Consider the following 56,794-nt stretch of genomic DNA (forward strand, 5'->3'; position numbering starts at 1 on the left):
AAAGCCATAGACGATTGATTCGACGAAGTTGTGGTTCTCGTTGATGTTTAACAACGCGACACCAAGTACGGCACAGTTGGTGGTGATCAATGGCAAAAATATACCAAGTAAGCGGTAGAGAGTCGGGCTTGTTTTATGTACCACCATTTCAGTGAATTGCACCACAACTGCAATCACTAAGATGAAGCTCATGGTTCTTAAATACTGAAGGCCTAAAGGTGCCAAAACATAGGTTTCAACAAGATATGCGCACACTGATGCGAGAGTTAGCACAAATGTTGTGGCTAACCCCATACCTATCGCGGTTTCTAGCTTTTTAGAAACGCCCATAAATGGACATAAGCCCAGAAACTTTACCAGTACAAAGTTGTTGACTAGGACTGTGCCTACCAACAACAAAACATATTCGGTCATAGTTATATAGTTTAGAAATTCCGATCCCAATATTATCGTGCTTTGCAAGCGCAATAACAACCAAGGAAAGCTAAGGTTTTATATCAATGGATAAAATTTAGCCGCGTTTAAGAGGTTTTGTTGGCAAAGTACTGCTTGAATGAGCTCAGAATAGGAAGCGCGATAGCTCGGCTCACTCTGTTGTGTTGGTTTGGGTCAGCAACTGGTTGATACAACGAAAAAAGCCCAATCTTTCGATTGGGCTTTATTCTAGAATATGGCTCCCCCTGCGGGACTCGAACCTGCGACATACGGATTAACAGTCCGCCGTTCTACCAACTGAACTAAGGGGGAAAAGTGATTCTGGCTATTGCCGGAAGCGGGGCGAATATTATCGGCACCTTAATTTGATGTCAACACTCGAGAGGACGAAAAAAGTAAAAAAACACGATAAAAAAGTCTTTACTTTTCTGTATCCCTTACGCGTTTTGGGCTCGAATTACTTATCCACCAATTTTGTGGATAACTATGTTAATTAACCTTGAAAAACCAAATGATCGTAGAAGATGAATACTGAATTAGCGAGCAAGAAGTAGATGGCTAGCTATTGAAAATGTTGATGTTAACTAGCTAAAACCAAGATAAAGAAAGCAGCAATAAGAGTAGGCGTTTAAAGGTGGTTTTTAGATAAAATGGGGAAAAGCTGTGAATGAAAATCCACGTATTAAAAGCAAGACTACGCATTGTAAAATGCATATTGCGGTAGCGAGGGCGAAAGATATTATCAAAGTTGCAATCGATGATCTAGAGCTGAAATCAATCATTCAACAAAATAGTGAGATATTTTGCTAACACTGTCATTAGAGTGTATATATGTACAGTGAAAAGAATCAATAACGATAGCGCTTGTAGAGGCAGAAATGAGCAAACTCTTTGATTTGGTGTCTGATTACCAACCGTCTGGGGATCAACCAACGGCGATTAATCAACTACTTGAAGGTCTAGATGCAGGATTAGCACATCAAACATTGCTTGGTGTTACGGGCTCAGGAAAAACGTTTACCCTAGCTAACGTGATCGCACAAGCTCAGCGTCCCGCTATATTGCTGGCGCCAAACAAGACGCTTGCGGCACAGTTGTATGGAGAGATGAAATCATTTTTTCCTAACAACGCAGTCGAGTATTTTGTCTCGTATTACGATTATTACCAGCCTGAAGCTTATGTCCCAACCACGGACACCTTTATCGAAAAAGACGCATCAGTGAATGCCCATATTGAGCAAATGCGACTTTCCGCAACCAAGGCTTTGCTAGAGCGTAAAGACGCCATTATCGTCGCGTCGGTTTCAGCTATTTATGGCTTGGGCGACCCTGATTCGTATTTGAAGATGATGCTGCATATACGCCGTGGTGATGTGATGGATCAGCGCGACATTCTAAGACGACTGGCAGAGCTTCAGTATTCACGAAATGATGTGGCGTTTGAGCGAGGGCAATTCAGAGTGCGTGGCGAGGTGATCGATATATTCCCTGCGGAATCTGATCAAGATGCGGTGCGTATAGAAATGTTTGATGATGAGGTTGATTGTATCAGTGTGTTCGACCCGTTGACTGGCGCTGTTAAGCAGCGCGATCTACCGCGGTACACCATCTACCCTAAAACGCACTACGTTACCCCAAGAGAAAAAATTCTAGATGCGATTGAACTGATTAAAGAAGAACTTCGAACTCGTCAAACGTACTTAAAAGACAACAACAAGCTGCTTGAAGAGCAAAGAATTAGCCAAAGAACGCAGTTTGACATCGAAATGATGAATGAACTTGGTTTTTGTTCCGGTATAGAAAACTACTCTCGCTATTTAAGTGGTCGTGCAGAGGGTGAGCCACCGCCGACCTTGTTTGATTATTTACCTCATGACGGTTTGTTAGTCATTGATGAGTCGCACGTGACAGTTCCACAAATCGGCGCGATGTACAAAGGTGACCGTTCACGTAAGGAAACGCTGGTGGAATTTGGCTTCCGGTTGCCTTCCGCTTTAGATAACCGCCCAATGAAGTTTGAAGAATTTGAGTCGATTGCACCTCAAACGATTTTTGTATCGGCTACCCCTGGTAACTATGAACTCGAAAAATCCGCCGATGAAATAGCGGATCAAGTAGTTAGGCCAACGGGCTTGTTGGACCCCGAACTAGAAGTGCGCCCGGTTGCGACGCAGGTTGATGATTTGTTGTCAGAAATCAGAATTCGCTCGGCGAAAGATGAACGCGTGCTCGTGACTACTTTAACGAAGCGAATGGCAGAAGATTTAACAGAGTATCTCACTGAACATGATGTGAAAGTTAGATATTTGCATTCTGATATCGACACGGTTGAGCGCGTTGAGATTATTCGCGATTTGCGACTAGGTGAGTTTGATGTTCTAGTAGGGATCAACTTGTTACGAGAAGGTCTTGATATGCCAGAGGTTTCTCTTGTCGCGATTCTTGATGCTGATAAAGAAGGTTTCTTACGTTCAGAGCGTTCTTTAATTCAGACCATTGGTCGTGCAGCTCGTAACCTTGAAGGTAAAGCGATCTTGTACGCTGATTCGATTACTAAATCGATGAAAAAAGCGATGGATGAAACCAATCGTCGTCGAGAGAAACAGCAAGCCTATAACGAAAAAATGGGTATATCACCGCAAGCATTGAAACGTAATGTCAAAGACATCATGGAGCTGGGTGATATCACTAAGTCGAAGAAGCAACGTGCAAATAAACAAGTACCGCTATCAAAAGTTGCTGAGCCTTCGCAGACTTATCAAGCTCTCACTCCTCAGCAGTTAGAAAAAGAGATCAGTAAGCTCGAAGCGCAGATGTACAAGCATGCACAAGATCTAGAGTTTGAATTGGCGGCACAGAAACGTGATGAAATAGAAAAGTTACGTCAGCAGTTCATTACTAACAGTTAACGTTATTGTTCACATTGAATCTGATTAAAGAAAGTAAGGTATTTGAAGCAAAAAAATAGCCAATAGAAATCAATCCTATTGGCTGTAATTTGTGAATACTAAGTTCACTAACAACGTCAGTTGGCTAGGTGACCCGTTAGGGTCATTATTAATTTTGCAGTATTTGTGCCAGCCTCAAATGGCCATAATTGAGGCTATTTCACCATTTTTAAGTCAATCTTTGTCATAAATTTGCAAAATGCAATTCGTAATGCAATCATTTAAACAAAATGCAAATAACTATGGCTAGGCTATGCAACAATCTACGGATGTTCACAAATCTAAATATCTATTGATGGTCGAAGATACGGCATCTGTAGCCGCATTGTACCGCTCTTATCTAACCCCACTTGGTATTGATATCAACATTGTGGGCACGGGTCGTGATGCCATCGATAGCTTATCTCGTCGTACACCAGACCTTATCCTACTCGATCTCCGATTACCTGATATGACGGGGATGGATGTGTTGTATAACGTTAAGCAAACTCACCCAGACGTCCCTGTTATTTTTATGACGGCTCATGGCTCTATCGATACTGCTGTTGATGCGATGCGCCATGGTGCTCAAGACTTCTTGATTAAGCCATGTGAAGCAGACCGACTGCGTGTTACGGTCAATAATGCGATCCGTAAAGCGACCAAGCTACGAAATGAAGCTGGAAATGTCAGCAATCAGAATTACCAAGGCTTTATAGGCAGTAGCCAAACTATGCAAGCGGTATATCGCACTATCGACTCGGCTGCGTCCAGTAAAGCCAGTATTTTCATTACCGGTGAAAGTGGTACTGGTAAAGAGGTGTGTGCGGAAGCGATCCACGCAGCGAGTCAGCGCGGTGATAAGCCATTTATTGCCATTAACTGTGCGGCGATTCCGAAAGACTTGATTGAGAGCGAACTGTTTGGTCACGTGAAGGGTGCATTTACCGGTGCTTCCACAGATCGTCAAGGTGCAGCAGAGCTTGCTGATGGTGGTACGCTATTTTTGGATGAGCTGTGTGAGATGGACTTAGACCTTCAAACTAAGCTGCTTCGTTTCATCCAAACTGGCACATTCCAAAAAGTAGGCTCTTCTAAAATGAAGAGCGTTGATGTGCGTTTTGTTTGTGCAACCAACCGAGACCCATGGAAAGAGGTTCAGGAAGGGCGCTTTCGAGAAGATTTGTACTATCGACTTTACGTGATCCCACTGCATTTGCCGCCTTTGCGTGAACGTGGGGAAGACGTGATTGAAATTGCTTATTCGTTGCTTGGTTTTATGTCGAATGAAGAAGGAAAAGGTTTTGTTCGAATGGCTCCAGAGGTCGTGGATTGCTTCAATCGATATGCGTGGCCGGGGAATGTTCGACAATTGCAGAACGTATTACGTAATGTGGTGGTGCTAAATAATGGAAGAGAGATCACTCTGGAAATGCTTCCTCCACCACTAAACTTACCATCAGACAATCAAATCCGTATTCAACCTCAAGTGAAGGAACAAGTGTCGGTACACGACATTTTCCCTCTCTGGTTAACGGAAAAAACAGCCATAGAGCAGGCAATCGAAGCGTGTGAGGGGAACATCCCACGTGCTGCTGGTTACCTAGACGTAAGCCCCTCAACGATTTACCGTAAACTCCAAGCTTGGAACGCAAAAGAAGAGCAATAGAACCCATGACTATTATGAATCAGGAAAAAATCGACCACTTAGCCGACGAAATCGGAAAAGAAAACGTCCCTGTTTTATTGGAAATCTTCTTAGGTGAACTCAAGATGTATATCGACAACTTGGGCGATGATGGGGTAGATAATCCGAGTTATCTAAAAGAAATCAGTCACGCATTGAAAAGCAGTGCTGCAAGTTTTGGTGCAGAAGCTTTGTGCCAACTGGCTATCGAAATGGATGCCAGAGCAAAAACTGGTGAGCTATTGGATAAAGAGAGTGATGTAGAAACAATGGTGGTATTACTCAAGGATACCCAAGAGCAATACCAGCGCTTAGTTGCTCAATAGCGTTTCGATAGCCGACTGCAGTTTGCTGCGATCATGACGCCAATCTCGATTTGGCGAGGCCAATTCAGTGGTTACACAGTTCCAGCGCTCAGCTAACTCTGGATGAGGCTCGTCGCCTAGGACAATATCAATTTTCCTTGCTTGGCATGAGCGCTCACACCACTCTAATTTTTGCTCAAGTGTCATTCTTCCCGCTGGACCAAATTCCGGAGATAGGTTTTCAATAAACACCAGTTTTGCTTTTTGATTGTTCGCGATGGCTTTACCTATTTCAGGTAGAAGTAGGGGAGGCATAATACTGGTTAAAAAGCTGCCTGGGCCAAGTACGATACAATCAGCTTGCTCAATAGCGAGAACCCCTTCCTTCGTTGCTGGAACTTCTGGTGATAAATCTAAGCGAAGCAAGTCTTCTTCCATTTCATCGACGCTGGTTTCACCGGTGACCCAACGACCATCGACTGATAAAGCCGCGAGATCTGACGGGTGCTCAGACATAGGCACGATATTCACGTCGACTTTCAACATACTTCTGATGAGTTGAATCGCCTCTAGCGGACGAACCGAAAGGTTATCAAGTGCGGTGAGCATCAGATTTCCTAGGTTATGACCATCCAGCTCTCCTGCACCTTTAAATCGGTATTCAAACATCATTGAGCTTATAGACGGCTCAGTAATCAACTGATTAATACAATTGCGGGTATCCCCCCACGCAATACCGCCCTGACAATGGCGAATACGGCCCGTTGAACCACCATTGTCCGTGGTAGTGACTATGCCAGTGGCGTTACTACCAAAGTCCTTCAGTGCGGCCAGCATACGACCTAGACCATGCCCACCACCAATAGCGACAACTTTGTTAGTTTTATACACAGACATCTAATTCTTCTTATTCGTTTAAACTGAACTACAATCTAGATTAATTCATTCACAAACCCTACTCAATAGTAGGTAATTTGAGTAGTCGACGCGATTTTTTGACCCAGAGGGTAGAAACACGCACAATTATTAAGTATTTTATTGGTACAAAGTGTTTAATTGATTTAGCTACTATCGCTCCACAATGAGTGGTAGTTGCCATAACTCCGAGCTCTGCAAGCTAAGTTCAGTAGTTAGATGGATAAGCGTGCAAAGCCAGTGACATATTGTCACAAGGGCATAATTGGAAATGATTCTGCCTCCCGTGTTTGGAAAGGTGTTCCGTGGCGCAACAATTCGAAGATAGATTCCATCGCAAGTTTTATTACTTGCGCTTGTCTGTTACAGATGTCTGTAACTTTAAATGTACATATTGTTTACCTGATGGTTACAAGCCGTCGGGTAAGAAAAACTCGTCCTTCTTAAACCTCCCTGAGATCAAACGTGTTGTACGTGCGTTTGCCGATTGTGGTACGTCGAAAGTTCGCATTACCGGTGGTGAACCAAGCTTGCGTAAAGACTTTACCGATATTATCCATACTGTCGCGCAAACTGATGGCATAAAAAAAGTCGCAACTACAACCAACGGTTACCGTATGGAAAAGCAGGTTGCTGACTGGAAAGAGGCTGGCCTCACTCATATTAATGTTAGTGTCGATAGCCTAGATCCTCGCATGTTTTATCAAATCACAGGCGAAAACAAGTTTAGCCAAGTGATGGCAGGTATCGACCGCGCGTTTGAAGTCGGTTATGAGCAAGTCAAAGTGAATGTGGTGTTGATGAAAGACCTCAATCACAGCGAGCTACCCGCTTTCCTTAATTGGATTAAAGATAGACCCATCCAGCTCCGCTTCATTGAATTAATGCAAACTGGCGAAATGGATGATCTGTTCCACCGTCATCATGTATCTGGTGTGGCGATTCGAAACCAACTGATTGCCAATGGTTGGTTACTCAAAGTTAGAGCCGCAAATGATGGCCCTGCACAGGTATTCGTTCACCCAGACTACAAAGGTGAGATTGGCCTTATCATGCCGTACGAAAAAGACTTCTGCGAAAGCTGTAATCGTCTTCGTGTCTCGGCAACAGGTAAATTGCACTTATGCTTGTTTGGCGATCATGGTGTCGAACTAAGAGACTTGCTTGAAGATGATACGCAAGAAGCTGCGCTGATCGCTCGTATTCAAGAACAGTTACAAACTAAGTCGGTGAGTCATTTTCTCCATGACGGCAACTCGGGCATGACGCCACATCTCGCTTCCATCGGCGGTTAGCACAAACCAAACCATTCAGCGGCTGAGTTTGTGACTCGGCCTGCACAGTAATAATTAGATTAAAAGTAGGTGAACAAATGGGTCACGCAGAAAGCAAATTCCAACCAGCGAACATCGCAGTATTAACCGTTTCTGACACTCGTACAGAAGAAAATGACACATCAGGTGGCTACTTAGCTGAGCAAGCGAAAGAAGCGGGCCACAATGTTGTTGATAAGCAGATCGTGATTGATGATATGTACAAAATTCGTGCAATTGTTTCTCAGTGGATTGCTGATGAAAATGTACAGGCAGTGATGATCACTGGTGGTACGGGCTTTACGTCTCGTGACAGCACTCCAGAAGCCCTGGTTCCGCTATTTGATAAGCAAGTAGAAGGTTTTGGTGAGCTATTCCGTATGGTTTCTTACGAAGAGATCGGTACATCGACGATTCAATCTCGTGCAATCGCTGGTTTCGCTAACCACACAGTTATTTTTGCTATGCCTGGTTCAACAGGTGCGTGTCGCACTGGTTGGACTAAGATCATCAAGCAGCAAATGGATGCGAGCCATCGTCCTTGTAACTTCATGCCACACCTATCGGTATAGTTAGGAGTGGGACTACAATGAGCCAATTTACTCATATCAATGCCTCTGGTGAAGCGAACATGGTGGATGTGTCTGCAAAAGCAGAGACAGTCCGTGAAGCGCGCGCTGAAGCGTTTGTACATATGGCGCCAGAAACGCTAGAGCTTATCGTCTCTGGTTCACACCATAAAGGCGATGTATTTGCGACGGCCCGTATTGCAGGAATTCAAGCGGCGAAAAAAACATGGGATTTGATCCCTTTATGTCACCCACTTCTATTATCTAAAGTCGAAGTTCAACTTGAGGCAATCGAAGCGGAAAATAAAGTACGTATTGAGTCAGTTTGTAAGTTAGCTGGCAAAACAGGTGTTGAAATGGAAGCGCTGACTGCAGCTTCTGTGGCAGCTCTTACTATCTACGACATGTGTAAAGCGGTGCAAAAGGATATGGTGATTAGCCAAGTTCGTTTGCTAGAAAAGACCGGTGGTAAATCTGGTCACTTTAAGGCGGAATAATGATTAAAGTCCTTTTCTTTGCTCAAACTCGTGAGTTAGTGGGTACTGATAGCGTGGAGCTAGAAGCTCAGTTCGAGACTGTTGAAGCAGTACGTGCTCATCTAGCAGTGCAACCGGGTAAATGGGAGCTGGCGCTTGAGCAAGGCAAATTGCTCTGTGCCGTAAACCAATCGATTGTTCCACTGGATACTCAGATCACTGATGGTGATGAAATTGCGTTCTTCCCACCAGTAACGGGAGGTTAACATGGACTCTCGAGTATCGGTTCAATACGAAGATTTTTCACTTGCACAAGAGTATGACCAGCTAGCACAGGGAACTTCAGCGGGGGCTGTCGTAACTTTTGTTGGTAAAGTTCGCGACATGAACCTAGGTGATGATGTTACGGGGTTGTCACTTGAGCATTATCCTGGAATGACTGAAAAGTCACTGCTGGAGATTTGTGACCAAGCCGAAAGTCGATGGCCACTTCTTAATATTCGAGTTATTCACCGTGTGGGCGATTTGGATATTGGCGACCAAATAGTGTTTGTTGGTGTATCAAGCGCACACCGAGGTGCCGCTTTTGAAGCATGTGAGTTCGTGATGGACTACCTAAAGACCAAAGCGCCGTTCTGGAAGAAAGAGCGGACGACAGAGTCGACACGCTGGGTAGAATCGAGAGATTCAGATGCTACCGCCGCACAGCGCTGGGAAAAATGATTGAAGGTCAGCTACATAGCTGACCTTTTTATTACATGTATTGTGCCGCGTTGAGAGTTTTTTGCCCGGAAAAGAGCGTTGTCGGCGATACCAACGAATTTTTCTACCGTCATAATTTCAGGGATATGCTCACAGTGCTCGATGCCTATGGTGACGGACAGTATGTCTGACACTTTTGAGCTTTCGTTAGGTATGGCCAACTTTTGAATTTCTCGTTGCAGTTGCTCGGCACGCTCAATGCAATCTGATTCTCTGAGCCCAGTCACGAAGACTAGAAACTCATCGCCACCGTAGCGAAAACACAGCTCTCCCTTTGTTCCCCATTTCAACATCGCGGCGCTGATCGAGCGTAACACTTCATCGCCTTTTAAGTGGCCGTACTGGTCGTTGTAGCCCTTAAAGCTATCAATATCGATCATCAGTAAGGTCGCGCTAGTTTGTTTGAGTTTGGCTAATTCCAAAGCATCGGGGAGCAGGGCATCAAGAGCGTAGCGGTTATAAACTTGGGTAAGATGGTCGACATAAGTTAACTTTTCTAGTTCTAGCTGCTGCTTAGCTAAAGTATCTAGAGCGCGTTTGTACTCGGAAATGTTACGTACTGTCCAAATGACACAGTCCAAGCCGGGAAGGGGAATGATCAGTGCGCTGAAAGATTGCACTTCCGTTGGGCCTTCAATACCGTCAAAACAGGAAAGCGATTTTGGGTCTAAATCGTATTCGAGCTCTGTGGGTGTACCGGATTCGATGGTGTCGACAATCACTTGACTAAACCATATCGCTTTATCGGCTGGAAGCACCTCGTACTGGGTGAGGCCAACAATTGCTGAAGGGTTGTGATGACGTTTGGTATCTGTGCCTCCCCATGCTTCGATATACACGCCGGCTTTATTGATTAAAAACGTCGGCTCAGGGAGAGATTCAAAAATCACGTGCATCATATCTGGGTTATCGGCGAGCGCAGCAGAAAATGTCGATTTCACTTCAAATTTCCCTCTACGTTTCCCAATTCCTTATATAAAGATATAGCGTAGCTTTAGGCGAAAATCTTGTGCGAATTGGCAAAAATATCAACAACGGTAAGGGCTAGGTTGTGTCGGCGAGGAGTTAGCAAATTCGCAGAGATTACTGTACTGCCTCTACTCATTTTTTACCGAGGTGTAGTGTGACGGCGTTAAAACAAATACAAAATAGCCCAATTGGTGCGGAGGTTGCGACTGCTTGTCAGAGCCGATGATATAAGGCTTTTCTAATTAATCGGGATTGCCTATCAATAAAATTGCTCAATTCCATTTAGTAAAATCAAGAAATTAGACAACAATTACCTTATAGGCAGCGTAACGTTGCGGGTTAAGGAGAACAGTATGGAATCATTAAAAGTAAAAGACTACATGACGCTGCAGGCGATCACTTTTAAGCCTGAAATGTCACTCAGCGCCGCCCTTGAGAAGGTGATGAAATCTGATCACTTAGGCGGTCCGGTAATCAACGAAAAAGAAGAAGTGATAGGGTTCCTTTCTGAGCAGGATTTATTGGATAAGCTGGTTAAAGTGAGCTATTTCTGTCAGGACACGCATATCGTGAGTGACTGTATGCATGGTGAAGTGCTGTCAGTCTCGCCTGATACCACCATTATTGAGATGGCGGACAAAATGCAGGTCGGTAAGCCAAAAGTGTATCCGGTGATAGATAATGGCAAGCTGGTGGGGATTATTACACGTCGTGACGTACTCCGAGCGATCGGTAAGAGTATTGATGATTGCTTTAAGCACCCAGTATGATAATTTGTAACAAAATATAAAAGGCGCGTTCAGCGCCTTTTGTCGTTTACGCGCTCAGCGCAGATCTTATCGTTGCCATCATTGGAGAACTCTATGTCCGATCAAAACGCCAAATTTGTTGAAGGCTCAACCATGCGACACATCCTTGTGATGTCAGGAACGAGCTCAATAGGTTTGATGGCGCTATTTGTGGTCGACCTACTGGATATGTTGTTCATCAGTATGCTTGGGCAAGTTGAACTCGCGGCCGCCGTGGGCTTTGCAGGCACGTTGGTATTCTTTTCTACGTCTATCTCGATTGGTACGTCGATCGCAATGGGGGCATTGGTTTCAAAGGCGATAGGGGCCAAACAGCGAGAACACGCTAGGCAGCTCAGTGCCAGCATTATGGTAACGGCATTTGCTATCAGTAGCGTGGTGAGTGCAACTATGTTTGTTTACATTCCCGAACTACTGCAAAGCATCGGAGCGCAAGGTTATGCTGCTGAAAGGGCCGAAGCGTATTTAAGAATCCTGCTACCAAGTAGCCCGGTGATTGCACTTGCTATGGCTGCAGGAGCAGGGCTTCGAGCCGCAGGAGATGCAAAACGTTCGATGTGGGCAACCTTATCTGGTGGGATTGTTAATGCGGTTCTTGATCCACTGTTTATCTTTGGCTTTGGCTGGAATGTTGAAGGCGCAGCGTTAGCTTCTGTTGTAGCCCGATTTACGGTGCTGTATTTCTCAATCGCACCTCTGATTCGTTTTCATCAGTTGGTGGCTATCCCTTCATTCATCAATTGGCGCCGTAATTTGAAAGTGATTTTGGCGATTGCAGTACCTGCCATTATTACCAATATTGCTACTCCGATTGGGAATGCGATTGTGACTTCCTCCATCGCGCAATTTGGTGAAGATTTTGTCGCAGGCTATGCCGTCATCGGTCGCCTTATTCCGGTATGTTTTGCGGTGATCTTTGCTTTGTCTGGTGCTGTAGGGCCAATTATTGGCCAGAACTTTGGGGCTGAGCGTTTTGATAGAGTCAAAGAAACGCTGAACAACTCTTTGATTGTCACCACTGTGTATACCATTGCGGTGTGTCTCATCCTCTATTTGGTCCAAGATTTAATCATTCTAGGCTTCAGTTTGCAGGGTGATGCGCGTGTGATTGTGTCTGCGTTTTGTACTTATGTTGCTGTCAGCTTCATCTTCAACGGTACTTTGTTCGTCGCCAATACGTCTTTTAACAACTTAGGGAAACCACTCTATTCAACCGCGCTTAACCTTGGCAAAGCGACAATCGGTACTTTGCCATTTGTATATTTAGGTGCCCAGTGGTATGGCGCATTAGGTGTACTTTATGGTCAGGCTGTCGGCACTATAGTATTTGGATTGATCGCGATGTTAGTCCTTAATAAACATATCGCTGACGTGATGAAAGGGCAGGAACCAGAACCTGTTGAAGACGATCCTTCGATTACCTGCGTCAACACCCAACCTTTTTGTTCTCACGATGCTGTTTTGATTGATGAAGTGGCCGCGAATGCAGATAAACTGGATAAATAATTGTAATTGATGCTTGACCTTGGAGTAGTCTCCAAGGTTTAAGCTAAAGGTGTACATGAAGAATGGAGAAAGAAATATGTGCACTAAACATGACGCGTGTCGTTCAGACAAAACCGCGATGACACCTCATCAATCTGGTTCATGCGCGAGTCCAAAAATCAATTCGATTCAAATGGCTGGTGTTGCGACCGCAGAACCTGGCTGCTGTGCTTCTGATTCTTGCTCTAGTAGTACCGATCCCGCCGATGAGGAAAGTGACTCCGGCCTCACCACTGGACTTAAATCAAATCAACCTCAACTGACTCAGAGCTGGAAAATTGGCGGAATGGACTGCCCGGCTTGTGCTCGAAAAATAGAAACAGCAGTGGGTAAAGTTGAAGGTATATTAGAAGCCAAAGTACTGTTTGCCACAGAAAAGCTGGTGGTTAAATTTAATGACACCTCTGTCGCCGAACAAGTAGAACAAACGATCACTGCCACAGGCTTTACTTTCCACAGTGGCCCATCAAACTCTAAAGCCCCGCAGCCGACAGGCTGGAAAGTGACGATTCAACAGAATGCCCAGATTATCGCAATAGCCAGTGCAATGGCTGTGGGTGCGATGATCAAACCCATATTCCCAATAGCCAGTGAATGGATCTTTATTCTTACCTGTTTGGTTGGTTTATATCCGATTGGTAAAAAAGCCATCCAGCTTGCTAAGTCGGGTACACCTTTCGCTATTGAAACTTTAATGAGTGTTGCTGCTCTCGGAGCCCTCTATCTAGGGGAAACGATCGAAGCTGCAATGGTTCTGTTGTTATTTCTCATTGGTGAGCGACTCGAAGCGTTCGCCGCCTCACGTGCGCGCAGCGGCGTTCAAGCCTTAATGGAGTTAGTGCCAGAGACAGCGACAAAGATCATCAATGGAGAGCGCGTTGAAGTGTCGGCGAGTGACCTAAATCCTGGTGATGTGATTGAAGTATCTCCAGGGGCTCGTTTACCTGCAGATGGCAAGCTGCATGATGATGTTGCGAGCTTTGATGAAAGCGCATTGACTGGCGAATCACTGCCAGTAGAGCGATACAAGGGCGAGTCTGTGATGGCTGGCGCTGTTGTTGCTGATCGAGTGGTCCGTTTTACTATTACCTCTAAACAAGGTGAAAATGCAATCGATCGCATTTTACACCTGATTGAAGAAGCGGAATCACGCAAAGCGCCACTTGAACGATTCTTAGATAAGTTTAGCCGTTGGTATACGCCGCTTATGATGGTGGTTGCGTTAGCAGTCATTATCGTGCCACCAACGTTTTTTGCTCAGCCATGGGAAACTTGGGTGTATCGTGGACTAGCGCTTCTTCTGATTGCTTGTCCGTGTGCGTTGGTGATATCAACCCCAGCTGCGATTACCTCTGGATTGGCCGCTGCCGCGCGTCGAGGAGCCTTGATCAAAGGGGGCGCTGCGTTAGAACAACTTGGTCGAGTAGAAACGGTCGCATTCGATAAAACCGGCACATTGACCAAAGGTAAGCCTGAAGTCACCAATGTCATAGCACTAAACGGCTGGGATGAAAAACGTTTACTGACCGTGGTCGGTGCGGTCGAAGTGGGGTCGAGTCACCCGCTCGCGGTATCTCTGGTAAGAAAAACAGAGCAATTAGGCCTGACGCTTCCTGAAGCAAACAACAAACAAGCTTTAGTCGGCAGTGGTGTAATAGGCGAAGTTGATGGTGACACGTACTTGGTTAGTGCTCCTAGTAAACTTGAACTGGTTCTTCCAGCGCAAATCTCAGAGCAAATTCAACAGCTAGAAGATCATGGTAAAACCGTTGTGGTGGCAGTACGCGGTAGCAAAGAAGTCATTGGTGTCATCGCATGGCAGGACACGCTTCGTGAAGACGCTAGGCAAGCGGTTGAGGCTTTAAACGCTTTGGGCGTTAACTCGATTATGCTGACGGGGGATAACCCGCGCAGCGCTGCTGCAATCAGTAGTCAAATTAATATCGACTTCAAAGCAAGCCTGTTGCCAAAAGACAAAGTGACGTACGTAGAGCAGCTATCTCAAAGTGCGAATGTGGCGATGGTCGGTGATGGCATCAACGACGCTCCAGCGATGAAAGCAGCGAGTATCGGTATTGCAATGGGAGGGGGAACGGATGTCGCGTTGGAAACCGCTGACTCTGCGATCACCCACAATCGTTTGGTTGAACTGGCGGGTATGATTGAGTTATCTCGCGCAACACTGAGTAATATCCGTCAAAACATCATTTTGGCTTTGGGGCTCAAGGGAGTGTTTCTAGTAACGAGCCTACTGGGTATAACCGGGCTGTGGGTAGCAGTGCTAGCCGATAGCGGGGCGACTGCGATAGTGACGCTAAATGCACTTCGTCTACTGAAATTTAAATCTAAACAAGATGGAATAGCGGGATAGAGTACCTCCACTAACTGCTGATCTTCTTCAAACGCCTTGTTGATCGATACTGAGAAGTAATCTGATGACAAGGCGTTTTTTTATGCAACTATGGCTATCACTCGACAGTAAAGTGTGATCTAAACCGTTTTTATTTGTAATTTATAATTCTATTGCGAGCTTTATTGTGACATTGAGCACTCTTTGTCGTGAGTGAGTTGGTTAAAGTATTCCTGTACCCAATACATTGATAGAGCGAAAAATGAACTCAGAGTGTTCGATTTATTTCGCCATGAAAGGAGCCCCCTATGTCTCAAGCTGTATTCCACCTTGGTGTTACTGAAGCCGATCTAGCAGGCGCGACTCTAGCGATCATCCCTGGTGATCCTGCACGCGTACAAAAAATTGCAGAAGAAATGGAAAACCCAGTTTTCTTAGCAAGTCACCGTGAATACACACTTTACCGTGCTGAGCAGGATGGCAAGCCAGTGGTTGTTTGTTCAACAGGTATTGGTGGCCCTTCTACATCTATCGCAGTTGAAGAACTTGCGCAGCTAGGTGTTCGCACTTTCCTACGTGTCGGTACAACTGGTGCAATTCAACCACATGTGAATGTCGGCGATATGATTGTATCAACCGGTTCAGTTCGTTTAGATGGCGCGAGCCTTCACTTTGCTCCAATGGAGTTTCCTGCAGTAGCCGACTTTGAAGTAGCAACAGCAATGAAAGCAGCCGTTGAGGAATCCGGCGCTACCGTTCATATGGGCGTGACTGCTTCAAGTGATACTTTCTACCCTGGTCAAGAACGTTACGATACGTTCTCTGGTCGCGTGGTTAAGCGTTTCCAAGGATCGATGCAAGAATGGCAAGATATGGGCGTACTGAACTTCGAAATGGAATCAGCGACGCTATTGACCATGTGTGCAAGCTCTGGCCTGAAAGCGGGCTGTGTAGCGGGTGTTATTATCAACCGTACACAGAAAGAGATCCCAGATCACTCTACATTGAAAGAGACAGAAGCTCGCTCTATTAAAGTAGTAGTAGAAGCTGCACGTAAAATGCTTTAAGGACTCAGCAGAGTCATAAGCACTTTAAGATGAAGAAAAACCTCAATTGGGTAGCCCAGTTGAGGTTTTTTGTCTTTAGTGAGATAAGTAAGAGTTAGATGAGTAAGCGCTTATGCGACAAACTCTTCTGAATCAGGGCGATGTGTGAATTGTACGCCGCTTAAGAAATCGCATAGCAATTGATCTTCACACGCTTTGTAATTTTTGTTGTTTGGCTTACGAAAGTAAGCACCGATTTCATATTTACTCAGGCTAATACCAACCACTTCTAGTACATCCAATACATCTTCTGCTTTCATATTCAGCGCAATACGTAGCTTCATGAAAATCATGTTGTTTGTCAGTGTTTGCTCTGGTTTTGGTTGCTCGCCTTCTTTCTTACCGCGCTTTAAGTTAATGAAACCATTAAGAAATAGAGCAAGCTCTTTGTCTTTCATCTTAGTCATTGACTTATCTGAGTCTGCCTTTAACCAGTCGTTAACTTGATTAGGTGCTACCTTGGTATCTACCTGCTCAAAAGCTTTCATTATTTGAGTGTTTTTTAAATTAAGTGAATGCTGGATACGGCGTAAGATTTCGTTATTAGTCACAAGATTCTCTTTGTGGTAAGTCGTCGCTGACGAGATATAGTAGCGCGTGACTTTAACAGAGTTACCTATCTAGTGATAGAAGTAAAAGGGCACATACCGTGCCCTATAACGACGGAGTTACGAATAGGCGATGGAAGGAAGCGGAAGGTATAGACTTTCTGACATTTCAGAGATCATTTGGTCATAAACATGAGAGATTGTTGCTGAAATGTCACTAGTCACGTCATACATCTCTTGGGTACTAAGCGGCAGACTCATCGCTGAAGAAACCTCGGTGAGCTGACGAATCGAATCGACACTTGCAGGTGAAGCCACTGATAAAGGGCTGATTATCGACAGTTGATTGAGCTTGCGTCTTGTTTTGTCGCAGTAATGTTTAAGTCGCATAAACCCTTCAGGGGTGTCACTATCTGGAATGGAGAGGCGTAACTGGGTTAACACTTCCATACTATCCAGTACCTGCTGCCAGTTTAGATGGTACTCATCGCTAAGGTCGTCTCGTTCAGAGTCAACTAGCCAGGCCAAAGCGATTTCGTCCATCAAGAACATAGAATGACGAATAGTCTTGCCGTGAATGATTTGGTTACGAGAAACAGAGCGGGTATGCCAGTCGTCATGCATTGCTTTTAGCTTCAACTGATAGATGCGGTACATGGGTTTATTGTCAAAGGGTACCGTAGCGATGAGGCTATTCGAGCACTCGATCATCTTGGCATACAGTGAATTAGTATCACGTAGACACTGATCGGTTACTTCGGAACTGAGTGCTTTATGACTGACCTTACGATGGTCACGACATAATTGAAGTAGTGTGCGTAACTGAACTAGCGTGTCGAACTTACGTTTTAGTATAACTTGGCGCTTTTTCGAGTGATGAAATAGCAGCGCTAAGATGACGCATGAACAAAGTAATGAAAATAGTACAAACATAGCCAACTCCTTTATATGTCTTACCTATAAAGTAGTAGGCATGTTTAATGCCACTGATAGATTTCCTTATATTTCAATGTCTTGGTTTCTATGTGCTGAGTGGGTTGTCCCTATTTGGTGCATTTATTTCCCAAAGTAGTGAAACTTAAGTGATAAAAAACCCCGCGATCAAAGCGGGGTTTCGTCTTTTGGTTAACCTAGGCTTACATGACACGCATGCCAGGCTGTGCACCTTCGTGTGGCTCAAGAATCCATAGGTCACTGCCGCCAGGGCCTGCTGCTAGGATCATGCCTTCAGACATACCAAACTTCATCTTACGAGGTTTAAGGTTTGCTACCATTACGGTTAGTTTGCCTTCTAGCTCTTCAGGTTTGTACGCTGACTTAATGCCAGAGAATACCTGACGAGTTTCACCGCCGATGTCTAGTTGGAACTTAAGCAGTTTGTTTGCTTTTGGCACTTCTTCACAAGAGATGATACGAGCAATACGCATATCAACGGCTGCGAAAGCGTCAAATTCAATCTCTTCTGCGATTGGATCTTTGTCTAGCTCAGTTTGGCTTGCTTTGTTCTTTTCCGCTTCTGCTTTTTCTTTCGCTGCTACTTCTGCTGCTGCGTCTTCTTTAGAAGCTTCAACCATCGCTTCAACCTTCTTAGGATCGATACGGTTGAATAGCGCTTTGAACTTAGTGATCTCATGATCAGTTAGCGGTGCTGCGATACCTTCCCAAGTTAGCTCTTCGTTTAGGAATGCTTCAGTACGTGCTGCAAGTTCTGGCATTACCGGTTTTAGGTAAGTCATTAGAACGCGGAATAGGTTGATACCAACAGAACAGATGTCTTGAAGTTCTTGGTCTTTCCCTTCTTCTTTCGCGACAACCCACGGTGCTTTTTCATCAACGTATTGGTTTGCTTTGTCTGCCAGTGCTGTGATTTCGCGAATCGCACGGCCGAATTCACGCGTTTCAAATAGCTCTGCGATACGGTCGGCTGCCGCAACGAATTCGTTGTATAGCTCAGGTTCAGCGAAGTTAGCAGATAGTTTGCCTTCGAAACGCTTGCTGATAAAGCCTGCGTTACGAGACGCTAGGTTAACAATCTTGTTTACTACGTCTGCGTTAACACGCTGAGTGAAGTCTTCAAGGTTAAGGTCTAGATCATCGATACGGCTGTTTAGCTTAGCGGCGTAGTAGTAACGTAGACACTCAGGGTCTAGGTGATCTAAATAAGTCGCAGCTTTAATGAATGTGCCTTTCGACTTAGACATCTTGGCGCCGTTTACCGTTACGTAGCCATGTACGAATACATTGTTTGGTTTACGGAAACCACTGCCTTCCAGCATTGCTGGCCAGAATAGAGAGTGGAAGTAAACAATATCTTTACCAATGAAGTGGTAAAGCTCAGTGGTACTGTCTTTCTTCCAGTATTCGTCGAAGTCTAGGTCATCACGCTTATCACATAGGTTTTTGAATGAGCCCATGTAGCCGATAGGTGCATCTAGCCATACGTAGAAGAACTTGTCTTTTTCACCTGGGATTTCAAAGCCGAAGTAAGGCGCATCACGAGAGATGTCCCACTGCTGAAGGCCAGACTCAAACCACTCTTGCATCTTGTTCGCTGTTTCAGCTTGAAGAGAGCCAGAGCGAGTCCACTCTTGTAGCATGCTTTCGAACTGAGGTAGGTCGAAGAAGAAGTGCTCAGAGTCTTTCATGATTGGTGTTGCACCAGAAACCGCTGACTTTGGATTGATCAGTTCAGTCGGGCTGTACGTTTCACCACAGTTGTCACAGTTATCACCGTATTGGTCTTCTGACTTACACTTAGGACAAGTACCTTTTACGAAACGATCCGGCAGGAACATCTCTTTTTCAGGATCAAATAGCTGAGAGATAGTACGACTAGAAATGAAGCCGTTTTTCTTAAGCTCTAGGTAGATGTGTGAAGCCAGCTCACGGTTCTCTTCCGAGTGTGTGCTGTGGTAGTTATCAAAGCTAATATCGAAGCCAGCGAAGTCTTTTTGGTGCTCTCCACTTACTGCAGCGATCATCTCTTCTGGCGTAATACCCATCTGTTGTGCTTTTAGCATGATTGGTGTGCCGTGAGCATCGTCAGCACAGATGAAGTTTACAGTGTTGCCACGTAGGCGTTGGTAGCGAACCCAGATGTCAGCTTGAATGTGCTCAAGCATGTGACCTAGGTGAATCGAACCGTTAGCGTACGGGAGGGCACAAGTTACCAGTAATTTGCGTGGATCGTTTGCCATACTTAATATTCGCTTCTTAAGGTGTATGAAAAAATAGAGAGTAATACTACCTCATCAGGCTAGTGACTCCAAGGTGTGAGCGGCTGTAATACCTTAGTTTTTTCAGGGTTCAGTATCGGCTGGTGGAGTGTTACGATTAGATGCATAAGGAGGACCTATGCGTCAGTTCACTTCAAAGCAAGATTTCTGTGATTGGTTGAACGAGTTTTCACACCCTAACCTCATTGAAGGTTGGGCGAATCAGCCATCTATCGTTACGGTTTCCGCAAGCGGCGTGTTTGGTATCGCACTGCCTTTTGCTGCGAAATCTTTACAAGCTACTCTTCAAGAATGGATCACGGCCCAGCATGAAAACAAGCAGGTTGCGCCATTTGATTTCGACATTAGCATTGCTCCTAAAGCCCTTGAAACCGTTGTCGCTAACTCGGTTAATGGCGTTAAAAACATCATTGCAGTGACGTCTGCAAAAGGCGGCGTAGGGAAATCAACCACAGCCGTTAACCTAGCTCTGGCGATTTCTCAATCCGGCGCCAAAGTGGGATTGTTGGATGCGGACATTTATGGTCCGTCTGTACCTATGATGATGGGCGAAGTGGATGCCAAGCCAGAAGTTCGTGACAACAAATGGATGCAGCCAATTACCTCTCACGGTATTCACACCCACTCAATTGGCTATTTAGTGTCTAAAGACGAAGCAGCGATTTGGCGTGGACCTATGGCATCTAAGGCGCTTGCTCAACTGTTGAACGAAACCGAGTGGCCTGAACTGGATTACTTGGTGATTGATATGCCGCCGGGGACGGGTGATATTCAGCTGACCTTGTCTCAACAAATCCCAGTGACGGGCGCTCTCATTGTCACAACGCCACAAGATCTTGCTTTGGCTGATGCTCGCAAAGGCGCTGCGATGTTTGAGAAAGTCGATGTCCCTGTGATTGGTATGGTCGAAAACATGAGCTATCACATCTGCAGTCATTGTGGTGAAAAAGAGCATATCTTTGGGGCAGGAGGCGCGGAGAAGCTGGCTGGTGAATACGGTTTAGCGCTATTAGCGCAAGTGCCATTGCACATTTCTATGCGCGAAGATATCGATAAAGGTACGCCGACTGTGGCCGCAAGGCCGGATAGTGAGCACTCCCAAACTTACCTACAGCTTGCAGAAACCGTGTGTAGTCGAATGTACTGGCATGGAAAAGCGAAGCCTGAAGCGATCAGCTTCACGATGGTGGAGTAGTCTTTTCGTCCAGTAACTGCACTTGGTGGCAGTGCAAAAACGTATAATTTGAAGTAAAAGCAGAGCCATGCATTCGAGGTAATCGATTGCATGGCTTTTTGTTATTCTATTTACGTAAAACCTGACATTTAACCCTATCCGCGACTAGTATCTAACTAGTGAACTCCCTATAATCAGGCGGTTTATCTGTTTCCACCAAAACCATCATCGGGTGCAAAAAAAATGTCTGATAATAATCAATGTGTCATCGTAGGTATCGCTGGCGCTTCCGCTTCTGGTAAGAGTCTAATCGCAAGTACGATTTACAACGAACTGCGTGCAAAGGTTGGCGATCACCAAATTGGTGTTATCACGGAAGATTGCTACTACAACGACCAAAGCGACCTAAGCATGGAAGAGCGTGTGAAAACAAACTATGACCACCCGAATGCGTTGGATCATGACCTGCTTTGTGAGCACCTAGAAAAGCTAATCAAAGGTGAAGCGGTAGAAGTACCGGAATACAGCTACACAGAGCACACTCGTACTGAAAACACCACGGCGATGACACCTAAGAAAGTGATCATTCTAGAAGGCATCCTTCTTCTTACTGACCCTCGCTTGCGTAAGTTAATGCATGCAACGGTATTTATGGATACGCCACTTGATATTTGTCTTCTTCGCCGTGTTAAGCGTGATGTTGAAGAACGTGGTCGTACGATGGATTCTGTGCTTAAACAGTACCAAGAGACAGTTCGCCCAATGTTTATGCAATTTATTGAGCCGTCTAAACAACATGCGGATATCATCGTTCCACGTGGTGGTAAAAACCGCATCGCAATCGATGTATTGAAAGCACACATTGCGAAGTTATTGAAAGCTTAAAAGTAATTAACGATTCAAAGCTTTATTTTTTCTATGATAAGTGGCACTTTTAGTGCCACTTTCTTTTTATTGATGCAGACGAAACGTTTGTTTATCTCTATCTTTTTAAGAGTCCGACGAATTAAGCAAGGATACTGCTGATGAAAAAACTGCTATTAGTTGTCGCCATTCCCGTCGTTGCCATTGTATTGGCTATATTAGCCCTAGTCTTACTGGTTAACCCTAACCAATTTAAACCACTGATTGTGGAGCAAGCTAAGCAACACACTGGGTTAGAGCTGGTTATTGAAGGTGACATAAGCTGGCAATTTTTCCCGTCTATTGGGTTTGAGCTAGGTAAAACCGAGCTGCGTAACCCTCAAGGGTTTACTAATCCCAATTTATTTAAAGTTGACTCCATTGGTATCGATGTGTCGGTCATGCCGCTATTTAGCCAACAGCTAGAAATTGGCAACGTATCGCTAAACGGTGCTGAGTTCGACTTAGAAACACTAAAAGATGGTAGCAAGAACATCGACGCTTTAACGGCATCGAATACACAACCAGAAACGAGCACTAGCGAACCTAAAGGTGCAGTAGAAGAAAGTGCAGCGTCTACAAGTGAAGTTGCGACCAACGACTCAGCAGCTTCTGCCTGGACGATTAACCTTGCGGGCGTCACTGTGTCTAACGCAGTACTAGAAATCCAAGATCGACAAGCTGGTACGTACACTAAACTCTACGATGTAGCGTTTGAGCTTTCGGAGTTTGCAGCTGAGAAGTGGACCAAAGCAACGTTTGCGGCTAAAGGTGAGAACAACCAGCAGAAGTTTGCTGCCAAAGGCAGTGCCGAGTTTAAATTAGCGAAAGGTTTTGCTGAGTATGCTCTGCGTAATATTGAACTGGATGCAAGCTTTAATGACCCTGCTACGCAAATTGATTCTGCTAAGATTGGCCTTGAGACGTTTGAGTTCGATAAGGCCAATAAGATGAGCTATGCCGTTAAAGGGCAAGCAGCGGGCCTAGGTATCGACATGAATGGTTCTGGCGTCTTAACCGTCGATAAGGCTATCTCTCTGGTTAATATTGCGACGCTGACTTTGGATGCCAACTTTACAGGCGATACGCTTCCTCAGAATCCTATGAAAGTGGATATGGCGTCAGACCTAAGCTTTGATCTGACCAAGAGTCACTTAACCTTTGTTCTAGAGAAACTCACTGCCAACGCGATTGCATTAGATGGTAAAACGGAAGTGACATTGGCAGACATCTCTAAGGTGCGTTTTGCGCTGCACAGTCCAAATATTGATTTAGATGAGTTCTTAGGGCTAAACAAAGCCAGTGAGCAGAGCGGATCTTCAGACCAAAAAGGGACGAGCACAACGAGTAGCTCAGACAAGGCAGTAAAAACGTCGCCGGCTAAACCTCAAAAAGAAGTTGAGCCAGATTTATCTGCGCTGAAAACCCTTGATGTGAAAGGCTCGGTCACCATCGATAAATTCAAAGCCAATAACGCCAGAATGCAAAACGTGAAAGCGAAGTTTTATGTGAATCGCGGTGTTGCAGAATTAACGTCTTTCAGCTCGAACCTATACCAAGGCTCAATTACAGCAAATGCGAAGTTGGATGGACGTAAAACGCCTGCGACGTACTCGGCTAAGAAGCGTATCAAGGGTGTACAGGTACAGCCACTGTTAATGGATGTTGCTAACAACGACATGTTGGAAGGTACGGGTAATATCGATGTTGATGTGAAAGGTCGCAGCCTGACGCCAACGGGTATAAAGAAAAACCTAGTGGGCACAGTGAAGATCAACTTTGAAGATGGTGCGGTGAACGGCATCAACGTTGCGCAGATGATCCGAGAAAACTACGCCAAAATAAAAGGTGAAAAAGTCGAAGGGACTAACGAACCGAAGAAAACAGACTTTAGTGCAATGAAGGCAACTTTAAAGTTAAACAAAGGCAATGTTTCGACTAATGATCTTCATATGCAGTCTCCTTTGCTACGTATTCGTGGCCAAGGAAGTGCAAACTATCTAAAAGAAACAGTCAACTTTACGGTCAGTACGTCGATAGTGGGTTCTTTGAAAGGTCAAGGTGGTAAAGACATCGATGAGTTGAAAGGAGTAACGATTCCTATCAATGTGTCTGGCAAATGGGCTGAACCTAAATTCAAACTCGTTTTTGATGACGTCTTGAAACAGAAAGCGGAAAAAGAAATTGACCGCGGCTTGGATAAGCTTGAAGAAAAGTATGGCGACAAACTAAAGCCAGAAGATAAAGATGCAGTGAAAGGTCTGCTTAAAGGGCTATTTAACTAGTTCAAGACTCTTTAAATGAAATAAAAAGGTAGGCTTTATGCCTACCTTTTTTTATTTTGTATCACTAGATAAAACGCGCTGAAGAATGTTAGATGCGGTGAGAATTACCAATCGACACCTTTGAGCGCTTTTACACCCGACTCAAAGGCATGTTTTACGTTCTTCACCTCAGACACGGTATCAGCCATTTCTATTAACGTGCGATGCGCGCCGCGGCCTGTGATGAGCACAGATTGCATTTTAGGACGATTTGCCAACGCTTCGACCACTTCATCAAGCTCTACGTAGCCATAACTAACCATGTAGGTGAGCTCATCGAATAATATGACGTCGATGGAGTCATCCGCTAGCATGCGTTTACATTCTTGCCAAACTAACTGGGCTGCCTCGGTATCTGCTGCTTTGTTTTGTGTTTCCCAAGTAAAACCCGTTGCCATTACCTGAAATTCAACACCGAGCTTTTCTAATAGGTTTCGCTCGCCATTATCCCAGGTACCTTTGATAAATTGAGCAACGGCACATTTTTTTCCGTGTCCAACTGCGCGTGCCACAGTGCCAAAGCCTGATGTAGATTTACCTTTACCGTTACCGGTGATAACCAATAGTAAGCCTTTCTCTTCCTGTGCGGCTGCGACTTTGGCATCAACTTGTTCTTTGACTTTCTGTTGGCGAGCTTTATGACGCTCTTCCTTGTGGTCTTCAGTAGACATGAGTACTCCAATAATAAAACGGTTTTACGCCATAATAGCGAAAAACCGTTGGTCTAAATACCGTTAATCAGAGAGGGTATTGAACTAACTTAGGTTATAGCAAGATAAATGCTTACTGGTGTCTTTTGCTTGTGAATACAGTTTGTTACTACTGGCCTCAATGAGGTTTGAATCGCCCGCTAGGCGGTCAATTCGCTGATCAATGTTGACCAATTGGCATACCAAATCCGACATAGTCGTCATTTGCGCATGAGACGAAGATTCAATGTCAGCACAAACTTGGTTTGCTTCGGACACATCATTAAGTGCTTGTTCAATATCGCCAACGGTGTCTTCTATTGACGCTAAACTGGCTTCACTCGCTTTACTCCCTTCTTGAGTGAACTGAATCAGGTTATTGGATACATCACCCAAGGCGTTGAGAATGTCCTCGACTTGGTTGGTCGAGTTAGCGGTTTTTTCTGCCAAACCTCTCACCTCATCTGCGACGACCGCAAACCCGCGCCCGTTCTCGCCGGCCCTTGCCGCTTCAATCGCTGCATTTAAGGCTAATAGGTTGGTTTGTTCGGCGATGTTGCGAATAATACCCAAGATTTCAGTGACTTTTTGTACTTGGCTATTCACTTCAGTGGCCGCTTCAGAGATGTTAGAACTCTTTTGTGCCATTAGTCGATTGTTTTCAAGTGCACTGAGTAGCCGCTGCTGGCCACTTTTAGCGCTGTTAACCGCATGAGAAAGCTTGCCTGATGTCGTTAGACTGTTGTCCTTAACTTGAGATACAGAATGCTGTGCTTGTTCTCCTAAGCTTACTGTTGCCTTTATCTCATCACGTTGGTGGTTAATTTGTTCACCAATTGAAATTAGGTGTTTATCTAAATCTTGTGAAATAGCTGTCACCGAGTCTGCGCCATGATGGATGGGCGTTAACGTTTGCTCCATCTTTTCAATGAATCGATTCATTCCCTTTGCTAGTTGGCCGAGTTCATTGTCGTGTTTAAACTCAAGCCGTTTACTCAAATTACAGTCTCCTGAACTGAGCTCATGACACAGTAAATTGAGCTGATGCAGTGGGGTTGTTAGTGTGTTTCGTAACAGCAGTACTAACACTCCAATGCATACTACAACCGAGATGAGCCCAATGATGACCGATTGATTGCTCAATGCACTACTTAGTCCCTGTGCCTGAGAAAAATTCCAATCTGTCACCAGATACCCTACAAGAGTATTCTTTTTACCTGACAGCAGGGGAGTACCGAACTCAAAGCGATCGCTATTATCTAGGATAACATGCTTGGCCTCTAGCTCTCCTTCATGACCAAGGGGCGGTGAAGAAGGGTGAGTGCTGTACAGTAAGGTTTTGTCGGGTAAATAAATACTTACGTGCGAAAGGTTTCCCTCGCTCGATTGGAAAGCGACATCTAAACGCTCCTTGATGTTGTCGAGTTTTTTAAATCGTACTGGGGTTGCTAGTTGTTCGCTTAGTGCGTGCGTTGATTGCATGTACGACGACTTATTCAGGCTATATATCGCGTCGATACTGCTTTGCCATGTAAAATACGAAATCGCTGACATCGCAATCAGAGTAAGAATTGAAGCACTGGTAACAACGAGCTTACTAATAGTCACTCGCATACTTATGCTCCTATTCTTATAACTCTTCTACATTCACACCCACAGTAATCGCACCAATCACTTGTCCTGAAGCAGGATCGGTAATGGTGTAGCTGACCTGAGACTGAAACATTTGCGTCGACTCATCTTCTTCTATTTCGCCGATATGAATTGCGTTAGGGCCTACTAGGTAGGTTTGCTGCCATTTATCTTCGTCACCTTGCCAGTAGTCTGACGTCACCGCGCTTTGCGCGACGTTCAGTCCTTTATTATCCATCACGAAGATTTCTGTGATCACACCATCGCTGCTTTCTTGTAGGGCACTTAGTTTCTTTGAAAGGTCACTGCTCAATTTACTGGTGATTAAAGGAGCATCGGATTGGCCAACTTGGCTTCGCCAGTCATTATCTAAGGCGGTAATTTGTGTTTCGTTCAGCTGACTGTTTTGCTCGTTCTGAGACTTAATTGCGTTGATAACTTGATCGTCGCTGGCGATCGATTTGACGTCTTTCATCGCGAAGTCCTTGAGAACTGCTTCAAACTCATTCGCAAAGCTGGTATATGAAATAAGTAGACACATTGCTAGCCATAATCTTTTCATTGTTAATTCCTTTTATATGTGACGTTGTTCATTAACAGCGTAGACGAGGAACTTAAAATATGAAACTAAGTTGATAATAAGTTTGAGGGTATAGATTTGAAGCGAGTCTTAGTGGTATGTATGGGCAATATTTGCCGCTCGCCGACAGGGGAAGCGGTGTTGAGAGCGAAGGCCGCTCAACTTGGCGTTGATGTTGAAGTGGATTCGGCTGGCACGATTGGTTATCACCAAGGTAACCCGCCAGATAGTCGTTCACGTAAGGCTGGAGAAAGGCGGGGTTATTCGTTTAAAGGCATAAGTTCCCGCAAAGTGGTGATGCAAGACTTTACCGATTTTGATTTGATTTTAGCGGCAGATAAAGCCAATTTGGCCGATCTTTATGACATTTGCCCTGCGCAATACCAGCATAAGCTATCACTGTTTTTAAGCTATTCTGATGGGAAATTCGATGAAATACCTGACCCATACTATGGCGGAGACAATGGATTTGAGTTGGTACTCGATCTCATTGAAGAGGCATCGGAGCAAATATTAAGTAAGCTGTAGTTCTGAAAAAGCACTGATGTGTACTTCGTTGACCAAAAACAAGAAGGTCATCAAGCAAGTTGATGACCTTCTTAGTCATTTGAGGTGTTTCTTATTAGAAGAACTCGACTCTAAGCTTCGGCTGCCATCACTCGCCCACTGAAATACTCGTTAGAGACGATGTATTCTGTGTTTCGTATCAACTCATCTTGAACTTCTGCCCAGTGGTAGTCGTCATCGTTAGTCACATGGCTTAGGGCTGGTACTACACCTCCGACTCGAATATTAAATGGTGTTAACTCTTTCGCCCAGCTTTGGGTAAACCCTGCCACCATTGATGACGCATTTTCAAACCCAGAGAGATCTCGGTAGTCTTCATAAGAAACGATATTGACGATCACCCCTTTCTTTTTCTCCTGCATCATACGCTCGGCAGTGGCTTGGCCGAATCCAAACAGCGAGGATGCCATCACTGAAAGCTTTTTGGTGAACAGATCAGCAGAGCGTTCACTCATTAATGTCGGGAGAGGATTGCTGGTCCAATTGTTTACCAGTACATCGGGCGAGGAGTGGAACATTTCATCGACATAGTCAAAAAGTTTATCTATCGACTCATATGAATAATCAGCGACTGGGAAAGAATAAACATGGTCTGACACCATTCGACAACGAGAAAGAGTTTCATTAAGTCGGTGGATATCTTGATCGCACAGAATCAGCTTCGCACCTAGTGATGCAAAGTGTGTTGCAAGCGTACCGCCTAGCAGAGAACCAGCAGAAGTAATTAATATTACGGCACTTTTTATGTCCATATTTAACCTCACCCAATATGATTTGTTCTTTTTGGTGGATGTTTTTTGTCCACATAGCATGGTTTATTGGCTGTGATTTAGGTGTGAATAACCTCAAATTAATCGGTCGAAAAATCAGAAAGTTTTTTGTTTTATGCAGTGATTCACACAAAGCGATGTCATGAATGTACGCGTTTAAAAAGTGAGACGTAGATCTTATGCCTGAGTTTGTATTTGATAGTTTCGTTGAGCTACGACCAGTTGATTGTAGATGTCAGCGGACATCAAATTCCGCGGCTTAGTTTCGGCCAACTGGCGTCGTTGATGACCCGAAAGGTTGTGGTATACCTCTTCAGGTAAATCAAAGGTTTCTGACGGCAAGTAAGTCAGTGGTTCGGGGGTGAGGTAGTGACTGAGCTTGGCACTAGGTAACCCTGCGGCATGGAACATATTGGCATGCCGAGCTGAAATAGGGTAGGAGGTGGGATCCGAGCGCAGTGGCTGTGGTTCCTGAAGTTCAAAGCGTTGTCTGAGTACAGCATCTGTAATTTCGGGTGGATCTATTTGTTCTACCGGTGTGTTGTCACGAACATCATCCGAAAACATAGATAAGATCAACGCAAAATCAGAGCGACGACCGGCATGAACGGCATGATTGATACCGTTGCCAAATCGCAACTCATTAATGATGGTTGCTTTGTCTAATGTATGAATGGTGTCTACGTTATCGGCGTACATGAAGTCCCTCGCTTGATGCACCTATAACGGCTTAAAGGCGAGAAACTTGAGAGCCTTCAAGAAATAAAGATCAAAAAAAAGCCTGCATAAGCAGGCTTTTAAAATCATTGTAGTAATTTACATTACTTAGCTAGGTTTTCTTCAACGAATGCCCAGTTAACTAGAGCCCAGAAACCGTTCATGTAATCTGGACGAACGTTACGGTAATCGATGTAGTAAGCGTGTTCCCACAGGTCAACAGTTAGAAGTGGAGTAGTCCCTTCTTCTGTTAGTGGTGTCGCTGCGTTAGAAGTGTTAACGATTTCTAGAGAACCGTCAGCTTTCTTAACTAGCCAAGTCCAAGAAGAACCGAAGTTGTTGATTGCAGAATCAGTGAACTTCGCTTTGAACTCTTCGAAAGAACCGAATGCAGCATTGATTGCATCAGCAACTGCACCTGTTGGTTCACCGCCAGCGTTTGGCGCTAGACAGTGCCAGTAGAACGTGTGGTTCCAGATTTGTGCAGCGTTGTTGAATACGCCACCAGTAGAAGTCTTAACGATTTCTTCTAGTGTTTTGCCTTCGAACTCAGTTCCTGGGATAAGACCATTTAGCTTAACAACGTAAGTGTTGTGGTGCTTACCGTGGTGGAAATCTAGAGTTTCTGCTGAGATGTGTGGTTCTAGCGCGTCTTTCGCGTAAGGAAGAGCTGGTAGTTCAAATGCCATTGCTCGATTCTCCATATATATGAAAGGCTTAGCCTTTCGATTGCTTCCGATGTTTTTTGTTATGTGTAGTCGATACGACTGACTTGCGATTCATTTTAGCAAGTTTTTACTTTATTAAAAGAGCTTGCACCCAAATAACTTGTGATCGTTATGTGAAACTGCATCCATTTGACCGCTTTATAACCATACACTTTATGTGCTTTATATTCTCGTCTAATGGTTTAGAATGAAGCAAATCTTTGCAGTACATCCATTAAGAGGAAGAAATGGAAACTATCGACAAAATCAAACAGCAAATTTCAGAAAACTCGATCCTTCTATACATGAAAGGGTCGCCAAAACTACCTAGCTGTGGTTTCTCTTCTCAAGCTTCACAAGCTCTAATGGCATGTGGAGAAAAATTTGCTTACGTAGATATCCTACAAAACCCAGATATCCGTGCTGAGCTACCAGCATACGCTCAATGGCCAACTTTCCCACAACTATGGGTAGAAGGCGAGCTAATTGGCGGTTGTGACATCATTCTAGAAATGTTCCAGAAAGGTGAACTTCAGCCACTAATTAAAGAAGCTGCTGCACGCGTTGAAGGTGATGCAGAGTAATTAACTGTATATTTAAACAGTTTTCTCTTGCCTTATTAGAGCCACATTCGATAATGTGGCTCTAATTATTTGTGCCAAAGAAAATACCATCGCTTATGTCCCGTTTATTCATCGCCGAAAAGCCTAGCCTCGGGCGTGCTATTGCGGCAGCACTGCCAAATCCTCAAAAAAAAGATCAAGGCTTTATCCGTTGCGGTAATGGTGATGTAGTGACATGGTGCATCGGGCATTTATTAGAGCAAGTAGAGCCCGATGCGTATGACGAACGTTATAAAAAGTGGAACTTAGCTGATCTCCCGATAGTTCCTGAGCAATGGCAGCTTAGGCCAAGGAAGTCGGCCAGCAAACAGCTTTCGGTGGTGCGCAAACTATTGAAAGAGTCCTCCCAGATAATCCATGCAGGTGACCCTGATAGAGAAGGTCAGTTGCTGGTGGATGAAGTCATTGATTATTGTAAAGTCTCCAAAACCAAAAAGGAGTCGATTCAACGCTTATTAATCAGCGACTTGAACTTACCAGCCGTCAAGCGTGCACTCTCTCAAATGCGCAGTAATCGAGATTTTATTCCGCTCTCTGTTTCGGCATTGGCGCGCTCTCGCGCCGATTGGCTGTATGGCATGAACATGTCTCGGGCCTATACATTGCTTGGTCAAAAAGCGGGTTATCAAGGCGTACTGTCGGTTGGTCGAGTACAGACACCAGTGTTAGGGCTAGTCGTACGCAGAGATGAAGAAATCGAAAACTTTGTGCCTCGTGATTACTTTACACTTCATGCTCTTATTCCCTATCAGAATGGCAGTGATCAGTTCGATATTCGTGCTCGTTGGAAGCCAAGTGACGCATGCAAGCCGTGGCAAGATGAGGAAGGGCGAGTTCTCAATCGTAAGTTGGTTGAAAATGTGGCTAATCGTATTGCAAATCAGCCAGCTAAAGTGGTGGAATCTGAACAAAAGCAGACTAAGCAAGCTCCGCCATTGCCGTATTCATTATCTGCCCTACAAATTGATGCCGCCAAACGATTTGGTATGAGTGCACAACAGGTTCTTGATACTTGCCAAAGCCTATATGAAAAGCACAAGTTAATCACTTATCCCCGTTCAGACAGCCGTTATTTGCCTAAAGAGCATTATGCTCAAGCGGGAAGTGTGTGTGACGCGATCTCCAATAACGCGAAAGATTTGGCCACAGCAGTGAATGAGTCGGATCTTAGTCTGAAGTCAAAGGCTTGGAACGACAGTAAAGTGGATGCTCACCATGCGATCATCCCAACACCCAAAAAAGCATCGATGAATGCTCTATCAGCCAATGAAATGAAAATTTACCAGCAGATTGCTCGGCAGTATTTAATGCAGTTTTATCCGGCTGCGGTATACGCAGAAGCAAAGCTTGTGTTTGATATCGCGGGAGGAATGTTCATTGCGAAAGGTCGACAGCTTGTTTCGGCTGGTTGGAAAGTGCTGATGGGCAAAACAGATGACGACGATGCTAATGTCGATGCGGTTCCTCCTCTGGAGCAAGGCTCGGTCCTTACCTGCCGAGAAGGTGAAATTAAAGACCGTAAAACCGAACCTCCCAAGCACTTTACTGAGGCGACATTGCTGCAAGCGATGACAGGAATTGCGAGGTTTGTCGAAGACAAAGAACTGAAAAAAATTCTTAAAGAAACGGATGGTCTTGGTACGGAAGCAACAAGAGCAGGTATCTTAGATACCTTATTCAAACGGCAACTGCTTAAACGCCAAGGCAAGACTATTTTGAGCAGTGAGGCAGGCAGAGGTTTGATTCATGCGCTTCCATCAGATTCTACCTTTCCAGACATGACGGCTCATTGGGAGCATCAACTACAAGGGATGGCAGAAAGAAATCAAGCCTACCTACCCTTCATGCAAACCTTACAACAGCGTATCGATAGCTTAATGCAACAAGTCAAAACGGGCCCCATACCGGATTCGCTGCGCTCGTTGCCAAAAGTTGAACGACCGGCGTTTAAACGTAAAAGGAAGCCTTCAACTAAAGGCAGCTATAAAAAGAAATCAGCGAAGTAGATTTTTGTTGTCTTGACAGCAAACTGGGAAAAGCTACCAAGGTATAGACGTACCATCGTAGTTAATGAACTCACCTGAATGGCTTGGGTTAGCTTGGTTAATCACCTTCATTAATCCTGCTGCTGAGGTGGCGGTATCGATTAGCGCATTTGGCCCGCCCATTTCTGTTTGTACCCAACCAGGGTGTAGTGCCAAAACCGTAAACCCTTGCGGGGACAGATCGTTGCTTAAGCTCTTTACTACTGAGTTTAACGCGGCTTTAGAAGAGCGATAAATATAGCCTCCTCCTGAAGTATTCTCTGCCATACTTCCGACTTTAGAAGATAAGCAAGCGACTTTTTTATCATCACTTTTGTCCAAGTTAGCGTGAAAAGCTTCGACCAATTTCAGCGGGGCAATTGCATTAATTTCAAATACCTTTCGCCACTGCTCAACATCGGTATTACCGAATCCATAGCCTTTAGGCCCATAGTAGCCTGCATTATTAATCAGTAGGTCGATGGTGGGTAGAGAAGCAGATAATGAGTTTACCATCGTATAGTCAGTCACATCTAATTGGTGGCAAGTGACAGGATTTTTCTCGGCTAATTCAAGCAGTTCGGTAGCAGTATTTGCTTCCCTGTATGTTGCATGAACATGCCAACCTTGAGACAAATATCCTTTAACCAAGCTCAAGCCGATCCCTCTATTTGCGCCGGTGATAAATACGGTTTTCATATTGGTTCCTAACTCAGAAATTTAGAAACAGTTTGCTAAGCAATCAAGACAAAATCAACTACCCACCAACTGGAAAGCAACATAAATGAAAAGAGAGCCATTGCGCTGAGAGAGCCAACCAGCACACCTAGAATCAAGAAAAAATGAGATTGAGACATACCGCACTTAAATGATATTGATAATTAATATCATTTAAGTGTCTTTTGAATTAAATTACAAGCTTAATATTAAAGAGACCAACGATATTCCCTAACAGGATGATCAGTTTTGGGAGATAACTGGTATAACATAAACAAAGATTGTCACCACATAACGAACACCATGATCCCGCTAATTTATCATCCGATATACTCGGAACTCCCTTTGCCGGAAGGGCATCGATATCCGATTAACAAATATCGTTTATTGTACGACGATGTTGAGAGGTTGCGTCGTGAACATAAGGAGTGGGAGGAAGGTTTCTGTTTTGAGCACCCCGCACCTATTACCACAGATGAGGTCATGCTTACGCATTGCCGTCAGTACATTGCGTCTTTGACCGACGGCACGTTAGCGGCAGCGAAAATGCGAAGAATTGGTTTTCCTTGGAGTACACAACTTATAGAGCGTACTCTTACGTCAGCCGGAGGCACTTGTTTAACCGTTGAACAGGCCATTGAGCATAAGGTAGCGATCCACTTAAGTGGTGGTTACCACCATGCGCATTATGATTTTGGTAGCGGGTTCTGTTTAATCAATGACCTAGTGTTAGCAGCCAAGCGGGCTTTGCAGTTTGAACATATAGATAAAGTCCTAATAGTAGATAGTGATGTCCATCATGGGGATGGAACCGCAACGTTATGTGCCGATGATGATGAGATAATCACCCTCTCATTCCACTGCGATAAGAACTTCCCCGCGAGAAAACCAGATTCAGATTTAGATGTAGCAATGGCAAGGGAAACCGATGATGAACGTTATCTACAGTCATTTACTTCGGTAGTGGAAATGGCCGTTAATCTCCATCAGCCTGACCTGATTTTGTACGATGCGGGCGTCGATATTCATCAAGATGACGAGCTTGGTTATTTCAATGTATCGACTCGAGGGATCTATCAACGAGACAAGTTTATGTTTCAGTTGGCGAAAGACAAACAATTGCCAATTGCCTGTGTGGTTGGAGGGGGGTATCGCACCTCACACCAGGATTTGGTTCCTATTCACTTGAAGCTGCTAGAAGCGGCATTAGACACCAAGGAAGAGTCATGAAGCACCGAATTCGATCTGCGGGTATACTGATCCAAAATCAATCCATATTAATGGTCCGAGTTAAGGACTTTTCGGGGGAATACTGGATTCCACCGGGTGGAGGTATGGAGAAAGGCGATCGCAGTAGTAAAGATGGTTTGAAGAGAGAGTTTCTAGAGGAGACTGGCTTAGAGGTTGAAGTCGGTGAGCTCATTTGTGTTCGGGAGTTTTTAGAGACTCATACTGAGTGCTACCATGCGGAGTTTTTCTACCAAATCACCGCCTTCAGCGGTGAGCCTCATACCGATAATCTAGTCGGATTGAATGACGAGCAGTACATACAGTCGGTAGAATGGATAGCAATTAACGAGCTAGATGGGAAGAGGGTCTACCCAGCCGATTTAAAGAGTAAAGTGATTGGCATGGTTGAGCAAAAAAACTTTTCAACTCACCTTGGCAGTTATGTCCAAGGTGAAGATGAAAAGACCAACTATTTATGAATGTTTTTATCTGGCTACAGTCACAAATGCTCGAGCTGAATCGTTTTAAGTCAACAGCTTGCCAACTCCATGAGCACTTTACTTTGCCGCTGAATGGTTAAATAGCTTAGGCCCAAATACATTGATAAGCGCACCAGCAACAATCAGTGAGCCACCGATGTAAGTCCAAACGGACGGGATCTCATTAAAAATCACCGCGCCTAAAATGGCCGAAAATACGATCTGCACGTAGGAGTAGGCTGATGCTTTGCCCGCGGATTGGGTTTGCATTGCTTTGGTTAGCCCTAACTGGCCTATTTGTGTAAATATGCCCACTAGAATGAGCATTAGCGTGATATAGAGGCTGGGCCATACAAAGTCATTGGCTACCAGCAGAATAGAAGCAGGGAGAGCGACTAAAGGGAAGTAAAAAATAATAACTGAACTGTCTTCGGTTTGGCTGAGCTTTCTTACGATGACATAAGCTATCGAGCTACCAAATGCACCTAATAGAGCGATCATGACGCTGAACATCGGCAGCTCATAGCCCTCCTGATGAGAGATGCTCGGTTGTACTATGACCAGTAAACCAACCAAACAAAGTACGATGCATATCATTGTCGACTTTTGGATGCGTTCTTTGAGAAATAATACGCCTAGCAAAGCGGTAAATACCGGGTGAACGTATTGCAAAATAGTGGCTTCCGCTAAAGGTAAGCTGGTGACAGAGTAATAGACACACATTAGCGCCAATGTACCGACAAGGCCACGTGCAAAGAGCAGCGGTTTATTATTCCCCCAAATCGAAATCTTTTTTCTTTTTACATCAAGGTAGCTAATGATGAGGGATACCAAAGCCCTTGCTGCCACAATTTCGAACACCGGAATACCGTAGTTACTGACGTATTTCACGCAGGCAGACATAAGTGCGAAGCCCAGCGCGGAGATAAGCATAAACTTAACCCCGCTAGGGATAGAAAAAGTGGACTGTGAAGGCATGTCTAGGTTCGGGGGAGAAATGAGTGATTGCCGCACTTTAGCATAATCGCTACGAAATGGGTTATTTAGTCCGCTTTCAAAAATTATTAGCTTCTCCAGCTATTACCAAGTAGTAGTGAAACTGCGACTGAGATGCCTAACGCGATCAAGATATTGGGTAACGAGAAGCCCCAAATAGCGACACAAACTGCAACTGTAACCACTGCCCATAGTGTTGTCTCTAATAACCAAATACCCATACTGGTTCTCCTTATGATTGATGCGACTAGAGTAACGAATAGGTGGTTAACATTTGGTTATCTCGGTATGTAAGCCTAGATGTCAGATGAACATGGCCCGATAAAATGGACACTGACGTTGTAGCGACTGGCTTCTTCAGAATGAGTGAACTGCCAGCCATTGTTTGCACAAATGCGCTCGATTAATAGTAAACCAATACCGAATGAGGGCTCTGGCGAAGTTGAACTTTGATGTTCGGTTGAATTACTGACCGATATTTTATCGCTAGCTAAAGTGATGTGGATATTGCCGTGAGATGAATGTTGGAAAGCATTACGGATAAGGTTAGTGATGACTATCTGAACCAAAGTATGGGGTAGGGGCTTGCTTTGCAGCTTCTCTGGGGAATCGATATGGACGGTTAACTCTTTACCTTCTATCAAATATTGGTGGTTTGAAACGGTATCTAATAGCAGTGCTTCCATATCAAAAGAGTCTAAATCTAATGGCGTACGCTTCTCTCTACTCATCCAGAGTAGAGTGTTTATCAGGTTGTGCATGGTTGTGACTGAACGATTGATCCGAGTAATCGCTCTCTGCCCACCGTTACTGAGAGAAGGAGAGAGGCGAGATAGCATTGCCCCACTAGCTGAAATCGTTGTGACAGGTGTGCGTAACTCATGGCTTGCAGTACGAAGGAAAAACTCTTCCCTCTCTATTGCTGCTTGTTGGTGGCGAACGCTGCTGATTAATTGATTGGCGAGGCGCTGCACCTCCGTGTAGCGAAGCTTTTGTAGTGAACCTGTTTCGTTCAAATTCAGATCTTTACTCCATTGAGACAACTCTAAAATTGGTTTAGTAATTCGGTATACGAGAATGCGGCTGATTAGAAATATACCCAGCAGTAAGAGACCGAGTATTACGAAGGAAGAGTTCAATTGGTCAATAGATTCTGGTGGATGTTGCTCTAGTAAATCTGCATAGATCTTTTCATCGTATTGAGAGACCACATACAGGTATTGAGCTTTACTGGACACATAGTGCTTAGCCGCATAGAGGTAGTGGCCGTATTCATCAGTACTTGGTGATAAATAATTCTCATAGATTTGGTCGTTCGAAAAATTTGCCCAATCAAAAACCTTTTGAAACTTCTCTGGTACATCGTCTAGGTGAGTAAACACTTGAAAAGTGTTGGTCTGGGTAACGGCTCCTGTTTCAACAAACTCTGCTTCAGCCTGTTTTAACTCATAAAGAAAGCCATACTTAGCTGACTCATTGAGCCCGACTTGATAGCTGTGATTGACCATCAAGGCGTAAATAGCGGTTAAAGTGAGTACCATTCCGAATAGATATAGATAAACATCCCGCTTGATACTGACTGGTGTCATTGGTTTTCTTCCCTGAATGCAATCCCAACCCCGTGGACGGTTTGGATCAACTTGGTGTCAAATGGAGCATCGATAGCTTGGCGAAGTTTAAACAAGTGTACTTTTAGGCTATCTGCATTGGGGACATCTTCTCCCCAGACTGCCTCTTCGATTTGAGCCTTGCTGACCACTTTCGGGCTATGCTGCATTAAGCAGACAAGTATTTTCCAGCAGACTGGAGCCAGCTTTATGGTTTGGTTCGCTCTAGAAACAAGGTGTTGTTCCAAATCTACACTGACGTCACTGATACTCAACGAAGTAACTGCCCCTTTTCCGCGCCGAGTAAGTGCTAACATACGGACTTTCAGCTCTTCCATTGCAAATGGCTTAACTAAGTAATCATCAGAACCTACAGAGAATCCAGTGAGCTTATCATCGAGCGTATCTCTTGCGGTGAGCATCAACACAGGAGTATTTATCCCTTTTTCTCTGAGCTGTTTACAGAAGCGAAACCCATCCATTTTGGGCATGTTAACGTCGGTCAAGATGATATCGTAGGATTGAGACAGTGCGAGAGTGAGCCCTGCCGAACCATTGTAAGCAAAATCGAATTCGAACCCATCCAGTTCCATGTAATCACTGATGGCTTCGGCAAGATCTTTGTCATCTTCAATGAGCAGGGCATTGATTTTCATCGCTGTGCTTGTTCCTTCATCTGTTTTTGCTGCCAAGCCCAAATAGGGGGCTTAATCAGTAGCTGTAAGCGATACTTCCAACTGGGTGCATGCCATATCTGTTTTAGTAGCCTGCCATACCCATGAAAGTACACTTTAATCGGATTAACCGAATTAACGTGAGGGTATATTCCATATTTAACCGATTCTTCTTCCTTTGCAAAAGTACCAAACATTCGGTCCCAAATAATCAAGATGCCCGCATAGTTTTTATCGAGGTATTGCTTATTGGTTGCATGATGGACTCTATGATGTGACGGTGTGTTAAATATTGCCTCTATGGGTCTAGGCATTTTTTTTACCGCCTCTGTGTGGAGCAGCGTCTGATAGAGTTGAACGAAGGTCTCGCACATCAAAACGACGAAAGGGTTAAAACCAAGTAGCACCAATGGGATATGGAAGAAGAATGGGAAGAACCAATCGAGTGGGCCAAATCGGTACGCCACTGAAATATTAAAGTAAGGTGAGCTGTGGTGTACGGAATGTGTTCCCCATGCAAACCCGTTGCTGTGTAAAAAACGATGCTCCCAGTAATACGCTAAGTCAGCCAGTACCAAGCAACCCAATATAGTCCAGCCGGTTATCGGCAGTTGAGTAACGCTAAAGTATTCGTACGCAAAGATAAATGCTCCAACATAAGCCAAACCAATGGCGAATACCGTCGCAAGTAGGAACAACAACGTAACGAAGTTGGTTGCGCTGTCGCCGACCATGTTCCAGCTTAGTTTCTTCTTAATAGCGTAGCGGACAAGCTCAAACACAAAAACAGCTAGGGCGATAAGTACAAAGTTATCGTCTACCCAAGTTTCGGTAAAAATGATGGTACTCTCGGTGAACACTTGAGACATAAAATCAAACATGACTGTTTCCTCAAAGCTATTGTTCATAGTAGACGCTTACTTCACTACTGTCCGGTAAGCCGTGCTGATTGAGATAATGAACTTCCACCACTGCTGAAATTGGTTGATGGAAGTCGATTTGATGCCAAGCTTGTTCCAACACTGAAGCTGAGTGTTGTCCTTTGGGGAGCAAAACCTGACGAGTAGAATCAACGGATAACTGAACAGAAAGTGATTGTTTAGTATCTTGAGCGTAGCCAATGGTGACTTTCGTGTGGGTGAAGCTTTTATCTATTTGCTGGTATATGACCATCAGTGTATTTACGTCGCTAGGGATAGTGGGGCTGTCGGTATAAAACTGATGCCACAATGCTGGTAACTCTTGTAAATGAATGGTTTTACTGACTCCCGTAACAGAGTCTGGTTTTTCGTTATTGAGAGATGAGGTGAGGCTGTTCAAAGCGGTTGCCGGCGCAGGTTCCGCAGTCGCTGGCTGTAGGGTTACAGCGCTCCATATCACACCAGTAATAAGTATGGTTGTAGTTATTGAGGCAAGTAGTTTCATGCTTCCTCCCTGAACGGTGAGTGATGTTTGTTCAGGAAAGAGGATAATAGACTAGGGGTTAACAAAAGGTTATCAAAGACGTTAATCCACTAGGCAGTTGAATCAAGGAGTACGGCTTATCTCGGGTAAACCGTTCAAGTTATCAAATACAAAAAACTCCACGAGCTACTTAGTGGGCTTTTAAATGTGGCGGAGTGCTGGGCTTGCATTCAAGGAGGGATTTGGGCAAATCCCGTTTAATCCTTTGAAATAAGAAAAGGCCCACTAATTTCTTAGCGGGCCTTTCTAAATGTGGCGGAGTGCTAGGCTTGTATTCAAGGAGGGATTTGGGCAAATCCCGATTAATCCTTTGAAATACGAAAAAGCCCACTAATTTCTTAGCGGGCTTTTTCTAAATGTGGCGGAGAGATAGGGATTTGAACCAAACGCTCTCAAGGTACTGTTTTAATTGACCAAATGATTAGATTTAGCCTTTGACATAACAGTGATGTACCCATATGTGTACCTAAACAGATAATCATTAGATACATTGCTTGTCACATAGGTATCGTACACTCGAATAACAACGTTAATTCTCTTTGAGAACATCGATGACAATATGCAAAAAGTTAGATAAAGTATAGGTCCCTATGGTGCTCACAACACCATAGGGACCTAGGAGATCATTATAAGTAATGATCATAGCGGACTACTACTTATAGTCCAACATAACACAAAAGGATAAAGCCAATGTGTAATGAATCTTTTCAAAAAGAAGTTGAAAGAAAACTTAAGACTCTTGAAAAAAGGTGCTCCAAGCTTGAGCGTCAAGTATCAATGTTAAATGATCAAAGAAACGGAAAGACTCTTAAGGAAATTGGTAACAAATGGAAAGTTACACCTTCCAGAGTGCACCAAATCTTAAAAGATGATCGGCTTCATTAACAAATATGCAACTATCCACATAATATATAGGAGTACTGTTATGAATTAATATCTATAGCGACAGTTACGCTACAAAAACAAACTAAGTAGCTGTTTTAATAAATATTTAAAAGGAAAATACAAAATGTACAAACAAGTACAGCGTGACTAAAAGCCTTGCTGACAATGCAAGGCTTTTATTTTAGTGAAGGTTATCTGCTGGCTGAATCTTAAAAGCTTTGATCCCTTCTTCGTTAATCGTCTTTAGCGCTTCATCAAAAGCCGCTTGGTCGCTTTCAAACTCTTCATCCCATACCGTGGATGTACCGCACTCAGCAACGACTTCTAGAATCCAACGTCCAGACGTATCCCCTTCGTAAATCTCGATACTTAACAACTCATCATCTACAACCAACTCCTTATTCAAAGGAAAGTACTTCATTTCAATATCGTCTATCTCAATCAAACTCATGGCTATCTGTCCCGTAGGGTTAAAAGGTCAATATACCGCTTACCTCATGACATAGGTAGCAACAAACACCCGGTTCTGGTCACAGTTCTTTCACAGAAATATTTAGTGTCAAAAAATACTTAGCGATTTACTAATACCCCTCTTTATATGAAACCACCTTATTGAACACACACTAAAAGAGGACTAAATCATGAGTCGTACATTCTCATACTGTCGCGTATCGACCACAGAACAAACCGTTGAAAACCAAATCAGAACCATTGAAGAAGCAGGGCATGACATACCAGATTACAGAGTAGTCAGCGAAACCGTGAGTGGCTCAGTCGAAGCCATGAAGAGAAAAGAGTTTAAGAATCTAGTCGATCACAAACTCGAACCAGGCGACACGCTGGTAGTTTCCAAGCTGGATCGCCTAGGCCGTGACAACATCGATGTACAAAACACCGTCTCTAACCTATCAGAACGCGGTGTAAAGCTTGTGTGCTTAGACTTGCCTATACCTGATCTATCTAGCTCAGAAGGCAAACTCATGCTGCAGATGGTTAGCTCATTCGCAGAGTTTGAACGTAACCGTATTCGAGAGCGTACACAGGACGGCTTGAGACGTGCGAAGAAGGAAGGAAAGAAGCTAGGCAGACCAAAGGCCATAAAAACGACTGATAGCGTTCAGAAGCTTAGAGAACAAGGGTTTAGTCAAAGCGCCGCAGCTAAAGAACTCGGCTGCTCGCTATCCACAATCAAGCGCAACTGGAATTGCTGACATTGCTCAGAGTGTGGGATAAAATAGAACCTCTGGTGCTCGCAACACCAGAGGTTCATAGGTGGCCACTAATGGCCTTAACTCTCAAATCATTCATAGGAGTAAAATCATGAGAGGAATGGAAGAGGATGATTGCGTATGCGATCCATGTGAAGGTTGCACCTGCGATACAACAGGAACCATCACTAATAAATATGGTGAAAAATTCAACCGAGAAGGAGATTACATAGGGCTAGACCCAACATGGCTTGACAATTAGTAGCACTTTAGCAGTTACACCATAACTACAAATTTAGTAACTGTTGCTTTTTTATTTAAAATGATACGTACTGTATCATTCAGATTATGTTCTTTAAAAAAGAACAATAATTTAAAAGGAAAATATAAGATGTTCAGTTCTATGAACGATAACTAAAAGCCTACGTGCTAACGTAGGCTTTTTATTTCCCTACATATAATAGTACTTTCTATGTACTGATTAACTCCATCTCACTGTGTGGGTTCCTTTCTGCTATTAGGAGTTTTCCCCTTTTCCCACATTGGGTAAATCGTTTCTCTCACTTAAAAACGACCCGCTTTGTGGGATCGCTAACGTATCCCCCGCGTAACTCAATTCACAATCCCGTCCTAAATTCAAATGCGTTTTTAACGCACTACACACTTGAATCACCACCGGCCTTACCACCGATTTATCAATGTCCGGCACCGACAATAAATATCCAGGCATTATTATTAACTCCTAATAGCAGAAAGGAACCCACACAATAAAACTCAATGGACAGAAAGCCCATTGAGCGACATAGTTTTTTGTTATTACGCTATTCTCGTTAATGGTGGATAGTGGGTGGGTTGTGCGTTTAAATGCTCATTGAAATCAGCTCTAGGGTGTCTAAATCCGTATTTTTGACAGAAAGAAACATAGTTTGTCTGTTGTGGAAGCTCTTCGGGTGGTACACCCATCATAGATTCAATCGCCTCACGCATGATCGTGTGATTACGTTCATTAGTAGCATTAAGCTGCTCAGTTGAAACTTGATGATTATTTCTGGTCATGTAGTGGTTGTTGGCATTCATTGCCATAGTTTTACCATTGACTATCTGGTTGTGAGCAACATCTACAATAGGTTGCCCATCAGGAACAGATAAGACGTCCCACGCATTTTCACTCCCAAATAGAGCACGATTAGAATCGTGTTCAAATTGCGAATGGTTTATCTGATGGGCTTGATTCATTGGTTGTTGATTATGAAGATCTAGATTGCGGGTTTGGTGCTTGTATTCTTCTTTATAATTTTGACGATTAATCCAGCGAGAATAATGTTCAATCACCCACTGTTCACCGATATTAGGATTGAAGTAATCTAATAACATATTAACCCGGCGGTAAAATTCGTCCCTGTCCTGCATGACAATGGACTGAACAAACTGTCCCTTTAAATCCGTAAATATTTGGCACAGTGCGGTATAGCTTAACTCTGCACCATACGAGAACGCACCAGAATACCCTCTCTCTGCCATCTCACGATTATCATAGTTGGTAACCAACATGGTCCATTCACTCGCAGTAATGGGGATGTTCAAATTGTCACTCAGTAACTCGTAGATAAACTCTTTACGCCACATGAGACTAGAATCTTCCGTGTGTCCGTATTGTGGGTGCGGTATTTTAGTCATAGCTTCACCAATTTTGTTAATGATAAATTGGTCCATATCTACTTCCTTGTTTAATTCAGAAAACCTTATCTTACGGAATATGAAGGATAGATACGACCTCTCATATTGAAGCCCTGACTTGTACTCACACTTGATTAAACAGCTATCATTAGAGCTTTAATTCCTGAATGTAATTAAATGAAAGTTGTTATAAATCAATTCAGTACTGAGTCAGTAGCGATACTGCACTCAGACGGGGGTTATACCGCGTTTTCTATCAAATACTCACTGATAGCAAAGCCGTTTGAAGCGCGTCCGTATCGAGAGAAGGACGTTTTCAAAACGGTCAGGAATGCGATTGGTATCGATGAAACGCCGTCTAAGTGGGATGTGGTATTGCCACAATCGCCACTGAATAGTTCGTTGCGTATTTGGCGAAAGGAAAGCGTAGAACGCTTGATGGGCTCAGCTACAGCGAACGCTAACGTGCGGGAGTACTTTAGTGGTTTACCGTTGCGTTTGGACTATCGATTGAATTTGATTAAGATCGCTACATTTGTCGCACTGCAGTTAAACTGGCGTTTAGATTGTGCGTTCTACAGTGAAAAAGAGATTGCGGCGTTAACTTCGACGTCGCAGGAGAATGTATCTCGTTGCTTGAGTGAAATGAAGGCAAGGGGATTACTGGAAGTCGTCACCTGTCGTAGTCAGTACCAGGGCGGGAAAGTCCTGGGCTCTTACGTAAAGGTTACGAATGAATTTAAATCGTTATTTTTAAACGGTATAGAGTGGCTTGATAGTGAGCCACTTTACCCTTATACAGAATCGGATTACTTGAAACATTTGCATGAAATCGAACGTGTAGGACGTGAGTTACAGAGCTTGATTCAACGTCAATACTACCCTGAGCGTGTGATTAATCACGCTTACTTTTTGCTCACTTATTAGGGTGGGTGGGGATCAGGGAGCCACTTTCGTAAAAGTAGAAATAGCCCTATAAATCACTTGTGAAATCAGGTGAGTATGGTAAAAGTTTCTTATCTATATAAGGGATTAATTTCATGAGTATTTGTAAATTCAACGTAGATAACTTTACGTATAATATTGAAAGTAACTTAGAGGCAATGGGGCTACCTGTCCCTAAAACTATATTTGGTAGTGTCACTACAATGTCAGGAGCATTAGCAAGTATTGATGTAGCTTTAATGACAAAAGCCCACGACGTCCCACTATCTGCAATATCTAAAGGGGCTAGACTAGGTACAAAGGGAGCAGGTCTATACTCTGCATATTACGCTGGAGCTATTATTGGATCTGCGCTCATGGCTTCAAAAAGAGCAACTTCGTGCAGCTCAGAAGAATTAAAGAAAGCATTTCAAGAACTAGGTTTGCCCTCATGGGCTGCTGATGACGCTCTGAGACAACAGAAAGGACACGAGTTACTAAGGAAGCAAGGATGAGCTGGATAAAAGATAGACTTTTACTACTTATTGTTTCGATCATAGTTGCGCTTGGAGCGCACTTTTTCTGGAGCTCTTTAGGTGAGTATGCGTTTACAGTATTTCCTTTAATTGTCCTCTTTGCTCTTTTGATTGAGCGGCCTTGGCTCAAGAAAAAACGCAGTGAAAAGTAATATCAAAAAATTATAGGTCTATATTACTTAGGTGTACTACTCAATGAATCTTATTCGGTGGTACTAGAAATCTACAAGACCGTAGAGAAATATGGAGATAGCGTTAACTATCTCCATAGGATTAAATGATTAGTTCAGCAATAAAACTCCCTCGTTGTACATAGCAAGCTCAGGCTGTCTTTTCTTGAATAGCTTTGTAACAAGCCATCCAATACCGAAGCCTAAGACTGCACCCACCGTGGTAATTACTGCTACACCAACCTTAACACTGATGCCGAAACCAATTGCCTTTAATGATGCGTCAACTAAAGGTTGACCATTTAAAGTAATAATTTCAGTACCAGTACCCGCTAGACCTAACAAACCTTTCTTACCTAGATAGGCGGCAATAGGCCCCGCGAAAACAAAAAATATCCAACCAGTTCCTATAGCAGCAATCGCAAGCGCTGTTTTAGGGTTCTCCTTGGCCTTCTCTTTAGCAAAGCTAAAGAGAGCCTTAGCGGTTTTGTAAACAGCTTTAGCTGCGTATTTCACTGCTTGTACAGTAGTTAGGTAAGCTTCTTTGAGCCAAGTAAACATTTAATGTTCTCCATATCAGTTAATAAAATGAGAGTGTGTCAAATTAGTAACTGTATGAAATTCCATTAGTTTGCCCTTTGCTTTTTAGGACCTGATACGTATCGGGTTTATAGATTACGCAACAAGTCCTAAGGGCTTTCCCTCAAGCCACCTGTAGGTGTTCTTTACCTCAGAAGACGTAATGGCTGCAAGATTGAACCGTGGTTGTGGCCACGGTACAAACTTGGCAAGCAATTGAAAGCCCCAATAAGCAATCTGCTTTACTGCAGTGGCGAGTTGTTTTGCTGTCTGAGCAATAGACTCCACCAAATCATTCAATGAGATTCCAGGCTCATCTACTCGACTAGGAGGTTCTTTACCTGACGAAAATAACTTTTTCGCCCAAATAGTGGCTTTAGTCATGACTGACTTTAACCAATTGAACATAAGCTTTTCCTTATTAAATTGTTAAACACTCGATAGAGTCTTGCCGGACTCTATCACTCTCGACACCTTCAGAGTCCGGCAAGACTCTGGAAGTATACCTACCCCTTCTGGGGTTCTGGGGTTCTGGGGTTCTGGGGTTCTGGGGTTCTGGGGTTCTGGGGTAAAATAGTTGCAACCATATGCAACAATGTCAACACTTTAATTGTCAAATGTGCACCAATGCCCATAGGTTAAGGAAACGTAACACATGGAGAATGAAACTGACAAGATCACACTCACTGCAGATCAATTAGTCGCTCTACTGGAAGGTCGAGCGAAGAGAAATCAAATTGATGAGCTATTCAGCCGTAAGGAGTTAAACGACAAGATAAACCGCATCCAGTCTGACTTAAGTTCAGAAATTGAAGAGTTAAAAAGTAAACTGGACCAACTTACCCAGGACGCTCTAAAGCGGCCTTAGTTAACGTTGGATACATTGGTTACTTTTGATATGATTAGAGGGTGGCTAGGTTCGCTACCGAACGTCTAGTGCCTCGACCTAGGCTGCCACACTTAACTTATCGTCGAGAATATCGAGGTATTTATGTCAGAACATAACAACGACCAAATAACACAGAAAGACTTACTCAAGCTGTTGTTTGACCAGGCGCAACACAATGCCACCCGCGAAGAAGTCCAAGCGGTTCAAGAAGAAATCAAAGAGACTAACAAACGATTTGATGGCTTAGCGACACGTGAAGACTTACTGACAGTTGAGAACAAACTCCAGTCTGTTGAACACAAACTGGACTCTAAAATAGATTCCAGTATTGATTCGCTACGTAAAGAAATGAAAGAAGATAACCAATCTTTACGCACCGAGTTAAAAGGCGACATGAAGTCGCTAGAGAAACGTTTAGATAGACAAGATGCGCAAATAGCTAAGCTAGACAATCGTCTTTGGTGGATAGCTGGCCTAATCGTAGCGCTAGCGTTTAAGTCTGAAATATTCGCCTTGTTTCAAGGCTAAATAAAAAAAGAGAGAGCAAACAAGCCCTCTCTTTTTTTTACAAAAAATGTGAATTAGCAGTGTCAACACTAACAGATTTATCAATCCATTCAATAAGGCAATTAGATGCTTCATCTAAAGAAAACCATTTACTTAAATCTCGGTCTAAACGGTCATCTGCAGAATCAAACAACAAAAAGACAGGCTCACCATCCTTTCGACCAATATACATTGGGTAATAAGTAATATTACTTCTGTCAGAGATTTTCACGTTAAACCAGAATTTAACAAAGCCATGCTCATCAATATCAGGATAGTGTAGAAATTCATCCACTTTTCCAACTGGAGAAAGGAACAACGGAAAAGGATGTTTAACGACTTCATCACCCCAAGCTTTAAAACAAACATCCTCGCAGCCTAATTTTTGTTTAGTAACATCTAATAGCTCATTCGCATGGTCGACCAACCAACGCCTAAGATCCAGAACCCCTTCACTTTGAACTTTCAACTTCTGTAGCAGCTCCTCGTACGTAACCATAGACACCTCTCAAATAAACACTACCCAATAAATCCAGTATGCTATCACATGCACTTTGTTGTTCAAAGTTCAATCAAAAATAAAAAGGAACATTTAAGCTAAACGGAATAAGCTTCATTAAACTGGGTTGAATCATCAATGTGGTCACTCCACCACTGCATCATTTCTCGTCGTTGCTCAACATACTGAGTACGATTGTACGCTGCTCTCACTTTATCCTTATCCGCATGGGCTAAAGCTGCTTCTACTAGGTCCCCGGTGAATTGAGATTGTTCATTCAACGTCGTACTAGCGAGTGAACGCAATCCATGAGATACCAATCGTCCCTTAAAACCCATACGCTTTAGCGCCATATTTACGCTTGCGTTACAGCATGGACGTGATCCATCTTTATGGGAAGCAAAGATAAACTCACTGACACCATGCCCACTAATCGCTTTCATTTCATTGAGTAAAGCTAGCATCTGCGTTGATAAAGGAACGCAATGCTCGCGCTTTTTTTTCATTCTTTTTGCAGGGATACGCCATAACTTTTTAGCCCAATCAATTTCATCCCATCTTGCTCCTGCTGCTTCAGAGGGGCGAACCATGGTATGAAGTTGCCATAATATCAAACAACGGGTTGTGCTAAAGATACGAGCCCGTGATAGGGCAAACATAAGCTCTGGTAACGCTTCTGGCGGCAACGTTTTCATGTGTATTGCTTGTGGCTTTTTGAAAGCGTCTTTTATGTCAGTTAAACAGTTAACTTCAATATAGCCAGTGTTTTTAGCAAATTTCATGATCTCATTCAGACGCTGGCAAGCACGGCGTAGTACTTCTAGCCTACCTTTACGCTCTAATGGTTTGAGTGTCTGAATAACAAGCTGCGGTGTCAGCTCTGAGATAGGTATATTGCCTAACTCTGGTAAAAGGTGAATCTCTAGAGAACGATAGATATCATCAGCGTGATCACTAGAAACACTACTTTTTTTCACGTCTAGCCAACTTTCAGCCACTTTACCTAATGTCATGTTTAAGCGCATTTTTTCTTGTAATGCTTGCTTATCCTTGTGAGTTTTAGGATCGATACCTTGCTCTATGAGTTCACGTGCTCCGCGAGTTTTTTCTCGCGCTATCTTTAGAGAAGTCGTTGGATAAGTACCTAACGTAAAATTGATACGCTTGGATAATATTGGATGAGTATAATTTAGTAACCATGTTTTTGTGCCGTTCGGCTTCACTCTGAGGCGAAGGCCATTTCCATCAGAAAGAATGTATTCCTTACTTTTTGGCTTAGCATTTTTAATTTGTGTTTCCGTAAGAGGCTTTACTTGTTTTGCCATGATGGTACACCGTTAAATTGAACATACGGACAATGTACCCAAGGGTGTACCTAAAATGCTACGCTATTAAGCTAGGAAACAAGCCATAAAACGACGTAACATTTTATAATTCAAGATTTTAGGTACAAAAAAAAGACGCCCTAAGGCGTCTTTCTTCATGTGTTTGGCGGAGAGATAGGGATTTGAACCCTAGATACGCTATTAACGTATGCCGGTTTTCAAGACCGGTGCTTTCAACCACTCAGCCATCTCTCCGTTGTTGAGGCGCATAATATAGGGCTTGGAAAACCTTGTAAAGTCCTTAAATGACTGTTTGCTGTTTTTCTATGCGCTTTTCAAAGATAACGCTCTTTTTTCAATCCATTAGATACAAAATAAGCACTCAATGAGTGCTTATTTTTAGAGTTGCCGCTAGTTAGAATGGGTGCTCTTTACATAAAAGCGCTGCAGTTCTGTTAAGCCCTGCATCAAGACTGGTAGTTTAGGGTTTTCTTCTTTCAAGCGGTTGTAGTCTTTATCGTAAAGTTTGAAGTTACCAAACTTATCTATCACAGTTGTACGATCTGCGGTAATAAGTGCAAGCTCTCGAGAATCGCCGGCCAAAATCCAGCGGCGTTTGCGTTCACTAAATAAGTTACGGCCACTACTAAAGTCAGTTGGATTTGATGAGACGCCCAATAGATCTTGAAGTAGGGTGACAGATAAATCTAGGTGACTCGATCTGTGGGTGTAAGTCGCAGCCAACTTACCTGGCCAATGAATAACCATAGGAACTTGAAGCTGGTAACGACTATAGTTGGAGTTTGAACCCCAGCTATTAGTATTAGTTTCATTGAACTCAGTGCCGTGATTAGAAGTAATGATTACTACGGTGTTATTGTCGAGTTCAAGTGCTTCTAGTTGCTGATAGAGCTTAGCAAGTTCAGCATCAACTTGTTTGACCGATTCTGCGTAGCTAGCGCGCAAAATATCGTTGGCAGAGCCTTGAGCACTGCTGTAGTCGCTGAAGTTATCTACCGTGGTGAGCTCAATGTAGCTAAACCAAGGTTTCTTTGCGCCATCATTGACCCATGCACTCCAAGCATCAATTGCCTGACCATCGGCCGACTCTTTGCTATCGAATGCAATACCAGTGAACTGCAGGCCACGGAAAATGGTTTCTGCGTAAAGATCATCCGAGAAGTTATCGCCACTGAATAGCCCGAATTCATAGCCTTTGTCAGCTAGAGTTGTCATTAACAACGGCAATGTGCCTTGAGATTTAATGCTACCTGCATAACTACTTGGAAGCCCGTAGAACAGGCCAAATGTACCAAAGGCATCGTTGCTTGAGCTGTAATGATTGGTGAAGTTCAGGTTCTGTTCGGCATAAGCGTTGGTTGCTGGCATTGCCTCAGCATTGAGGGCGTCACCGCGCAGATTGTTTACACTAACCATCAAGATATTCAAATTGCCAGCACGGCGATCGAATGTAATTTCTTCTAGCGGGTAACGAACTAAATCGTTGTTGCCTTCGTTTTCTTTCAGGCGCTTCAAGTATTCTTCGCGATCCAGTAAGCCATGCTTTTCCATAAAGGATTTTGCTGTCATAGGGTAAGACAGCGGGAAATTTGCTTTCTGGTTCGTTACCGGGTTGTAGAAATACGCGTCCGACCAAACGTAAATTAAGTGGCTGGTAATAAAGCTGACGAAAAATACCGCAGCAATTGGGCGACCGACGTGTTTGTGAGAAAGTTTACGTTGCTTGCGCCATACCCATTCAGACAACCCCAGTTGAAGCAAAAAGATCAAAGGCAGAACAATGAAAAGGTGCTGTAAGTCGGCGCTGAGTGCGCTGTCTTCGGTGCTAAATAGAAGCTCCCACACTACAGGGTTTAAGTGTAGGTTAATCGACTGGTAAGCTTGGGTATCAACCAGAAGTAGGGTTAGACCAACGGTCGCGAAGCAGACCGATACCAAACGAAATAGCTTACGTGACGGTATTAAAAACGTCAGTGGGAATAAGATAAGTAGATAGAGGGCGAATACAAGGAAGCCAAAGTGGCCAATCCAAGAAACTGCTAGGTAAAATTGACCCAGCAGTGTCTCCGGCCAAGGAGACTGGACGATGTATCGCGTTCCGATTAACAGTGCAGCAATAATGTTGAAGAAAGCAAACCAATGCCCCCAACCCACTAAGCGTGATACGCGATCGCCGTATGTATTTCCGCTATCTACCATTTATCTTTTTGTAATCCGTTTTTATTAGTGTGTTGTATTGTCTTCAATAGAAGAAATTAACGCTTGAGCAAATTTTTCAGCAATTGCTTTGCGTTGTGAAGCAGCAACATTTTGATTTAAGACATTGGTTGCGATATTTCCCGCAATCATCAGTGATAGCTCAGGCGTTGCTCCGTGTTTTTCTAAAACGGCAGCTACTTCTGCAAGGATGTTTTCAACTTGGTCGTCACTGTATTTAGATGTAATCGGCATAAATACTCTATAGATGATAGTAAAAGCGGCTTATGATAACCTACTATGCCTTACAACTGAAACCTAGAACGACGATAAATTCATTATGAGTCTTCATCTTTCCAATGTCATTTTACATCAGCTGTCTAAAAACGATCAGGACGAGCTGGTGGTAAATTTCCGTGCTGAATCATTAGCTAATGATGCATCGAGCGAAAATCTTGTGGCAGAGCTGCATCGTGTTTTTAATTCCAAAGCTGGAAAAGGCTTTGGTGCTTTTAAGTCTGACAGCGATTTTCAGATCTGGTTGCAAGAGTTTCGTAAAAATGAACGATCTTTCAACGACTTCTCACAAGACAGTGCAAACCGCCTCAAAGAAGAATTGGCGAAGTACCCATTTGCCGATGAAGGCATTTTGGTGATTGCAGAATACCAAGCGTTAGCAACGGATTATCTGTTCATTGCTTTGCTGCCATCAAATCAAAGCCTTAAAGTCACAGAAGGGTTGGATATTAGCGCGACTGACTATTTGGATATCAATAAGATGGACATCGCAGCTCGTATTGATCTGTCTAGTTACGAGACAGACAAAGAATCTAATCGTTACTTGGCGTACATCAAAGGGCGTGTGGGCCGAAAAGTTGCCGATTTCTTCTTGGATTTCTTACAAGCTGAAGTCGGGCTTGACACTAAGCAGCAAAACCAAGTGTTAATGCAGGCCGTGCAAGATTTTTGTAGCGATTCAAAACTCGAAAAAGATGAAGCTACCAACTACAAAAAACAAGTTTATGACTACTGCAATGAGCAGATTAAAGCTGGTGAGGAAGTTCAAGTTCAGGAGTTATCGGGCGAACTGCCTGCAAGCTCGGACGGCACAAGCTTCTTAGATTATACCAAGGAGCAAGGCTATGAGTTGGAAGAAAGCTTCCCTGCAGATCGTTCAACCATGCGTAAGCTAACTAAGTACGTTGGTGCTGGTGGTGGTTTGAACGTGAGTTTCGATAGTTTGCTACTGGGTGAGCGTATTTTTTACGATCCTGAAACGGATACGCTAACGATTAAAGGGACACCGCCTAATTTGCGTGATCAACTTACAAGAAATTAATCAAATTTGAGAGAGCCATGGCTCTCTCTTTTTGTATTTGTGCTCAATGGGTCATAACATGTAGAGAGAAGGAAAAAAGGACTTTTCAAAAGGTTAGCGATATGTCGAAGGAATCGGTTAAGAACAAATACAAGCTCCTGGCAGTGATTTTCGGCCTGTGGTTGGCTGTGGTAATAGGAACCATCATGATGGTTCGCACCACAATGGCAACGCTGGAAACCATTGAAGAATTAGGTAATGGTGTCGAGGAGCTTAGAAGTGAGCTGTATTTTGATTCTCCGTTTCGTATTCAGCATGCCGACGACATTTCATTGAAAATTCAACTCATCTACTCGCTGCGCTTGCAGCTGGAAGCTAACGACAAAGGAAGTTGGTTCCAACCTGATATTAACCAACTGCTCTTCACGACGGACCGATTCTTAGATTTGGTAAGGCAGTTTGTTGATACTGAAGTTGAAGTGGTCAACTTAGTGAACAGTTTGCAACAAGTGCGTGAGAACTACACTGATCAGCCTGAAGTGAGTGCGCTCTATTACCAACTAAGCGCAAGAGTGTTCGAAGCTATGTTCAGTGACTCTGCGAACAGCCCTAAGGTGTACCGCTCGCTCGACCAACTTTTCATTACTTCCCAACAGTTACCCAATGAAGATAGGGAAAGACTACAGCAATTGCTTGCTCAAACGTCTTCTGTACTGGGTGGTTATGCGAAAGGTAGCTATTTAGTTGAAAAGTTACTCAGTCACTCGCTGAACTATCAGGTTTATCAGATGGAAGAGGCGTACCATCACTCCATTTCTCGCAGTGGACTTTTCCTAGTGACATTAAGTGGTTTTACGTTGTTGTTGGTTGCATTCATCGCTGTTCGCACTGAAGACTCAGAGGCAGAGCAAATCGTGATGCAGGCCGAACTTGCAACCGTAAACGAAGTAAAAGAGCCCGTGAAAGTTACTGTAGAGCAGCCAGCTCCTGAAGTAGTGAAGCCAGTTGAAGTGTTACAGCCTGAACCAAAACCTGAACCGAAGCCCGTCGAAGCCAATTTGGCGACCGTTGATATCGACCACATGTTGAATTCGCTGAACGGAGATACCGAGTCAGTGAAGTTGCTTCTAGAGGTATTCATTCAGGATCATCAAGATGACGCCAATCAGCTACCAGGCTTACTAGACTCAGATAAAACGTTGGCGATGCGCAAAGCGCACAGTCTGAAAGGCGTCGCGGGTAACTTAGGTGCGATGACCTTACGCGACATTGCGACTCAGATAGAAGCAGACATCAAGAATGATGTTGACGTGGCGCCAGAGAAACTGCAGCAACTTAAGGAAAACTTGGCGTCGGCGGTTGAGAGCGCTCAAGTGTATCTTAAAAGTAAGACATAATTGATTTACCGTAATACATGATATTCCTCTGACTTTAAAATCGGATACTAGATAATTGATACCTAAATGACATCAAGATACTGATTTAAGAAACAATTGCTGTTGAATAAACTTGGAAAACGTTTTATTTCCTAAAGCCCTAAATAGGCTTTAAAAACTAGCCCACTCACCAAGGGCTACTGACGCAATTTCTACTTAGATTAACTTGAACCAGTGCTTTGACTCTGAGTTCTGATTCTTACGGTCATTTCGGTATATTTAAAATCAATGAGCTAGGCTAGAGGTAAAAATGTTTCTCCGTCATTTCTATAAGGTACTCACGTTAATGGTTATCGTGAGTGTGAGTGGTTGTTCTTTGCTTGAGGTGAAGCTCGACAGCCAAACAACGCCTTTGACCAAACAAGAGTTGAATATGCGTATTTTGACGCGAGAGTATGCTCAGCTATTTTTTACTCAGGTCGAACAGTCTGCTGATGAAATTTCTGCTACGTACGATAGCCAAGATACCGTGCACCAATCCTATGTTCTGCTTTGGAAGATTAACGCAGAAGAGGGACTGCAAAGTGCCGCATATCAAGCCTCTCCAACAGCCGCGTTGATCGACAGCTGGGTATTTACTTACCAGATGGACCAGTTTTTCCAATCTGAAGCGGGCTCAACGCTCTTTTTAGGAGATTCAGCCCAAGCCACTTCTGCTCGTTTGCTAACAGAGATTGATGCATTGGCAAAGTCGCTGCTCAAAGGTGATGTGTATCGTTCAAGTAAAGAGTTTGTAGAGCAGTTTTCCTCTGAGCATCCATTTACAGATCTTACTTTCTTCCGCACGCCTGCTTACCGACCATGGCTAGCTCACAGTGGTATTGCGGAAGATGAAGCGGTGACGACTTTAGGGACTATGCCTGAAGCCATGGGCGATGTTTCTGACAGATTGAGCCTTGTATCTGAGCAAACACCAAAGATCATGACTTGGAAAGCCCAGCTGATCGCGATGAACAGCAGTGTCAGTGGTGAAGAGTTTACCGCAACGATGGAGAGTTTCCGTAAAACGTCAGAATCTTTCCAGGATTTTGTGGCGAACAATCCCGAATATATGCGTAATTTAGCCGAGCAAATGGCGATAGAGCTTCAACCTTTGGTTAATGATATCGACGCAAAAACGGATGCTAAGTTGGTTCAACTTAGTGGCGAACGTGCAGCGTTAGAAGCTATGGTTGCTCGTGAGCGAGCTGAACTGGTGGATATGATTGAACGAGAACGGAAAGCGATTGCGGTAATTGTCGCGACAGAGCGTGAGAAGTTCACTCAAGATATCGATAAAGTCTCGCAAGATGTGTTGACGTTAGCGATGGATAAGTTAGTCAGCTTGATTAAGAGTACTATCATCTACTTTGTCTTGTTTATCATTGCGATTTTCTTTGCTCCACTTGGCTTAGGCTACATGCTAGGTAAGCGGGCTGCAGTGAAAGCGAAGTAAACCTTAAACATGAAAAAGAGCGCCGAATAGGCGCTCTTTTTGTATCCATAACGCTATTGTCAATTAAGCGCTCTGCTTCTCTAACTGGACTTCTTCTTCAGCTGTTGCCTCTGCGGTTGGTTCGCACTTATCGACAAACCAGCCCATGTAAGAAGAGAGGATCGTGACGATGATACAAATAAAGCTTAACCACATGAATGGCGCGTACGAGAGTGTTGCGACACCCAAAATGCTTGCCATATAGATACCGTTATCACTCCAAGGCACCATTCCTGACGTGAGTGTGCCTCCAAACTCAGCATTTCGAGATAAGTTCTTGCGTTGGTACCCTAGACGATCGTAGTTCTTAGCACAGATTTTTGGCGTAAGAATGAGTGATACGTACATAGCCGAACCAAACACATTTCCCATGAAGGCTGTGCCAATTGTACTGGTAGCCAGTGAACCGGCGCTGTTGACTCTACGTTCGAACAACTTAGCGATAGTTTCAAGCACCCCAACTTTGTCTAGTAGTCCCCCGAAGCCTAAACCGAAAACAATAACGGCTACGGAACCCAGCATTGAGGACATGCCGCCACGATTAAGAATAGAATCAATAAACTCTACCCCTGATTCGATCGAGTAAGGTGCCCATGCCGTGTTGAAAGCACGCAAGAAATCGACATCTTGAATCATCACAGCCCAAATGATTCCCAGAAGAGAACCAAAACTGATGACAGGGAAAGAAAGCATACGCATCGCAAGCAAGCCAAGCACTATTAAGACCGGAACAAATGAATAAGGGGTGATATAAAATTGTTCTTCCATCGCATTAATCACCGACTGAACCTGAGACATATCGACATTGCCAGCGTAGTGGAAACCAAATGCGGTGAATAGAATCCCGGTGATGATGTAGCTGATCAATGCTATAGGCAGCATACCTTTGATGTGTTCAACCACTTCAACGTTCGACATAGATGAGGCGAGAATAACCGAATCAGACAGAGGAGACAGCTTGTCGCCAAAGTAACATCCTGACAGCACTGCACCTGCCGTTATCGGTGCAGGCACGCCGAGGCCTTGACCAATCCCCATCATCGCAATACCTGCAGTACCTGCTGCACCCCAAGAAGTACCTGTCGCAAGCGCTGTCAAAGAACAAATGATCATAGTCGCGAGTAGGAAAATTGACGGGTGGATTGCCTGTAGACCGTAATAGATGATAGTTGGAACAATACCGCCAGATATCCACGTACCAACCAAGGCACCAACCGCCAGCAGAATCAGTACCGCACCTAGGCCGTTGGAAATACCGTTCAAGGCGGCTTGTTCTAATTGT

Annotated in this window: 57 protein-coding genes, 2 tRNA genes and 1 riboswitch (2 of these 60 running past the window's edge); of the genes, 29 read left to right on the forward strand and 30 right to left on the reverse strand. The window is 43.9% G+C overall.

All coding sequences use genetic code 11. The annotated features are described in order from the left end of the window. Together rsxA and ACXABW_RS04140 are read right to left on the reverse strand one after the other, a co-directional pair. Positions 1 to 414, reverse strand: the 5' portion of a protein-coding gene (gene rsxA, locus ACXABW_RS04135; RefSeq protein WP_265686488.1) for an electron transport complex subunit RsxA. 168 nt of this gene lie to the left of the window's left edge; only the first 414 of its 582 coding nucleotides appear in the window; it begins with the start codon at positions 412 to 414; its stop codon lies beyond the left edge, outside the window. A 257-nt stretch (positions 415 to 671) separates the two neighbouring features. Continuing rightward, a tRNA-Asn gene (locus ACXABW_RS04140) sits at positions 672 to 747 on the reverse strand. 566 nt (positions 748 to 1,313) lie between these two features. On the opposite strand from ACXABW_RS04140, the gene uvrB reads away from it, so the two are divergent. The 3 genes from uvrB (at position 1,314) to luxU (ending at position 5,375) form a co-directional block, all read left to right on the forward strand. Next, positions 1,314 to 3,344 (forward strand): excinuclease ABC subunit UvrB, encoded by a 2,031-nt coding sequence (gene uvrB / locus ACXABW_RS04145; protein ID WP_457524150.1) that lies wholly within the window; start codon positions 1,314 to 1,316, stop codon positions 3,342 to 3,344. A 292-nt stretch (positions 3,345 to 3,636) separates the two neighbouring features. Beyond that, a complete protein-coding gene (gene luxO, locus ACXABW_RS04150) occupies positions 3,637 to 5,031 on the forward strand; it encodes a quorum-sensing sigma-54 dependent transcriptional regulator LuxO (protein WP_252029915.1) in 1,395 nt (464 codons plus the stop codon). A 5-nt stretch (positions 5,032 to 5,036) separates the two neighbouring features. Next, on the forward strand, positions 5,037 to 5,375 hold the full coding sequence (gene luxU, locus ACXABW_RS04155; protein ID WP_265686492.1) for a quorum-sensing phosphorelay protein LuxU: 339 nt from the start codon (positions 5,037 to 5,039) through the stop codon (positions 5,373 to 5,375). Here the strand turns inward: luxU and ACXABW_RS04160 are convergent. Continuing rightward, a complete protein-coding gene (locus tag ACXABW_RS04160) occupies positions 5,361 to 6,251 on the reverse strand; it encodes a YvcK family protein (RefSeq protein ID WP_252029919.1) in 891 nt (296 codons plus the stop codon). The two genes, luxU and ACXABW_RS04160, sit on opposite strands and share 15 nt — an antisense overlap. A gap of 192 nt (positions 6,252 to 6,443) precedes the next feature. Continuing rightward, positions 6,444 to 6,586, forward strand: a riboswitch (molybdenum cofactor riboswitch). On the opposite strand from ACXABW_RS04160, the gene moaA reads away from it, so the two are divergent. The 5 genes from moaA to moaE all read left to right on the forward strand — a co-directional run bounded on the left by moaA (position 6,575) and on the right by moaE (position 9,350). Continuing rightward, a complete protein-coding gene (gene moaA / locus ACXABW_RS04165) occupies positions 6,575 to 7,564 on the forward strand; it encodes a GTP 3',8-cyclase MoaA (RefSeq protein WP_265686495.1) in 990 nt (329 codons plus the stop codon). Its footprint overlaps the riboswitch before it by 12 nt. A gap of 77 nt (positions 7,565 to 7,641) precedes the next feature. Next, positions 7,642 to 8,154: a molybdenum cofactor biosynthesis protein B gene (gene moaB, locus ACXABW_RS04170; RefSeq protein WP_265686496.1), complete on the forward strand. Its 513-nt coding sequence runs from the start codon at positions 7,642 to 7,644 to the stop codon at positions 8,152 to 8,154. Between the two features lie 17 nt (positions 8,155 to 8,171). Beyond that, a complete protein-coding gene (moaC, locus tag ACXABW_RS04175; protein WP_252029925.1) occupies positions 8,172 to 8,648 on the forward strand; it encodes a cyclic pyranopterin monophosphate synthase MoaC in 477 nt (158 codons plus the stop codon). Further along, positions 8,648 to 8,893 carry a molybdopterin synthase sulfur carrier subunit gene (gene moaD, locus ACXABW_RS04180; protein ID WP_265686498.1) on the forward strand — a complete coding sequence of 82 codons (246 nt, stop codon included), beginning with the start codon at positions 8,648 to 8,650 and terminating at the stop codon, positions 8,891 to 8,893. Before moaC ends, moaD begins: the two co-directional genes overlap by 1 nt. 1 nt (position 8,894) lies before the next feature. Further along, positions 8,895 to 9,350 (forward strand): molybdopterin synthase catalytic subunit MoaE, encoded by a 456-nt coding sequence (moaE, locus tag ACXABW_RS04185; protein ID WP_265686501.1) that lies wholly within the window; start codon positions 8,895 to 8,897, stop codon positions 9,348 to 9,350. Between the two features lie 11 nt (positions 9,351 to 9,361). Here the strand turns inward: moaE and ACXABW_RS04190 are convergent, their stop codons facing one another. Further along, on the reverse strand, positions 9,362 to 10,330 hold the full coding sequence (locus ACXABW_RS04190; RefSeq protein WP_252029931.1) for a sensor domain-containing diguanylate cyclase: 969 nt from the start codon (positions 10,328 to 10,330) through the stop codon (positions 9,362 to 9,364). Between the two features lie 381 nt (positions 10,331 to 10,711). On the opposite strand from ACXABW_RS04190, the gene ACXABW_RS04195 reads away from it, so the two are divergent. The 4 genes from ACXABW_RS04195 to udp all read left to right on the forward strand — a co-directional run bounded on the left by ACXABW_RS04195 (position 10,712) and on the right by udp (position 16,129). Further along, the gene (locus ACXABW_RS04195; RefSeq protein ID WP_252029933.1) at positions 10,712 to 11,128 is read left to right on the forward strand and encodes a CBS domain-containing protein; all 417 of its coding nucleotides are present in this window, start codon (positions 10,712 to 10,714) and stop codon (positions 11,126 to 11,128) included. A gap of 93 nt (positions 11,129 to 11,221) precedes the next feature. After that, on the forward strand, positions 11,222 to 12,673 hold the full coding sequence (locus tag ACXABW_RS04200; protein WP_457524154.1) for an MATE family efflux transporter: 1,452 nt from the start codon (positions 11,222 to 11,224) through the stop codon (positions 12,671 to 12,673). A 76-nt stretch (positions 12,674 to 12,749) separates the two neighbouring features. After that, positions 12,750 to 15,083 (forward strand): zinc/cadmium/mercury/lead-transporting ATPase, encoded by a 2,334-nt coding sequence (locus ACXABW_RS04205; protein WP_457524156.1) that lies wholly within the window; start codon positions 12,750 to 12,752, stop codon positions 15,081 to 15,083. A 287-nt stretch (positions 15,084 to 15,370) separates the two neighbouring features. Next, complete coding sequence (udp, locus tag ACXABW_RS04210; RefSeq protein ID WP_457524157.1) at positions 15,371 to 16,129, forward strand: uridine phosphorylase; 759 nt, start codon at positions 15,371 to 15,373, stop codon at positions 16,127 to 16,129. A 110-nt stretch (positions 16,130 to 16,239) separates the two neighbouring features. On the opposite strand, the gene ACXABW_RS04215 is transcribed toward udp, so the two are convergent. The 3 genes from ACXABW_RS04215 to metG form a co-directional block, all read right to left on the reverse strand. After that, the gene (locus tag ACXABW_RS04215) at positions 16,240 to 16,719 is read right to left on the reverse strand and encodes a YehS family protein (protein WP_265686505.1); all 480 of its coding nucleotides are present in this window, start codon (positions 16,717 to 16,719) and stop codon (positions 16,240 to 16,242) included. 117 nt (positions 16,720 to 16,836) lie between these two features. Next, positions 16,837 to 17,649 carry a hypothetical protein gene (locus tag ACXABW_RS04220; protein WP_252029941.1) on the reverse strand — a complete coding sequence of 271 codons (813 nt, stop codon included), beginning with the start codon at positions 17,647 to 17,649 and terminating at the stop codon, positions 16,837 to 16,839. Between the two features lie 203 nt (positions 17,650 to 17,852). Then, entirely contained in the window at positions 17,853 to 19,913 is a 2,061-nt protein-coding gene (gene metG, locus ACXABW_RS04225; RefSeq protein WP_457524159.1) for a methionine--tRNA ligase, read from the reverse strand. A 157-nt stretch (positions 19,914 to 20,070) separates the two neighbouring features. Here metG and apbC point away from each other — a divergent pair, with 157 nt between their 5' ends. From apbC to ACXABW_RS04240, 3 genes are all read left to right on the forward strand, one after another. Continuing rightward, positions 20,071 to 21,147 (forward strand): iron-sulfur cluster carrier protein ApbC, encoded by a 1,077-nt coding sequence (apbC, locus tag ACXABW_RS04230; protein WP_457524160.1) that lies wholly within the window; start codon positions 20,071 to 20,073, stop codon positions 21,145 to 21,147. A 222-nt stretch (positions 21,148 to 21,369) separates the two neighbouring features. Beyond that, positions 21,370 to 22,011, forward strand: coding sequence for a uridine kinase (gene udk, locus ACXABW_RS04235; RefSeq protein ID WP_252029947.1), 642 nt, complete (start codon positions 21,370 to 21,372; stop codon positions 22,009 to 22,011). 140 nt (positions 22,012 to 22,151) lie between these two features. Then, positions 22,152 to 24,314 carry an AsmA family protein gene (locus ACXABW_RS04240; protein WP_457524162.1) on the forward strand — a complete coding sequence of 721 codons (2,163 nt, stop codon included), beginning with the start codon at positions 22,152 to 22,154 and terminating at the stop codon, positions 24,312 to 24,314. A 104-nt stretch (positions 24,315 to 24,418) separates the two neighbouring features. On the opposite strand, the gene cobO is transcribed toward ACXABW_RS04240, so the two are convergent. The 3 genes from cobO to ACXABW_RS04255 form a co-directional block, all read right to left on the reverse strand. Then, entirely contained in the window at positions 24,419 to 25,024 is a 606-nt protein-coding gene (gene cobO, locus ACXABW_RS04245; protein WP_457524163.1) for a cob(I)yrinic acid a,c-diamide adenosyltransferase, read from the reverse strand. 84 nt (positions 25,025 to 25,108) lie between these two features. Next, a complete protein-coding gene (locus ACXABW_RS04250) occupies positions 25,109 to 26,656 on the reverse strand; it encodes a methyl-accepting chemotaxis protein (protein WP_457524165.1) in 1,548 nt (515 codons plus the stop codon). 16 nt (positions 26,657 to 26,672) lie between these two features. After that, positions 26,673 to 27,236 (reverse strand): hypothetical protein, encoded by a 564-nt coding sequence (locus ACXABW_RS04255; protein ID WP_457524167.1) that lies wholly within the window; start codon positions 27,234 to 27,236, stop codon positions 26,673 to 26,675. 96 nt (positions 27,237 to 27,332) lie between these two features. On the opposite strand from ACXABW_RS04255, the gene ACXABW_RS04260 reads away from it, so the two are divergent. Continuing rightward, positions 27,333 to 27,782, forward strand: coding sequence for a low molecular weight protein-tyrosine-phosphatase (locus ACXABW_RS04260; RefSeq protein ID WP_457524169.1), 450 nt, complete (start codon positions 27,333 to 27,335; stop codon positions 27,780 to 27,782). A gap of 110 nt (positions 27,783 to 27,892) precedes the next feature. Here ACXABW_RS04260 and ACXABW_RS04265 read toward each other — a convergent pair whose 3' ends face one another. The 3 genes from ACXABW_RS04265 to sodB all read right to left on the reverse strand — a co-directional run bounded on the left by ACXABW_RS04265 (position 27,893) and on the right by sodB (position 29,997). Further along, positions 27,893 to 28,573 carry an SDR family oxidoreductase gene (locus ACXABW_RS04265; protein ID WP_252029955.1) on the reverse strand — a complete coding sequence of 227 codons (681 nt, stop codon included), beginning with the start codon at positions 28,571 to 28,573 and terminating at the stop codon, positions 27,893 to 27,895. 195 nt (positions 28,574 to 28,768) lie between these two features. Then, positions 28,769 to 29,290, reverse strand: a complete 522-nt coding sequence (locus ACXABW_RS04270) for a VC2046/SO_2500 family protein (protein WP_457524171.1) — start codon at positions 29,288 to 29,290, stop codon at positions 28,769 to 28,771. 122 nt (positions 29,291 to 29,412) lie between these two features. Continuing rightward, the gene (gene sodB, locus ACXABW_RS04275; protein ID WP_252029959.1) at positions 29,413 to 29,997 is read right to left on the reverse strand and encodes a superoxide dismutase [Fe]; all 585 of its coding nucleotides are present in this window, start codon (positions 29,995 to 29,997) and stop codon (positions 29,413 to 29,415) included. Positions 29,998 to 30,263: 266 nt separating this feature from the next. On the opposite strand from sodB, the gene ACXABW_RS04280 reads away from it, so the two are divergent. Beyond that, positions 30,264 to 30,599 (forward strand): Grx4 family monothiol glutaredoxin, encoded by a 336-nt coding sequence (locus tag ACXABW_RS04280; protein WP_252029961.1) that lies wholly within the window; start codon positions 30,264 to 30,266, stop codon positions 30,597 to 30,599. Between the two features lie 95 nt (positions 30,600 to 30,694). Further along, complete coding sequence (locus ACXABW_RS04285) at positions 30,695 to 32,644, forward strand: DNA topoisomerase III (protein ID WP_457524173.1); 1,950 nt, start codon at positions 30,695 to 30,697, stop codon at positions 32,642 to 32,644. Positions 32,645 to 32,677: 33 nt separating this feature from the next. Here the strand turns inward: ACXABW_RS04285 and ACXABW_RS04290 are convergent, their stop codons facing one another. After that, positions 32,678 to 33,361, reverse strand: a complete 684-nt coding sequence (locus ACXABW_RS04290; protein WP_457524175.1) for an SDR family oxidoreductase — start codon at positions 33,359 to 33,361, stop codon at positions 32,678 to 32,680. A 321-nt stretch (positions 33,362 to 33,682) separates the two neighbouring features. On the opposite strand from ACXABW_RS04290, the gene ACXABW_RS04295 reads away from it, so the two are divergent. Both ACXABW_RS04295 and ACXABW_RS04300 read left to right on the forward strand, forming a co-directional pair. Then, entirely contained in the window at positions 33,683 to 34,609 is a 927-nt protein-coding gene (locus tag ACXABW_RS04295; protein ID WP_457524177.1) for a histone deacetylase family protein, read from the forward strand. Continuing rightward, complete coding sequence (locus tag ACXABW_RS04300; RefSeq protein ID WP_457524179.1) at positions 34,606 to 35,088, forward strand: NUDIX domain-containing protein; 483 nt, start codon at positions 34,606 to 34,608, stop codon at positions 35,086 to 35,088. The genes ACXABW_RS04295 and ACXABW_RS04300 overlap by 4 nt, the downstream gene beginning before the upstream one ends. 78 nt (positions 35,089 to 35,166) lie before the next feature. Here the strand turns inward: ACXABW_RS04300 and ACXABW_RS04305 are convergent, their stop codons facing one another. The 7 genes from ACXABW_RS04305 to ACXABW_RS04335 all read right to left on the reverse strand — a co-directional run bounded on the left by ACXABW_RS04305 (position 35,167) and on the right by ACXABW_RS04335 (position 41,165). After that, on the reverse strand, positions 35,167 to 36,066 hold the full coding sequence (locus ACXABW_RS04305; RefSeq protein ID WP_457524181.1) for a DMT family transporter: 900 nt from the start codon (positions 36,064 to 36,066) through the stop codon (positions 35,167 to 35,169). A gap of 86 nt (positions 36,067 to 36,152) precedes the next feature. Then, positions 36,153 to 36,305 (reverse strand): hypothetical protein, encoded by a 153-nt coding sequence (locus ACXABW_RS04310; RefSeq protein WP_457524183.1) that lies wholly within the window; start codon positions 36,303 to 36,305, stop codon positions 36,153 to 36,155. A gap of 75 nt (positions 36,306 to 36,380) precedes the next feature. Further along, positions 36,381 to 37,673, reverse strand: coding sequence for a sensor histidine kinase (locus ACXABW_RS04315; protein ID WP_457524185.1), 1,293 nt, complete (start codon positions 37,671 to 37,673; stop codon positions 36,381 to 36,383). Beyond that, positions 37,670 to 38,347, reverse strand: a complete 678-nt coding sequence (locus tag ACXABW_RS04320) for a response regulator transcription factor (protein WP_457524187.1) — start codon at positions 38,345 to 38,347, stop codon at positions 37,670 to 37,672. Before ACXABW_RS04320 ends, ACXABW_RS04315 begins: the two co-directional genes overlap by 4 nt. Next, complete coding sequence (locus ACXABW_RS04325; protein ID WP_457524188.1) at positions 38,344 to 39,246, reverse strand: sterol desaturase family protein; 903 nt, start codon at positions 39,244 to 39,246, stop codon at positions 38,344 to 38,346. The genes ACXABW_RS04320 and ACXABW_RS04325 overlap by 4 nt, the downstream gene beginning before the upstream one ends. 16 nt (positions 39,247 to 39,262) lie before the next feature. After that, positions 39,263 to 39,790 carry a hypothetical protein gene (locus ACXABW_RS04330; RefSeq protein WP_457524189.1) on the reverse strand — a complete coding sequence of 176 codons (528 nt, stop codon included), beginning with the start codon at positions 39,788 to 39,790 and terminating at the stop codon, positions 39,263 to 39,265. 1,105 nt (positions 39,791 to 40,895) lie between these two features. Continuing rightward, entirely contained in the window at positions 40,896 to 41,165 is a 270-nt protein-coding gene (locus ACXABW_RS04335; protein ID WP_457524191.1) for a hypothetical protein, read from the reverse strand. A gap of 190 nt (positions 41,166 to 41,355) precedes the next feature. On the opposite strand from ACXABW_RS04335, the gene ACXABW_RS04340 reads away from it, so the two are divergent. Then, positions 41,356 to 41,925 carry a recombinase family protein gene (locus tag ACXABW_RS04340; protein ID WP_457524193.1) on the forward strand — a complete coding sequence of 190 codons (570 nt, stop codon included), beginning with the start codon at positions 41,356 to 41,358 and terminating at the stop codon, positions 41,923 to 41,925. A gap of 813 nt (positions 41,926 to 42,738) precedes the next feature. Here ACXABW_RS04340 and ACXABW_RS04345 read toward each other — a convergent pair. Continuing rightward, a complete protein-coding gene (locus ACXABW_RS04345; protein ID WP_457524195.1) occupies positions 42,739 to 43,635 on the reverse strand; it encodes a hypothetical protein in 897 nt (298 codons plus the stop codon). 141 nt (positions 43,636 to 43,776) lie between these two features. Here ACXABW_RS04345 and ACXABW_RS04350 point away from each other — a divergent pair, with 141 nt between their 5' ends. The 3 genes from ACXABW_RS04350 (at position 43,777) to ACXABW_RS04360 (ending at position 45,211) form a co-directional block, all read left to right on the forward strand. Then, positions 43,777 to 44,526, forward strand: a complete 750-nt coding sequence (locus ACXABW_RS04350; RefSeq protein ID WP_457524197.1) for a helix-turn-helix domain-containing protein — start codon at positions 43,777 to 43,779, stop codon at positions 44,524 to 44,526. Positions 44,527 to 44,639: 113 nt separating this feature from the next. Beyond that, positions 44,640 to 45,038, forward strand: coding sequence for a hypothetical protein (locus ACXABW_RS04355; protein WP_457524198.1), 399 nt, complete (start codon positions 44,640 to 44,642; stop codon positions 45,036 to 45,038). Next, the gene (locus ACXABW_RS04360; protein ID WP_457524199.1) at positions 45,035 to 45,211 is read left to right on the forward strand and encodes a hypothetical protein; all 177 of its coding nucleotides are present in this window, start codon (positions 45,035 to 45,037) and stop codon (positions 45,209 to 45,211) included. Before ACXABW_RS04355 ends, ACXABW_RS04360 begins: the two co-directional genes overlap by 4 nt. A gap of 129 nt (positions 45,212 to 45,340) precedes the next feature. On the opposite strand, the gene ACXABW_RS04365 is transcribed toward ACXABW_RS04360, so the two are convergent. Continuing rightward, positions 45,341 to 45,790: a hypothetical protein gene (locus ACXABW_RS04365; RefSeq protein WP_457524200.1), complete on the reverse strand. Its 450-nt coding sequence runs from the start codon at positions 45,788 to 45,790 to the stop codon at positions 45,341 to 45,343. Positions 45,791 to 45,904: 114 nt separating this feature from the next. Then, entirely contained in the window at positions 45,905 to 46,216 is a 312-nt protein-coding gene (locus tag ACXABW_RS04370) for a hypothetical protein (RefSeq protein WP_457524202.1), read from the reverse strand. A 247-nt stretch (positions 46,217 to 46,463) separates the two neighbouring features. Here ACXABW_RS04370 and ACXABW_RS04375 point away from each other — a divergent pair, with 247 nt between their 5' ends. Beyond that, positions 46,464 to 46,676, forward strand: coding sequence for a hypothetical protein (locus ACXABW_RS04375; protein ID WP_457524203.1), 213 nt, complete (start codon positions 46,464 to 46,466; stop codon positions 46,674 to 46,676). 123 nt (positions 46,677 to 46,799) lie between these two features. Then, positions 46,800 to 47,225: a hypothetical protein gene (locus ACXABW_RS04380; RefSeq protein ID WP_457524205.1), complete on the forward strand. Its 426-nt coding sequence runs from the start codon at positions 46,800 to 46,802 to the stop codon at positions 47,223 to 47,225. A 37-nt stretch (positions 47,226 to 47,262) separates the two neighbouring features. On the opposite strand, the gene ACXABW_RS04385 is transcribed toward ACXABW_RS04380, so the two are convergent. The 5 genes from ACXABW_RS04385 to ACXABW_RS04405 form a co-directional block, all read right to left on the reverse strand. Next, the gene (locus ACXABW_RS04385; RefSeq protein ID WP_457524207.1) at positions 47,263 to 47,712 is read right to left on the reverse strand and encodes a hypothetical protein; all 450 of its coding nucleotides are present in this window, start codon (positions 47,710 to 47,712) and stop codon (positions 47,263 to 47,265) included. Positions 47,713 to 47,840: 128 nt separating this feature from the next. Then, a complete protein-coding gene (locus ACXABW_RS04390; protein WP_457524208.1) occupies positions 47,841 to 49,067 on the reverse strand; it encodes an integrase domain-containing protein in 1,227 nt (408 codons plus the stop codon). Between the two features lie 164 nt (positions 49,068 to 49,231). Then, a tRNA-Ser gene (locus tag ACXABW_RS04395) sits at positions 49,232 to 49,322 on the reverse strand. 156 nt (positions 49,323 to 49,478) lie between these two features. After that, positions 49,479 to 51,287 (reverse strand): DUF3413 domain-containing protein, encoded by a 1,809-nt coding sequence (locus ACXABW_RS04400; protein ID WP_265688435.1) that lies wholly within the window; start codon positions 51,285 to 51,287, stop codon positions 49,479 to 49,481. Positions 51,288 to 51,311: 24 nt separating this feature from the next. Further along, entirely contained in the window at positions 51,312 to 51,539 is a 228-nt protein-coding gene (locus ACXABW_RS04405) for a YejL family protein (RefSeq protein WP_265688436.1), read from the reverse strand. Between the two features lie 85 nt (positions 51,540 to 51,624). On the opposite strand from ACXABW_RS04405, the gene yejK reads away from it, so the two are divergent. From yejK to ACXABW_RS04420, 3 genes are all read left to right on the forward strand, one after another. Next, positions 51,625 to 52,623, forward strand: coding sequence for a nucleoid-associated protein YejK (gene yejK / locus ACXABW_RS04410; RefSeq protein WP_252029991.1), 999 nt, complete (start codon positions 51,625 to 51,627; stop codon positions 52,621 to 52,623). Positions 52,624 to 52,724: 101 nt separating this feature from the next. After that, positions 52,725 to 53,999, forward strand: a complete 1,275-nt coding sequence (locus ACXABW_RS04415) for an Hpt domain-containing protein (RefSeq protein ID WP_457524209.1) — start codon at positions 52,725 to 52,727, stop codon at positions 53,997 to 53,999. Between the two features lie 289 nt (positions 54,000 to 54,288). Beyond that, entirely contained in the window at positions 54,289 to 55,473 is a 1,185-nt protein-coding gene (locus ACXABW_RS04420) for a chemotaxis protein (RefSeq protein WP_265688438.1), read from the forward strand. Between the two features lie 63 nt (positions 55,474 to 55,536). Here ACXABW_RS04420 and nhaC read toward each other — a convergent pair whose 3' ends face one another. Next, positions 55,537 to 56,794, reverse strand: partial view of a Na+/H+ antiporter NhaC gene (gene nhaC, locus ACXABW_RS04425; protein ID WP_457524211.1) — the 3' portion only. The gene runs 176 nt beyond the window's last position; only the last 1,258 of its 1,434 coding nucleotides appear in the window; its start codon lies beyond the right edge, outside the window; it ends in the stop codon at positions 55,537 to 55,539.

This window comes from Vibrio paucivorans (genome assembly GCF_054053395.1).

What these genes read in the sequence shown, in the direction of transcription:
- ACXABW_RS04370 (WP_457524202.1), bottom strand. Translation starts at nt 46,216, where the DNA reads ATGTTCAATTGGTTAAAGTCAGTCATGACTAAAGCCACTATTTGGGCG.
- ACXABW_RS04415 (WP_457524209.1), top strand. Translation starts at nt 52,725, where the DNA reads ATGTCGAAGGAATCGGTTAAGAACAAATACAAGCTCCTGGCAGTGATT.
- yejK (WP_252029991.1), top strand. Translation starts at nt 51,625, where the DNA reads ATGAGTCTTCATCTTTCCAATGTCATTTTACATCAGCTGTCTAAAAAC.
- moaE (WP_265686501.1), top strand. Translation starts at nt 8,895, where the DNA reads ATGGACTCTCGAGTATCGGTTCAATACGAAGATTTTTCACTTGCACAA.
- ACXABW_RS04285 (WP_457524173.1), top strand. Translation starts at nt 30,695, where the DNA reads ATGTCCCGTTTATTCATCGCCGAAAAGCCTAGCCTCGGGCGTGCTATT.
- ACXABW_RS04375 (WP_457524203.1), top strand. Translation starts at nt 46,464, where the DNA reads ATGGAGAATGAAACTGACAAGATCACACTCACTGCAGATCAATTAGTC.
- ACXABW_RS04330 (WP_457524189.1), bottom strand. Translation starts at nt 39,790, where the DNA reads ATGAAACTACTTGCCTCAATAACTACAACCATACTTATTACTGGTGTG.
- udp (WP_457524157.1), top strand. Translation starts at nt 15,371, where the DNA reads ATGTCTCAAGCTGTATTCCACCTTGGTGTTACTGAAGCCGATCTAGCA.
- moaD (WP_265686498.1), top strand. Translation starts at nt 8,648, where the DNA reads ATGATTAAAGTCCTTTTCTTTGCTCAAACTCGTGAGTTAGTGGGTACT.
- ACXABW_RS04250 (WP_457524165.1), bottom strand. Translation starts at nt 26,656, where the DNA reads ATGCGAGTGACTATTAGTAAGCTCGTTGTTACCAGTGCTTCAATTCTT.
- ACXABW_RS04355 (WP_457524198.1), top strand. Translation starts at nt 44,640, where the DNA reads ATGAGTATTTGTAAATTCAACGTAGATAACTTTACGTATAATATTGAA.
- ACXABW_RS04405 (WP_265688436.1), bottom strand. Translation starts at nt 51,539, where the DNA reads ATGCCGATTACATCTAAATACAGTGACGACCAAGTTGAAAACATCCTT.
- ACXABW_RS04335 (WP_457524191.1), bottom strand. Translation starts at nt 41,165, where the DNA reads ATGAGTTTGATTGAGATAGACGATATTGAAATGAAGTACTTTCCTTTG.
- ACXABW_RS04325 (WP_457524188.1), bottom strand. Translation starts at nt 39,246, where the DNA reads ATGTTTGATTTTATGTCTCAAGTGTTCACCGAGAGTACCATCATTTTT.
- ACXABW_RS04270 (WP_457524171.1), bottom strand. Translation starts at nt 29,290, where the DNA reads ATGTACGCCGATAACGTAGACACCATTCATACATTAGACAAAGCAACC.
- ACXABW_RS04290 (WP_457524175.1), bottom strand. Translation starts at nt 33,361, where the DNA reads ATGAAAACCGTATTTATCACCGGCGCAAATAGAGGGATCGGCTTGAGC.
- sodB (WP_252029959.1), bottom strand. Translation starts at nt 29,997, where the DNA reads ATGGCATTTGAACTACCAGCTCTTCCTTACGCGAAAGACGCGCTAGAA.
- apbC (WP_457524160.1), top strand. Translation starts at nt 20,071, where the DNA reads ATGCGTCAGTTCACTTCAAAGCAAGATTTCTGTGATTGGTTGAACGAG.
- ACXABW_RS04255 (WP_457524167.1), bottom strand. Translation starts at nt 27,236, where the DNA reads ATGAAAAGATTATGGCTAGCAATGTGTCTACTTATTTCATATACCAGC.
- uvrB (WP_457524150.1), top strand. Translation starts at nt 1,314, where the DNA reads ATGAGCAAACTCTTTGATTTGGTGTCTGATTACCAACCGTCTGGGGAT.
- ACXABW_RS04310 (WP_457524183.1), bottom strand. Translation starts at nt 36,305, where the DNA reads ATGGGTATTTGGTTATTAGAGACAACACTATGGGCAGTGGTTACAGTT.
- moaC (WP_252029925.1), top strand. Translation starts at nt 8,172, where the DNA reads ATGAGCCAATTTACTCATATCAATGCCTCTGGTGAAGCGAACATGGTG.
- cobO (WP_457524163.1), bottom strand. Translation starts at nt 25,024, where the DNA reads ATGTCTACTGAAGACCACAAGGAAGAGCGTCATAAAGCTCGCCAACAG.
- ACXABW_RS04390 (WP_457524208.1), bottom strand. Translation starts at nt 49,067, where the DNA reads ATGGCAAAACAAGTAAAGCCTCTTACGGAAACACAAATTAAAAATGCT.
- ACXABW_RS04380 (WP_457524205.1), top strand. Translation starts at nt 46,800, where the DNA reads ATGTCAGAACATAACAACGACCAAATAACACAGAAAGACTTACTCAAG.
- ACXABW_RS04315 (WP_457524185.1), bottom strand. Translation starts at nt 37,673, where the DNA reads ATGACACCAGTCAGTATCAAGCGGGATGTTTATCTATATCTATTCGGA.
- moaB (WP_265686496.1), top strand. Translation starts at nt 7,642, where the DNA reads ATGGGTCACGCAGAAAGCAAATTCCAACCAGCGAACATCGCAGTATTA.
- ACXABW_RS04195 (WP_252029933.1), top strand. Translation starts at nt 10,712, where the DNA reads ATGGAATCATTAAAAGTAAAAGACTACATGACGCTGCAGGCGATCACT.
- luxU (WP_265686492.1), top strand. Translation starts at nt 5,037, where the DNA reads ATGACTATTATGAATCAGGAAAAAATCGACCACTTAGCCGACGAAATC.
- ACXABW_RS04345 (WP_457524195.1), bottom strand. Translation starts at nt 43,635, where the DNA reads ATGGACCAATTTATCATTAACAAAATTGGTGAAGCTATGACTAAAATA.
- metG (WP_457524159.1), bottom strand. Translation starts at nt 19,913, where the DNA reads ATGGCAAACGATCCACGCAAATTACTGGTAACTTGTGCCCTCCCGTAC.
- ACXABW_RS04160 (WP_252029919.1), bottom strand. Translation starts at nt 6,251, where the DNA reads ATGTCTGTGTATAAAACTAACAAAGTTGTCGCTATTGGTGGTGGGCAT.
- ACXABW_RS04295 (WP_457524177.1), top strand. Translation starts at nt 33,683, where the DNA reads ATGATCCCGCTAATTTATCATCCGATATACTCGGAACTCCCTTTGCCG.
- ACXABW_RS04400 (WP_265688435.1), bottom strand. Translation starts at nt 51,287, where the DNA reads ATGGTAGATAGCGGAAATACATACGGCGATCGCGTATCACGCTTAGTG.
- ACXABW_RS04300 (WP_457524179.1), top strand. Translation starts at nt 34,606, where the DNA reads ATGAAGCACCGAATTCGATCTGCGGGTATACTGATCCAAAATCAATCC.
- ACXABW_RS04200 (WP_457524154.1), top strand. Translation starts at nt 11,222, where the DNA reads ATGTCCGATCAAAACGCCAAATTTGTTGAAGGCTCAACCATGCGACAC.
- ACXABW_RS04340 (WP_457524193.1), top strand. Translation starts at nt 41,356, where the DNA reads ATGAGTCGTACATTCTCATACTGTCGCGTATCGACCACAGAACAAACC.
- ACXABW_RS04350 (WP_457524197.1), top strand. Translation starts at nt 43,777, where the DNA reads ATGAAAGTTGTTATAAATCAATTCAGTACTGAGTCAGTAGCGATACTG.
- ACXABW_RS04280 (WP_252029961.1), top strand. Translation starts at nt 30,264, where the DNA reads ATGGAAACTATCGACAAAATCAAACAGCAAATTTCAGAAAACTCGATC.
- luxO (WP_252029915.1), top strand. Translation starts at nt 3,637, where the DNA reads ATGCAACAATCTACGGATGTTCACAAATCTAAATATCTATTGATGGTC.
- ACXABW_RS04265 (WP_252029955.1), bottom strand. Translation starts at nt 28,573, where the DNA reads ATGGACATAAAAAGTGCCGTAATATTAATTACTTCTGCTGGTTCTCTG.
- ACXABW_RS04420 (WP_265688438.1), top strand. Translation starts at nt 54,289, where the DNA reads ATGTTTCTCCGTCATTTCTATAAGGTACTCACGTTAATGGTTATCGTG.
- ACXABW_RS04320 (WP_457524187.1), bottom strand. Translation starts at nt 38,347, where the DNA reads ATGAAAATCAATGCCCTGCTCATTGAAGATGACAAAGATCTTGCCGAA.
- ACXABW_RS04305 (WP_457524181.1), bottom strand. Translation starts at nt 36,066, where the DNA reads ATGCCTTCACAGTCCACTTTTTCTATCCCTAGCGGGGTTAAGTTTATG.
- ACXABW_RS04360 (WP_457524199.1), top strand. Translation starts at nt 45,035, where the DNA reads ATGAGCTGGATAAAAGATAGACTTTTACTACTTATTGTTTCGATCATA.
- ACXABW_RS04365 (WP_457524200.1), bottom strand. Translation starts at nt 45,790, where the DNA reads ATGTTTACTTGGCTCAAAGAAGCTTACCTAACTACTGTACAAGCAGTG.
- ACXABW_RS04240 (WP_457524162.1), top strand. Translation starts at nt 22,152, where the DNA reads ATGAAAAAACTGCTATTAGTTGTCGCCATTCCCGTCGTTGCCATTGTA.
- ACXABW_RS04220 (WP_252029941.1), bottom strand. Translation starts at nt 17,649, where the DNA reads ATGTTTGTACTATTTTCATTACTTTGTTCATGCGTCATCTTAGCGCTG.
- udk (WP_252029947.1), top strand. Translation starts at nt 21,370, where the DNA reads ATGTCTGATAATAATCAATGTGTCATCGTAGGTATCGCTGGCGCTTCC.
- ACXABW_RS04205 (WP_457524156.1), top strand. Translation starts at nt 12,750, where the DNA reads ATGTGCACTAAACATGACGCGTGTCGTTCAGACAAAACCGCGATGACA.